The 47565-nt window shown below is 60.8% G+C and carries 41 protein-coding genes and 2 pseudogenes; 14 read left to right on the top strand and 29 right to left on the bottom strand.

Annotated elements, in window-relative coordinates; translation table 11 throughout:
• The first annotated feature begins 165 nt into the window (after positions 1-165).
• Entirely contained in the window at positions 166-1488 is a 1323-nt protein-coding gene (locus tag BLR85_RS16215; protein ID WP_093151191.1) for an OmpP1/FadL family transporter, read from the top strand.
• Between the two features lie 165 nt (positions 1489-1653).
• The gene (locus tag BLR85_RS16220; protein ID WP_093158311.1) at positions 1654-2937 is read left to right on the top strand and encodes an NAD(P)/FAD-dependent oxidoreductase; all 1284 of its coding nucleotides are present in this window, start codon (positions 1654-1656) and stop codon (positions 2935-2937) included.
• 74 nt (positions 2938-3011) lie between these two features.
• Here BLR85_RS16220 and BLR85_RS16225 read toward each other — a convergent pair whose 3' ends face one another.
• Positions 3012-3497, bottom strand: coding sequence for a ferritin family protein (locus BLR85_RS16225; RefSeq protein WP_093158314.1), 486 nt, complete (start codon positions 3495-3497; stop codon positions 3012-3014).
• Positions 3498-3889: 392 nt separating this feature from the next.
• Between BLR85_RS16225 and BLR85_RS16230 the strand changes: the two genes are divergently transcribed.
• Genes BLR85_RS16230 through glpB form a run of 3 tightly spaced genes read left to right on the top strand, consistent with a single transcriptional unit; the run spans position 3890 to position 8057 of the window.
• The gene (locus BLR85_RS16230; protein ID WP_093158317.1) at positions 3890-5185 is read left to right on the top strand and encodes a (Fe-S)-binding protein; all 1296 of its coding nucleotides are present in this window, start codon (positions 3890-3892) and stop codon (positions 5183-5185) included.
• A gap of 5 nt (positions 5186-5190) precedes the next feature.
• On the top strand, positions 5191-6786 hold the full coding sequence (gene glpA, locus BLR85_RS16235) for an anaerobic glycerol-3-phosphate dehydrogenase subunit A (RefSeq protein WP_093158321.1): 1596 nt from the start codon (positions 5191-5193) through the stop codon (positions 6784-6786).
• Positions 6783-8057, top strand: a complete 1275-nt coding sequence (gene glpB, locus BLR85_RS16240; protein WP_093158324.1) for a glycerol-3-phosphate dehydrogenase subunit GlpB — start codon at positions 6783-6785, stop codon at positions 8055-8057. The genes glpA and glpB overlap by 4 nt, the downstream gene beginning before the upstream one ends.
• 13 nt (positions 8058-8070) lie before the next feature.
• Here glpB and BLR85_RS16245 read toward each other — a convergent pair whose 3' ends face one another.
• From BLR85_RS16245 to BLR85_RS16280, 8 genes are all read right to left on the bottom strand, one after another.
• A complete protein-coding gene (locus BLR85_RS16245; protein WP_093158328.1) occupies positions 8071-9219 on the bottom strand; it encodes a M56 family metallopeptidase in 1149 nt (382 codons plus the stop codon).
• Positions 9209-9601, bottom strand: a complete 393-nt coding sequence (locus BLR85_RS16250; RefSeq protein ID WP_093158331.1) for a BlaI/MecI/CopY family transcriptional regulator — start codon at positions 9599-9601, stop codon at positions 9209-9211. Before BLR85_RS16250 ends, BLR85_RS16245 begins: the two co-directional genes overlap by 11 nt.
• Positions 9602-9666: 65 nt before the next feature.
• Positions 9667-9945 (bottom strand): DUF2160 domain-containing protein, encoded by a 279-nt coding sequence (locus BLR85_RS16255; protein WP_093158334.1) that lies wholly within the window; start codon positions 9943-9945, stop codon positions 9667-9669.
• Positions 9945-10742, bottom strand: a complete 798-nt coding sequence (locus BLR85_RS16260) for a carbohydrate ABC transporter permease (protein ID WP_093158337.1) — start codon at positions 10740-10742, stop codon at positions 9945-9947. Before BLR85_RS16260 ends, BLR85_RS16255 begins: the two co-directional genes overlap by 1 nt.
• Before the next feature lie 11 nt (positions 10743-10753).
• Positions 10754-11617, bottom strand: coding sequence for a carbohydrate ABC transporter permease (locus tag BLR85_RS16265; protein WP_093158342.1), 864 nt, complete (start codon positions 11615-11617; stop codon positions 10754-10756).
• Positions 11614-12699: an ABC transporter ATP-binding protein gene (locus tag BLR85_RS16270; RefSeq protein ID WP_093158345.1), complete on the bottom strand. Its 1086-nt coding sequence runs from the start codon at positions 12697-12699 to the stop codon at positions 11614-11616. Before BLR85_RS16270 ends, BLR85_RS16265 begins: the two co-directional genes overlap by 4 nt.
• 7 nt (positions 12700-12706) lie before the next feature.
• Positions 12707-13771 (bottom strand): ABC transporter ATP-binding protein, encoded by a 1065-nt coding sequence (locus BLR85_RS16275; protein ID WP_093158349.1) that lies wholly within the window; start codon positions 13769-13771, stop codon positions 12707-12709.
• Between the two features lie 141 nt (positions 13772-13912).
• Positions 13913-15649 carry an ABC transporter substrate-binding protein gene (locus BLR85_RS16280; RefSeq protein ID WP_093158352.1) on the bottom strand — a complete coding sequence of 579 codons (1737 nt, stop codon included), beginning with the start codon at positions 15647-15649 and terminating at the stop codon, positions 13913-13915.
• Positions 15650-15889: 240 nt separating this feature from the next.
• On the opposite strand from BLR85_RS16280, the gene BLR85_RS16285 reads away from it, so the two are divergent.
• Positions 15890-16660, top strand: a complete 771-nt coding sequence (locus tag BLR85_RS16285) for a DeoR/GlpR family DNA-binding transcription regulator (RefSeq protein WP_093158355.1) — start codon at positions 15890-15892, stop codon at positions 16658-16660.
• Positions 16661-16995: 335 nt separating this feature from the next.
• On the opposite strand, the gene BLR85_RS16290 is transcribed toward BLR85_RS16285, so the two are convergent.
• The 14 genes from BLR85_RS16290 to BLR85_RS16355 all read right to left on the bottom strand — a co-directional run bounded on the left by BLR85_RS16290 (position 16996) and on the right by BLR85_RS16355 (position 31038).
• Complete coding sequence (locus BLR85_RS16290) at positions 16996-17346, bottom strand: hypothetical protein (protein ID WP_093158358.1); 351 nt, start codon at positions 17344-17346, stop codon at positions 16996-16998.
• Between the two features lie 265 nt (positions 17347-17611).
• Positions 17612-18484, bottom strand: coding sequence for a hypothetical protein (locus BLR85_RS29900; RefSeq protein WP_093158361.1), 873 nt, complete (start codon positions 18482-18484; stop codon positions 17612-17614).
• Positions 18481-19041: a hypothetical protein gene (locus BLR85_RS16300; protein WP_093158365.1), complete on the bottom strand. Its 561-nt coding sequence runs from the start codon at positions 19039-19041 to the stop codon at positions 18481-18483. Before BLR85_RS16300 ends, BLR85_RS29900 begins: the two co-directional genes overlap by 4 nt.
• A gap of 4 nt (positions 19042-19045) precedes the next feature.
• Positions 19046-21148 (bottom strand): alkyl/aryl-sulfatase, encoded by a 2103-nt coding sequence (locus BLR85_RS16305; RefSeq protein WP_093158369.1) that lies wholly within the window; start codon positions 21146-21148, stop codon positions 19046-19048.
• A gap of 152 nt (positions 21149-21300) precedes the next feature.
• A complete protein-coding gene (locus BLR85_RS16310) occupies positions 21301-22188 on the bottom strand; it encodes a bile acid:sodium symporter family protein (protein WP_093158372.1) in 888 nt (295 codons plus the stop codon).
• Positions 22189-22201: 13 nt separating this feature from the next.
• A complete protein-coding gene (locus BLR85_RS16315) occupies positions 22202-22903 on the bottom strand; it encodes an STAS domain-containing protein (RefSeq protein WP_093158375.1) in 702 nt (233 codons plus the stop codon).
• A gap of 24 nt (positions 22904-22927) precedes the next feature.
• Positions 22928-23884: a SulP family inorganic anion transporter gene (locus tag BLR85_RS16320; protein WP_093158378.1), complete on the bottom strand. Its 957-nt coding sequence runs from the start codon at positions 23882-23884 to the stop codon at positions 22928-22930.
• Entirely contained in the window at positions 23881-24213 is a 333-nt protein-coding gene (locus BLR85_RS16325; protein WP_093158383.1) for a hypothetical protein, read from the bottom strand. The genes BLR85_RS16320 and BLR85_RS16325 overlap by 4 nt, the downstream gene beginning before the upstream one ends.
• Positions 24214-24266: 53 nt before the next feature.
• The gene (locus BLR85_RS16330; RefSeq protein WP_093158387.1) at positions 24267-26276 is read right to left on the bottom strand and encodes an alkyl/aryl-sulfatase; all 2010 of its coding nucleotides are present in this window, start codon (positions 26274-26276) and stop codon (positions 24267-24269) included.
• A 104-nt stretch (positions 26277-26380) separates the two neighbouring features.
• On the bottom strand, positions 26381-26683 hold the full coding sequence (locus BLR85_RS16335; protein ID WP_093158392.1) for a hypothetical protein: 303 nt from the start codon (positions 26681-26683) through the stop codon (positions 26381-26383).
• A 334-nt stretch (positions 26684-27017) separates the two neighbouring features.
• Positions 27018-27542 (bottom strand): hypothetical protein, encoded by a 525-nt coding sequence (locus tag BLR85_RS16340; RefSeq protein ID WP_093158397.1) that lies wholly within the window; start codon positions 27540-27542, stop codon positions 27018-27020.
• An 8-nt stretch (positions 27543-27550) separates the two neighbouring features.
• The gene (locus BLR85_RS16345) at positions 27551-28294 is read right to left on the bottom strand and encodes an outer membrane beta-barrel protein (RefSeq protein ID WP_170844602.1); all 744 of its coding nucleotides are present in this window, start codon (positions 28292-28294) and stop codon (positions 27551-27553) included.
• A gap of 692 nt (positions 28295-28986) precedes the next feature.
• On the bottom strand, positions 28987-29898 hold the full coding sequence (locus BLR85_RS16350) for a substrate-binding domain-containing protein (RefSeq protein WP_093158407.1): 912 nt from the start codon (positions 29896-29898) through the stop codon (positions 28987-28989).
• Between the two features lie 147 nt (positions 29899-30045).
• Entirely contained in the window at positions 30046-31038 is a 993-nt protein-coding gene (locus tag BLR85_RS16355; RefSeq protein WP_093158411.1) for a PhnD/SsuA/transferrin family substrate-binding protein, read from the bottom strand.
• Here BLR85_RS16355 and BLR85_RS16360 point away from each other — a divergent pair.
• Entirely contained in the window at positions 30982-32493 is a 1512-nt protein-coding gene (locus BLR85_RS16360; RefSeq protein WP_139188427.1) for a LysR substrate-binding domain-containing protein, read from the top strand. The two genes, BLR85_RS16355 and BLR85_RS16360, sit on opposite strands and share 57 nt — an antisense overlap.
• 2 nt (positions 32494-32495) lie before the next feature.
• On the opposite strand, the gene BLR85_RS16365 is transcribed toward BLR85_RS16360, so the two are convergent.
• From BLR85_RS16365 to BLR85_RS30495, 5 genes and pseudogenes are all read right to left on the bottom strand, one after another.
• The gene (locus tag BLR85_RS16365; protein WP_093158419.1) at positions 32496-33761 is read right to left on the bottom strand and encodes an MFS transporter; all 1266 of its coding nucleotides are present in this window, start codon (positions 33759-33761) and stop codon (positions 32496-32498) included.
• Between the two features lie 107 nt (positions 33762-33868).
• Positions 33869-34855 carry an ABC transporter substrate-binding protein gene (locus BLR85_RS16370; protein ID WP_093158450.1) on the bottom strand — a complete coding sequence of 329 codons (987 nt, stop codon included), beginning with the start codon at positions 34853-34855 and terminating at the stop codon, positions 33869-33871.
• 252 nt (positions 34856-35107) lie between these two features.
• Entirely contained in the window at positions 35108-37138 is a 2031-nt protein-coding gene (locus BLR85_RS16375; protein ID WP_093158422.1) for a tripartite tricarboxylate transporter permease, read from the bottom strand.
• 128 nt (positions 37139-37266) lie between these two features.
• Positions 37267-37941: an MmgE/PrpD family protein gene (locus BLR85_RS30490; protein ID WP_425284488.1), complete on the bottom strand. Its 675-nt coding sequence runs from the start codon at positions 37939-37941 to the stop codon at positions 37267-37269.
• Between the two features lie 39 nt (positions 37942-37980).
• Positions 37981-38760 (bottom strand): annotated as a pseudogene (locus BLR85_RS30495) (MmgE/PrpD family protein); the annotation flags it as partial.
• A gap of 683 nt (positions 38761-39443) precedes the next feature.
• Here BLR85_RS30495 and BLR85_RS16385 point away from each other — a divergent pair.
• The 6 genes from BLR85_RS16385 to BLR85_RS16410 all read left to right on the top strand — a co-directional run bounded on the left by BLR85_RS16385 (position 39444) and on the right by BLR85_RS16410 (position 45561).
• Positions 39444-40478, top strand: coding sequence for a Bug family tripartite tricarboxylate transporter substrate binding protein (locus BLR85_RS16385; protein ID WP_093158429.1), 1035 nt, complete (start codon positions 39444-39446; stop codon positions 40476-40478).
• A gap of 211 nt (positions 40479-40689) precedes the next feature.
• Positions 40690-41589 (top strand): substrate-binding domain-containing protein, encoded by a 900-nt coding sequence (locus BLR85_RS16390; RefSeq protein WP_093158432.1) that lies wholly within the window; start codon positions 40690-40692, stop codon positions 41587-41589.
• Between the two features lie 55 nt (positions 41590-41644).
• Positions 41645-42673: an amidohydrolase family protein gene (locus BLR85_RS16395; protein ID WP_093158435.1), complete on the top strand. Its 1029-nt coding sequence runs from the start codon at positions 41645-41647 to the stop codon at positions 42671-42673.
• 39 nt (positions 42674-42712) lie between these two features.
• Positions 42713-43576: an HpcH/HpaI aldolase family protein gene (locus tag BLR85_RS16400; RefSeq protein WP_093158438.1), complete on the top strand. Its 864-nt coding sequence runs from the start codon at positions 42713-42715 to the stop codon at positions 43574-43576.
• Positions 43577-43625: 49 nt separating this feature from the next.
• Positions 43626-44492: an amidohydrolase family protein gene (locus BLR85_RS16405; RefSeq protein WP_093158441.1), complete on the top strand. Its 867-nt coding sequence runs from the start codon at positions 43626-43628 to the stop codon at positions 44490-44492.
• 241 nt (positions 44493-44733) lie between these two features.
• Positions 44734-45561 carry an N-acyl homoserine lactonase family protein gene (locus BLR85_RS16410; protein ID WP_093158444.1) on the top strand — a complete coding sequence of 276 codons (828 nt, stop codon included), beginning with the start codon at positions 44734-44736 and terminating at the stop codon, positions 45559-45561.
• 217 nt (positions 45562-45778) lie between these two features.
• On the opposite strand, the gene BLR85_RS16415 is transcribed toward BLR85_RS16410, so the two are convergent.
• Complete coding sequence (locus tag BLR85_RS16415) at positions 45779-46858, bottom strand: alpha/beta hydrolase (protein WP_170844604.1); 1080 nt, start codon at positions 46856-46858, stop codon at positions 45779-45781.
• A gap of 454 nt (positions 46859-47312) precedes the next feature.
• Here BLR85_RS16415 and BLR85_RS16420 point away from each other — a divergent pair.
• Positions 47313-47565, top strand: a pseudogene (locus tag BLR85_RS16420) (IS110 family RNA-guided transposase); the annotation flags it as partial.

A 47565-nucleotide genomic window follows, 5' to 3' on the forward strand; every position in this document is an offset into this window, starting at 1 on the left:
CCCACCCGGCGAAGAAATTTCCGTTCGGGTCACGTTTTTGTGACGGAATCAGATAAAACATGCAGGCATTCAAATGTACGAAAACGGTGCGCAGAACGGTGCGGACAGCTTCCAACAAGTTCGCGATCGATCTCCACCGTGTCACGGATCTGGAGGAAACGCACCATGACAAAATCCGTTCGGAATCAGCGTGCCATCGCAGGCATGGCAGGGCTGGTTCTTCTCGGAGCCGCCGCAGGCCCCGCGCAGGCAACCAACGGCTATTTCGCCAACGGCTATGGCGCAGCCTCCAAGGGGATGGCAGGTGCAGGGGTTGCAGTACCGTCCGGCGTTCTCAGCCTCGCCCAGAACCCGGCCGCCGGGAACAAGATCGGCAACTCTGCCGGCTTCTGCATCACCACCTTCGCCCCCAGCCGGAGCATCGACATCGATTCGACCGACAGCTACGGCGGCATGCAGGCGTTGGTCCCCGGCAAGCATACCAGCGAAAACGACTACTTCTTCATTCCCTGCGGTGGCGCCAACTGGCGCCTGAACGAGCGCATGTCGCTCGGGTTCGTCGTTTACGGAAACGGCGGCATGAACACCGAGTACGACACCAACATCTTCGACAGCAGCCTGCTGCAATTCAATGGTTCACCCGCCGGGTTCTCATCCTCGCCGCTTGGCGTGAACCTCGAACAGGTCTTCATCGGCCTGAACGTGAGCTACCAGGTGAATGAACAACTCTCGCTCGGTTTCGCGCCGATCTATGCCGTGCAGCGCTTCTCCGCCACCGGGCTGGAACTCTTCCAGAGCATGTCCAGCGATCCCGCCAACGTGACGAATAACGACGATTCCTGGTCCCGCGGTTGGGGCTTCAATGTCGGCCTGCTCTACGAGCCCAACGAGGAATGGGATATCGGCATCTCCTATCGCTCACGCATCTGGATGAGTGAGTTCGACAGGTATTCGGGGCTCTTCGCGGAACAGGGCGATTTCGACATCCCCGCGACGCTCCTGATCGGCGCCGCCTACACACCCGCCGCAGACCCGCGCTTCACTTTCACCGCGGAATATCAGCGGATCTACTACAGCCAGATCAAGGCCATCGCCAATGGCGGCTCGGTGATCGACCCGACCGACGCGCGCCTCGGCGAGGATGACGGCCCCGGATTCGGCTGGAAGGACATGGATATCTTCCGCGTCGGCGCCATCTATCGCCACGACGAGAAATGGACCTTCCGCGGTGGCGTGAGCTACGCCTCCCAGTTCATCGACGACGAGGAAGTCCTGTTCAACACCCTCGCACCGGCGACGATCCAGTGGCACGCCTCCGTGGGCGCCACCTACGCGGTCAACGACAACTGGAAGATCCACGGCGCATACACCCACGCCTTCAGCAACTCCGTCTCCGGCCGCAACGAGACCATCCCGTTCAACGAGCAGGACATCGAACTGCAGATGTCCCAGAACGAATTCGTCCTCGGCGCCAGCTACAGTTGGTGAACCACGCGGCTACGCCGCCGCCGACGGCGTAGCCCGCTTCTCTCTCGTCCCCAATCCTTCGGGTTTGATTTCAGTCATGTCGCCATCCGGCGGCTGGTGTCATTCTTACCGGATCAGAACCGGCATCTGGATGCCGGGCTGCTCACAACTCGGGGAGGAGATGTGATGGCACATGTTGTCGTGCTCGGCGCCGGTCTTGGCGGCGTCATAATGGCCTACGAGGTACAAGACCACCTCGGCCCGGGCCATAAAGTCACCGTGATCAACAAGGGGACAACCTACAGTTTCGTGCCATCGAACCCGTGGGTCGCCGTGGGATGGCGCGAAAGGAGCGACATCGAGGTCGATCTGATCACCACGTTGGCACGCCGCAAGATCCGCTTTCGTCCGGAAGGCGCGGCCCGTATCCATCCTGCGGAAAACCGTGTCGAGTTAACCGGCGGCGACAGTGTCCCCTACGATTACCTTGTCATCGCGACCGGTCCGGATCTCGCTTTCGACGAGATCGAAGGGCTTGGCCCTGAGGGGCACACACAATCCATCTGCCAGGTCGACCACGCCCTGCAAGCCAAGGTCGCCTTTGACAATCTTGTTGCCAAACCGGGACCGGTCGTCATCGGTGCCGTGCAGGGCGCAAGCTGTTTTGGCCCGGCCTACGAGTTCACCTTCATCGTGGATACGGCCCTGCGCCGGGCGAAGGTACGGGACCAGGTTCCGATGACTTTCGTAACATCCGAACCCTATATCGGCCATCTTGGGCTCGACGGTGTCGGCGACACCAAGGGGCTGCTCGAGAGCGAGATGCGCGAGCACCACATCAAGTGGATCACCAACGCGCGGGTGAAATCCGTCGCGGACGGGATGATGCATGTCGAGGAGGTCGCCGGGGATGGCTCTGTGAAAGCAACCCATGAACTTCCCTTCTCGTTCTCGATGATGCTGCCGGCCTTCCGTGGTGTGGAGGCGGTCCGCGATATCGAAGGGCTTACCAACCCGCGCGGCTTCATCCTTGTGGACAAGCATCAGCAGAATCCGACTTTCCGGAACATATTCGCGATCGGTGTCGGGGTTGCCATTCCGCCGACCGGTTCGACCCCGGTGCCGGTTGGCGTTCCCAAGACAGGCTTCATGATTGAAAGCATGGTAACCGCGACAGCAATGAACATCGCTTCGCTGGTCGAAGGAAAGGAGCCGCACGAGGTGGCCACGTGGAACGCCGTTTGCCTCGCCGATTTCGGAGATTCCGGTGTCGCTTTCGTCGCTCAGCCGCAGATCCCGCCAAGAAACGTCAATTGGTCGTCCTCCGGCAAATGGGTTCACTATGCCAAGATCGGCTTCGAGAAGTATTTCCTGCGGAAGATCCGCATCGGGAAATCCGAACCTTTCTACGAGCGGCTTGCCCTGAAGGCACTCGGCATCGACAAGCTGAAAGTCACTCATACAGACTGATACACTTGCATAAAACAGCCGTGCGACTCCCTCGCACGGCTGTGATTCAAATCCCCACGGACGTCACCCCGGGGTCAAACCCCGCCGGAATGCACGACCTCGTAGTAGAGCGCTTCGAGATCCGTCTTGTGCTTGCTCTCCTCGTTCGCAAGGTAGCTGAACACTTCATGCATCGGCCCCAGCGGCGTATTGGCGGCAAGCTCGGAATATTCCTCGATCGCGATCTGCTGACGAGCGAGCGCGTATTGCAGCACTTCCTGATCGTCAGGATCGTCGCCCAGTTCCGGCGTCTGGATGGCGTCCGAGAACCGCCGGTCAGCCTCCGGCCGCAGGATCGCGTCCATAAGGTGCTCCCGGATGTCGCTGGACTTCGAGAGTTCATAGAGCTTGATCACGTGGTCAAGTTCGTTACGCGCCAGATCTTCCACGATATAGCGTATCTTTTTTGAAACTTTCGGGATCAGGTCCGTGTAGAAACCATGCGCCTCGCGATCAAACTCGGCGACAACTTCCAGGACTTCCTCGACCGTGGTCATCTTGCTGAGTGTATCTGTTCTCATCGTTCCGTCCTCCTCCCTTTTGTGAGCAGCATGTCCCATGCCCGTCATCAAATGAAGTGGGCAGATTGAACTGACTGCCTTTTGGAAGGCTTGACGCGTGGTTTTTCGCTGAGATTCGCAGTCCGGACCGAACAAGCTGCGTTTTTGGCTCGGAGTGCCGCTGCCGATGCGGCTCCCAAAGCCACTGCCAGAGCCGCACGGATTCGCGGCAGAGACCCGCGCCGCGTTCGTGTAGCAGGTCCTGGACACTCCAGACCGGCACGGCGAAACCATGACTGCCGGAGCGTGCTGCTGCACTCAACTGTGTGCGTTCAGACAACGCACCTAGCTCTATTCTCTGATGTCCTTGCATGGGGTAACCTTGGCATGACAATTCAACAGCGGAGCCCCCCATGAGCGCACATCCTCGTGGCGATACCCTCGATTTTCTGAAAGTAGCCAAGGATCTGCTGCCCGCTGGCGCGAGCTACGACGCTTGCGTGGGCTGTGGCATCTGCGCTTCTGGCTGTCCCGCATCGGGCCTGCATGGGATGGATCCAAGGCGATTCATCAACATGGCGATGCTCGGCATGAACAAAGAGCTTTCAACCACGCCGTGGGTCTGGGCCTGCACGCAATGCAAACGCTGCGCGTATCTCTGTCCGATGGGGATCGACGTGTCGCAACTTGTCGGTGCCGCGCGCGGCGCATGGGCAACCGAGGACAAGCCAAGCGGGATCGTGCGCTCCTGCGCGGCGCAGCGACTCGACGAAAGCACCAGCGCGATGGGCATCATGTCGGAGGATTTTGTCGAGATCGTCGAGGAGACGCTGGAGGAGATACAGGAGAACCAACCGCGTTTTGCCGATCTGAAGGTTCCAATCGACAAGAAGGGCGCGAAATTCGTCATCAACCAGAACTCGCGGGAGCCGGCGGTCGAGCCGGAAGAGATGGCGCCGTTGTGGAAGATCCTCGACTATGTCGGCGCGGACTGGACGTATTCCTCCAAGGGCTGGGCGGCTGAGAATTTCTGTATGTTCACCGGCGATCTGGATGCCTGGAAGGAAATGGTTGAAACCCGGGTCGATGCCATCAACGCGCTGGAATGCGAAACCTGGATCAATACCGAGTGCGGGCATTCCTTCTTCACTCTGTGGCAAGGCATCGAGAAGTTCGGACTGGAGGCCAATTTCGAAGCCGAGAGCCTGGTCACCTACTACGCCCAGTGGATCCGCGAGGGGAGACTGCCGGTCAACTCGGACTGGAACACGAACAACCTCAAGTTCACCGTTCAGGACCCTTGCCAGCTGGTCCGGAAGTCCATCGGTGACAAGGCGGCTGACGACCTTCGCTTCGTGGTCAAGACGCTGGTCGGTGAAGAAAACTTCATCGACATGCAGCCGTGCCGAAGTGCGAACTACTGCTGCGGCGGTGGCGGCGGTTTCTTGCAAGCGGGCATGTCAAAGGAACGACGCGCCTACGGAAAGCGCAAGTTCGACCAGATCATTGCGACGGAGGCGGACTACGTGCTGACCCCCTGTCACAATTGCCATTCCCAAATCGACGACGTGGGCGAGTATTTCGGGGGCGCCTACACCGTCACGCATCTGTGGACGCTGATCTGCCTGTCGCTCGGCATCCTCGGACCGGATGAACGGAAATATCTCGGCCCCGACCTGGCCGATATCAACCTGCCGGATGAGGAGTGAGCGGAATGCCTGCACGGACTTACGAGGCCGACGTGCTCATCATCGGCGGCGGTGCGACCGGTTCAGGGGTCATGCGTGACCTCGCCTTGCGCGGCATCACCTGCCTTCTGATCGACCGTAAAGACCTGAATGCGGGTGCTTCGGGTGGCAATCACGGGCTGCTGCACAGTGGCGGACGCTATGCGACCGCCGACGCGGAGACGGCAGCCGAATGCCGGCGCGAGGGAGATATCCTCAAGTGGCTCGCGCCGGAATGTATCGACGATTGCGGCGGGCTTTTCGTGGCTGTCGAGGGCGATGACGAGGAATTCGCGGGCGCCTTCCCCGAGCATTGCCGCGTCGCGGGCATTCCCTGCGAGCCACTGACGGCCGCTGAAGCACGCGAGCGCGAGCCGGATTTGCCAGAGGCTATCATGGCGGCCTATGCGGTGCCGGATGCCACGATCGACCCGTTCCGCATCGTGCTGGAGAATGTCGGCCATGCCCAGCGATTGAACGATAGCGCCTACCTGCCGCATACGGAGATCGAAGAGTTCGAGATTTCGGATGGCGAGATCAGGAAAGCGGTTTGCCGGGATCGCCGCAGCGGCGAGCGCGTGGAGATCCGCGCCCGTCAATTCGTCAACGCGAGCGGCGCATGGGCGGAGAAGGTGGCGCGTCTTGCGGGCTGTCGCGATGTCAGCCTGCTCTATTCCAAGGGCACGCTGCTGATCAGCAATACCCGGGTGACGAACGGCGTGGTCAACCGGCTGCGCCTTCCCGATGACGGAGATATTCTCGTGCCCGGTGGCACGGTCTCGCTGCTTGGCACCTCGTCTGTCACGGTCGAAGACCCGGATGGGATCGCACCTACCATCCCGGAGGTGGACCGTATCCTCGCCGAGGGGGCGGCCATGTTGCCGGTGTTGAACGAAACCCGCTTCGTGCGGGCTTTCTCGGGGGTGCGGCCGCTCCTGAAAGCCGCCGGCAGCGAGACGGATGGGCGCAAGGCCAATCGCGGCTTCGCGCTGTTCGATCACGAGGACCAGGGGCTAGTGAATTTCGCGACTGTCGCGGGCGGCAAGTTTACCACCTTTCGGCTGATGGCCGAAAAGATGGGCGACCTTATTGCCCGGCGCCTCGGCAGTGCCGAGCCTTGCCGGACTGCACGGGAGCCGCTTCCGTCGGGCGAGGCGTTGCGCTGGACCGAACCGGGCGCCGCCGCGCGCGACTGGTTCAGGCGTGCCGATCCAGCCGACATGATCCTGTGCGAGTGCGAGATGGTCGCGCGTTCCGCCGTGGACACGATCATCGCCGACGCTCCGGGGGCCGAGGATCACATGAGCCTGAAGGCCATCGCCCTGCGCAGCCGGATCGGCAAGGGCGCCTGCCAGGGGGCGTTCTGCTCGATGCGTGTCACCTCGTATCTGTACGATCGTGGCGTCTATGACAGCCCCGATGGGCTGCGCCTGATGCGCGACTTCGTCAAGGAACGCTACAAGGGCGTTCGCCCGGTCCTCTGGGGCGCGCAGATGCCCCAGGCCGAATTGGCCGAGATCCTTCATTGCGGGCTGGCCGGGATGGACCTCGCCACCGATGCGGACGGAGGCGACGCCAAATGAAACGAGGACACCGCAGGATCGAGACACAACTGGCCGTGATCGGCACCGGGATCGCGGGTTTTGCCGCCAGTATCTTTGCCCTGAAACGAGGGCTCGACGTGGCACAATTCGGCCATAGCGGCGCGATGGCCTATACGACCGGCTATCTCGACCTGCTCGGCGTGCATGGCCAGCGTATCCGGCAAGATCCCTGGGCGGCGCTGGACGAATTGCGCCGGGACGAGCCGCAGCACCCCATGAGCAAGCTTTCCAACCCGACGATCCGTACCGCCTTTGACGGGTTCACCGATGCGCTGTGCGACATGGGAATAGGCTACACCAAGGCGGGCGAGCAAAACCTGTCGGGGCTGCTGCCGAACGGCGTCGCCAAACCGACCTTGTCGGTTCCGAAGACGATGCTTCCCGGCATTGCGGCGCGCGAAGCGGGGGCAAGAACGCTGGTTCTGGATTTCGATGGGTTGCAGGGTTTCAGCGCCAAGGCGTTCGAAGTCAATTTCGCCGAACGCTGGCCGGCGCTGAAATCGGCGCGATTGACCTTCCCCGACATGGAAAACCGCCAGGTCTTTCCCGAGGTCCTTGCACGGTCGCTGGAGAACAGGGCTACGCAGGAGGCGCTTGCCGGCTTGATCCGGCCGCTGCTGAATGGAGCCGAATATGTCGGTGTTCCGGCGATCCTCGGCATGCATGCGCCGGATGAAATCCGGGCACGGATGGAGCATGCCATCGGGGCCACGCTCTTCGAGATACCCACCATTCCGCCCGCCGTTCCCGGGATCCGCCTCCGCGAATGCTTCGAGCGCGCTTTCCCGGACATGGGCGTAAAACTGGAACCCCAGTTGAAGGTTTCCAACGTGGAGTTCGGACGCTCCGGCGCGACCCTGTTTCTGCACGGGCCGATGGAAGATCTCGAGATCGAAGCGTCAGCGGTCCTTCTCGCGACCGGCCGGTTCCTGTCCGGCGGCCTGAAATCCGACCAGCATCGCCTGTCCGAGCCCTTGCTGGACCTGCCGATCTTGCAGCCAGACGGCCGCCAGGAATGGTTCCGTCATGAATATCTCGACCCGCGCGGCCATCCGATCAACCGGCTTGGAATCGAGGTCGACAGCGCGTTCCGCCCGGTGATGCCAGATGGCGATCCGGTGAATGAGCGTCTCTTTGCGGCCGGCGCGATCCTCGCCCACCAGGATTGGGTTCGGCAGCGCAGCGGCGCCGGATTGGCCATTGCCACGGCCTACGCCGCGACAGAAGCCGCAGCCGCAATGCTCGCCTGACCGGCGGAAGCGGTTAGTCGTTCGAAGAGAGGGTCTCGGCGTTGGATGCCGGCACGCCCGATGCCTGTGGCTGAGACGCGTTGCGTTGACCGAGGCGCTCCAGGTTCACGATCGTGCTCAGCATGATGCGGTCATGGCTCCACCCCGTCGGGCTCCGCATGAGAACCGCTCCCACGGCGAGAAGCAGGCACAAGAGCAGTCCGATGGCTTTCCAGATCTGCTGCCCCGCAGGCGACGGCGTGTGGCCGGTCAACGCGACGATCCGGCGCCCGAGCTGGCTGTTGAGCGCCGTGTCACGTCGGGTTTCGACGAAGCCTACGGCGGGTCCCAACGGCGCGAAGATCGTGCGCTCCGCCCGCGCGCGACCGCAGGCACGGATAAGGCTACGGCAATACCCGCCGAGTTCGTCCGGGCGGCGCAATGCCATGGCCTGATCGCAGGCCATCTCGCGCAACTCGCGCATCTGTCGGCTGCACAGGTGAAAGGCCGGGTTCCAGAAGAAAAACGGTCGAAGCGCTTCGGCCGCGAATTCATGCAGGAGGTCGAGTTGGCGAAGGTGCTGGAACTCGTGCGACAGCGTGAAATGCAGGTCTCGCCCATGTGCAAGCGTAGCTGCGGGCAGCACGACGAAGCGGCGGCGCAACCCGCAGGTGGAGAAAGGCACCGAGGTCTCGTCCGAGATCAGCAATTCCAGGCGGCCGAAACGGCGCCAGGGATGGGCATTTTTCAGCACCCGCCGCAGTTTCAGAGCTGCCAGGCAAAGGCGCGCCACCGACAGCACAAGGCCGAGAAGGAGAAGCGCAAGTACGCCCTGTGTCCAGGGAACGCGCTGAAGCAGGAAGGCGTCGGTCATCTCTGTCCGGAGACCGAGAAGGGATTCGAAACGCGACGCGCTCATCTCCACGTTGCCGTTCAGGTACTGCGCGAGCAGAATGTCCGAGAAATTGAGATGTCCCGCCTCGGGTGCGGAGACCAACCGGGCAACGAATGGCGCCACGATGACGGCGATGAAGATCCATTCCATCGCGCGGGCCTGCCCCATCAGGGCCTGGCCAAACCGACCACGGGCGAAGGCACGGCGCATGGGCAGCCATACCGCCACGAGGACGAGGAGCAATATGTTTGCGTCTATCCACGCATTCAGGATGTCTTCAACCGCCATCCCCTAGCCTCTTGTTCACCAGGTTTCGGATTTCTTCCAGGGCTTCATCCGACAGCGTATCATCATCCACCAATCTGGCAACAAGCGCGGATGGGGTGGCATCAAAGAGCTTGTTGGAAAGGTTCTGCAACGTCTGCTTCTGGTAGGCGACCTTTGGCACGGCCGGGCGGTAAACAAGAGAACGATCCACTTTCGTGGATGTGAGGTAGCCCTTCTTGTCGAGTATTTTCAGGATGGTCGCAACGGAGGTGTAGGCGCGCTCGGTCTCGCGATTGAGCGCCTCGTGAATGTCGCGCACCGTACCGCCGCCGATCTCCCAGACCACGTTCATGAATTCCAGTTCGACTTCCGTGAGCGTACCGCTGTCTTGATGTTTTCGCATAAGGGCTCCAAGTGCTGGCGGCCACCGGGAGGATGGGGCGCCGAAATCCTTTCTCCGATATACGCCTAAACCTTCCAGAAGCAGAAGACCGCCCAGGCAAAGGCGACCGCAAGCGGTCCCCACAGTGGCATTCCGAACAGCCCGAGACCGGCGAGAAGAATATAGATCGAGCCCAGGATCGTCATGAAAAGGCGATCGCCTCGGGTTGTGGTAAGTCCGAATACCCCTCTGCGCTCGTCTCCGCCGGGATAGCGCAGCTCCAGCAGCGTCAGAACACCCATGGCCGAGAAGATCGCGATGAAAAACAGGGCCGTCGGTAAGGTCCATGCCATCCAGCTCATGATTACACCCTCCCCATCGCGAAGCCCTTCGCGATGTAATTACGGACAAAATAGATCACGATGGCGCCGGGGATGATGGTCAGCGTTCCCGCCGCGGCCAGCAGGCCCAGTTCGTAACCGGCCGAGGACGCCGTCTTGGTCATCGTGGCGGCGATCGGCTTGGCCTCCACCGCGGTCAGCGTCTTCGCAAGCAGCAGTTCCACCCAGGAGAACATGAAGCAGAAAAACGCCGCCACGCCCACGCCGGCCTTGATCGACGGGATGAAGATCGTCGTGAAGAAGCGCGGGAAGGAATAGCCATCGACGAAGGCCGTCTCGTCCAGCTCCTTCGGTACGCTCGACATGAACCCCTCCAGGATCCACACCGCGAGCGGGATATTGAACAGGCAATGCGCCAGCGCCACCGCGATATGGGTGTCGAACAGCCCGACCGCCGAGTAGAGCTGGAAGAAGGGCAGCGCGAAGACCGCCGCCGGGGCCATCCGGTTGGTCAGCAGCCAGAAGAACAGGTGCTTGTCGCCAAGGAAGCGGTAGCGCGAGAAGGCATAGGCCGCCGGAAGCGCAACCAACACAGAAAGTACCGTGTTTATAGATACATAGATGATGGAGTTGATGTAGCCCCAATACCATGTCGGGTCGGTAAAAATGGTCCTGTAGTTGTCCCAGGTGAAAGTCTGGGGGAAGAGCGAGAAGCCCGCGAGGATCTCGTTCGTTGTCTTGAAGCTCATCGCCACCAGCCAGTAGATCGGCAGCAACAGGAACAGGATGTAGACGATGGGAATGATGGATCGTTTCTGCATCTTGCCCTCCCTCAGTTCAGGTCGTCCTTGGTCATCAGCGTGTAGAAGAGCCAGCTGACACCAAGAGTGATTGCGAAATAGATCAGGGACATGGCCGCAGCCGGTCCGAGATCGAACTGCCCGAGCGCCATCTTCACGAGGTCGATGGACAAGAGCGTGGTGGAGTTTCCGGGCCCACCGCCGGTGAGCACGAAGGGCTCGGTATAGATGTTGAAGCTGTCCATGAAGCGCAGCAGGATCGCGATGGTCAGAACCGTCTTCATCTTTGGCAACTGGATGAAGCGGAACACGGCCCAGTTCGAGGCGCCGTCGATCTTGGCCGCCTGGTAATACGCGTCGGGGATCGACACGAGCCCGGCATAGGCCAGCAGCACGACCAGCGATGTCCAGTGCCAGACATCCATTGTGACGATGGTGATCCAGGCCGCGAGCGGGTCCTGGGTCATGTCATAGTTTATTCCGAGCGTGTGATTCAGGAAATATCCCAGCAGGCCGATATCGGGCAGCGTGAAGATGTTCCACATCGCACCGACCACGTTCCAAGGGATCAGCATCGGCAGCGCCATGAGCACGAGGCAAACCGGCACCCATAAACCCTGTCGCGGCATCGAGAGCGCGATGGCGATGCCCAGCGGCACCTCGATCACCAGGATGAGACCGGTGAAGAGGAATTGCCGCCCGAGTGCCGCGTGGAAACGCTCGGAGCGCAGGATCTGTTCGTACCAGTCCAACCCCTGCCAGAAGAAGAGGTTGTCGCCGAACGTTTCCTGCACCGAGTAATTGACCACCGTCATCATCGGGATCAGCGCGTTGAAGGCCACCAGCACAAGCACCGGCAGGACGAGAAGCCACGCCCGTTGGTTTTCGGTTTTCATTGGGCCGCCTCCCCCGCGGTCGTTGCCAGCCAACCGTCGCGATAGAGCCGCGTGCGGTCCGGGCGGAAGTTGAGATGCACCGTCTCGCCCATCGCGGGCGCGTTTTCCTTGACTATGGCGGCAACGCGATCCTCTCCGATCACTGTTTCCACGACGATATGGCGGCCGACATCGGAGACCTTGCGCACGACGGCCTCGACACCGCTCTCGGCAAGGGTCACAAATTCCGGCCGCACGCCGATTTCGGTTCGTTTGCCCTCGCCCGGAACGATGTCTCCCTCGAGTGCAATCTGCTGGCCACGGAACATCGCGGCGCCATTCTGCGTTTCGCAGGGGAGGATGTTCATGCCCGGCGAGCCGATGAAATGGCCGACGAACGTGTGCGCGGGGCGTTCGAAGAGATCGACGGGCGTGCCAATCTGGACGATCTCGCCATCCTGCATCACCACCACCTGGTCGGCAAAGGTGAGCGCCTCGGTCTGGTCATGGGTGACATAGATCATCGTCGCGCGAACGCGCTGATGCAGCTCCTTGAGCTTGGAGCGCAGCTTCCACTTCAGATGCGGGTCGATCACGGTGAGCGGCTCGTCGAACATCACCACGTTGACGTCATCACGCACCAGCCCGCGGCCCATCGAGACCTTCTGCTTGTTGTCGGGCGAAAGCGCCGCGGCCTTGCGGTCGAGGATGTCGGTGACTTCGAGCATTTCCGCGATTTCCGCGACGCGGCGCGCAACCGTGGCCTCGTCCACGCCGCGATTTCGCAGCGGGAAGGCCAGATTGTTGCGCACGCTCATGGTGTCGTAGATCACCGGGAACTGGAAGACCTGGGCGATGTTGCGCTCCGTCGGTGCCAGCTCGGTCACATCGCGCTCGTCGAAAAGGATGCGCCCCTCGGAGGGCACAAGCAGGCCGGAGATGATGTTCAGCAGGGTGGACTTCCCGCACCCCGAGGGCCCGAGCAGCGCGTAGGCACCGCCATCGTTCCAGTCGAGGTCAATCATCTTCAGCGCGTAATCTTCCGGCGTTTTCGGGTCCGGGTAGTAGCTGTGGCGGAGCTTGGAGAGTGTGATCTTTGCCATATTTTCCTCACGCCACCCGGTTGCCGTCAGAGCCAAAATAGTGGCAATGCGCCGGCTCCATAAAAAACTCATGTTCCTCGCCAACCCGGAACGGAAACACTCCGGCCGACAGTGAAACCCAGTTGTCGTTGCCAAAACTGAAATGCGCGCTGCTTTCCGAGCCGCTCAGCTCCGTGACCAATACCCGGCCGATCAGCCTGACATTCGCGCTCTCGGAGCGCCGCGGCAGCACACGGTTCGGGCGGATCGCGACAGTATAGGGGCCGTCCGGAAGCGTCGCGGCCTCCCCCTCCAGCTGCCAGCGGATCAGATCGCCGAGCTTGGCTTCCGTTCCCTGCTTGGTGATCTGGCCGATATTGATCGGAGGATCCGAAAAGACATCCGCCGAGATGACGTTGGCCGGTTTGCGATAAATCTCAGCGGTCGGGCCGAACTGCGTTACGTGGCCGTCATGCATCAGCGCGGTCATGCCGCCGAGCAGCAATGCCTCCTCGGGCTCCGAGGTGGCGTAGACCACCACGGCCCCCCGCCCGGCGAAGAGCTCAGGCAACTGGTCGCGGAGTTCCTCACGCAGCTTGTAGTCGAGGTTTGCCAGCGGCTCGTCGAGGAAGACGGCGCGGCTTTCCTTGGCGATCGCGCGGGCAAGTGCCGTGCGCTGCTGTTGACCGCCGGACAACTCATGCGGGCGGCGGTGAAGCATCGGACGTAGCTGGAGAATATCGGCAGCTTCCTCGACACGTCCCTGGATCTCGGATTTGGCCATGCCGGCGACCTTGAGCGGCGAGGCGATGTTCTCGAAGACAGTCATGTGAGGGTAATTGATGAAGAACTGGTGCACGAGGCTGATATTTCGCTTCTGCGTGTTCAGTTTGGAAATGTCCTGGCCATCCATCAGGATCTGGCCCGAAGCGAGCGGGTCCAGCCCGGCCATCAACTTGATCAGGGAGGTCTTGCCAGAGCCGGTCTCGCCAAGCAGCACGTTGAAATGTCCGGTTTCCAGCGTCAGGCTCGTCTCCTTGATGTGGAGATTGGCACCGACACGCTTGGTCACGTTTCTGAGTTCGATTGTCATGTTGTCCGTGCCCGTCCTGCGTCGGGGCCGCGCCCTTGCGGCGCAGGATGTTGAGGGAAAGGAAAGCGACCGCCCGCCCCATTGGCGGGCGGTCTTGGGGAGGGCGGGCCGGTCCATGGACCGGCCCGCGCAGGTGTCAGGTCACTGGGCGGCCCACCGGGCGACCAGCTCGTCGTAGTTCACGGTCTCGCCTTGCGGCTTCTCGTTCTCGAGCTTGGCCTTCGGGCCGTCGGGCTTGCCGAGCCACTCGGAGGGATCCATTTCCTCGTTGAGGCGCGGGCCGCAGCCACCGTAGACATTGGCCTGCTCGTCGGCGGCCTGCATCCGGGCCATCACCTGGTCCATCTCGCCGGCGAGGCGATCCATGGCTTCCTGCGGGGTGAAGGCACCCGAGTTCACGTCACCGATCTGCTGCCACCAGAGCTGGGCGAGCTTCGGATAGTCAGGCACGTTGATGCCCGTGGGCGACCATGCCACGCGGTCCGGCGAGCGGTAGAACTCGACCAGGCCACCCAGCTTCGGTGCACGCTCGGTAAAGGACTCGTGGCGCACCGTGCTGTCGCGGATGAAGGTAAGGCCTACATGCGACTTCTTGGTGTCGACGGTCTTGGAGACGACGAACTGGGCATAGAGCCAGGCCGCCTTGGCGCGATCTTCAGGCGTGGACTTGAGGATCGTCCAGGAACCCACGTCCTGGTAGCCAACCTTCTGGCCTTCTTCCCAGTAAGGACCGTGCGGCGACGGCGCCATCCGCCAGAGCGGGTTGCCATCGTCATCCACGGTGTTGTTGCCTTCGGACTTCGGCTTCACCATGTCGGCGGTGAAGGCGGTGTACCAGAAGATCTGCTGGGCGACGTTGCCCTGGCTGAGCGCGGGCAGCGACTGGTAGAAGTCGTAGGAGGCCGCACCCGGCGGGGCGTAGGCACGCAGCCACTCGTCCCACTTGCGGATCGCGTAGACCGAGGCCGGACCGTTGGTTTCGCCACCGCGGGATACACTGGCGCCGGACGGGTTACAGGAACCCGCTTCCATGCGAATGCCCCATTCGTCGATCGGCACACCGTTCGGCTCGCCCTGAGATCCGGCGCCGGCCATCGAAAGCCAGGCATCGGTCATCCGCCAGCCCAGGTCCGGCGCACGCTTGCCGTAATCCATGTGGCCGTAGATCGTTGTACCGTCGATCTCCTTCACATCCTCGGAGAAGAACTCGGCGATATCCTCGTAGGCGGACCAGTTCACCGGCACGCCAAGGTCATAGCCATACTTCTCCTTGAACGCAGCCTGGAGGTCCTCGCGGTCAAACCAGTCCTTGCGGAACCAGTAAAGGTTCGCAAATTGCTGGTCGGGCAGCTGGTAGAGCTTGCCATCCGGACCGGTGGTGAACTGGATTCCCATGAAGTCGTCCAGATCGAGGCCGGGGTTGGTCACGTCAGCGCCCGCACCCGCCATCCAGTCGGTCAGATTATAGGCAAGTTGCAGACGGGAATGCGTGCCGATCAGGTCGGAATCGTTGACGTAGGCGTCGTAGAGGTTCCGATTTGTCTGCATCTGCGTCTGAACCGCCTGCACAACCTCGCCTTCGCCGAGGATCTGGTGGTTCACTTTGATGCCGGTGATTTCCTCGAAGGCCTTGGTCAGAACTTCGGATTCATAGGAATGGGTAGGAATGCCTTCCGACAGCACGTTGATTTCCATTCCGCTGAAGGGTTGCGCCGCAGCGATGAACCACTTCATCTCCGCGAGTTGCTCGTCCTTGTTTAGTACGGACGGTTGGAACTCTTCGTCGATCCATTTCTGGGCTGCGGCTTCATCGGCATAGGCCGATTGCACAGCCAAAATGGCCGGAAGCGCCACCGCTCCCAACAGATATTTGCGCATCCTGGTCTCCTCCCTGATGAACGCGTTTCCGGTCGTTGCCGGTATTCAAATGATGCTCACACGAAAATACCTCTTGTCAAACTATAATCTTAGTAATTGAACAGACCAGAATTATATCATTGTTTTTAAAGCAATAAATTTGTCATGAAAATTGTTCGATTGACGCCCTTCGAACTTCAGACGAAAAACGATTTGATCATGGGTGCAGTTGGTGCGCTCTTCGAAGTGGTGTGATGCCTCATGTCCGGAACTGACAGGCTGCAAGCGATTCTAGATCTTCTGCGCGCGGAGGACTCGGTCGAAACAGAAGAACTCGCCCTGCGCTTCGCGGTGACACCACAGACGATTCGTCGCGACATGGCGGCCCTGGTCGAACGGGGGCTGGCGATCCGAACTCATGGCGGCGCACGGCGGATGGCCTCGACATCGACACTTGCCTACGAGGATCGTCGGCTGGAACATGCGCGGGAGAAAGAGGCGATCGGCAAGGTCGTCGCCGGTATGATCCCGAACGGCAGTTCGATCATGCTCAATATTGGCTCAACGACCGAACAGGTCGCGCAGGCATTGAGCGACCACCACGATCTCGTGGTCATCACCAACAATATCAATGTCGTCCATATTCTGCGGATGTCGCAGGTCGGATCTCTCAAGATCGCCGGGGGATCGGTACGGCCATCAGACGGCGCGATCATTGGCGGCGATGCCGTTGCCTTCATGGACAAACACAAGGCCGACTTCGCAGTGATCGGCTGTTCCTCATTGGACTCCGACGGATCAATTCTCGACTTCGATGAACGCGAGGTCGCTGTTGCCCGTGCAATCCTGCGCAATGCTCGAAAAAAGATCCTCGTCGCCGACCGGTCGAAATTCGATGTCGACGCATCGGTCAGGATCGGCAATCTCGAAGAGATCGACATCTTGGTGACGGATGGCCTGCCACCAGAGAGCTTTCTGCAGGCGGCGAAATCTGCCCAAACTCAAGTTCTGTGCGCAAATCGCGCGCTATAGGTTTTCAGTCCCGACGTCCGGTGGATCGGTTCGACGACGAAACTGTCTTGGTCTGAAGCTCAGATCTTGCAAGCTGTTCGCAGGGCGTCAGGCCCGTGAGGACCTCTCACCTTCTCGAAAATACCGAACGCATGCATGAGCGTTGATCGGGTCGGCTTTGAAGCAACGTCCGCCGGAGACGCCTGCACCGGCTCTGTCACGTCCATTGGAGCGACGTACAGAGCGTCAGTTGGTTCGACGTTCAAACGCCCGTCCGCTCGCTCTGCGCAGCCCCTGCCCGCCCCGCACCATTGCGTGTCCGATCTCGCGCGCTTCGTTCAATGCCTCAAGGCGGTTCACGGTTCCTGAACGTGGGTTAGCCTGAAGCCGAGTGTGACCAGCGCAGAGGTAAAGACAATAAAGAGCGCATAGAGTGCGATCACCGCGAGGATCGCCTGATGGTCTTCGGCAGCGAAGTTCAGCACGACGACGGCAATGGCCAGTGGTGCGTTTTGAATGCCGGTCTCAAGTGTCACCGAGCGCACCATCGGTTGCGAAAGCCGTGCTGCTCGCGCGAGCATGCTGCCGAAGGCAAAACCGAATACGCCAAGCAAGATAGACGCGATGAAGTTTGTCGGCGCGGTCTCCCGAAGAAACGACAGGTTCCGCGGTATCCAGGACAGGGCGATGACGACGATAAACGCCACTCCAAGCGTTGCGCCAGCGGGCTATCGCCATGAGACGGTCTCGAAAATCCTGCGCTTCTTCGGCCAGCCATCCGCTCGTCGACAAAGCGTGTTCGGATGTCAGGCTGACGCCGGATGCGTGTCTAAGCTTTCCAGTATGCATTTTGTGACAAAAATATTGGTTTACCCGACGATAATAGCCAACTTGCGCAAGATGAAATAGCAGCTGCGCTGCGGCATAAAGCGTTTTCAAAAGTCACGACTTGTCGTATCGGCCGTCCGGATCCTATCCCTCAGGGCGTGGAAGAAGAACCGTCATTCCAAGGCGGAGCCCCCAATCCTGGGGGCCGAACTCGGGAGAGTCCGCCCAATACCGCACGCCGCCGAAGAGGCTCACGGGCAGCGGGCCGAGCCGGACGATCTTTGAGACCGAGCCATTGACGGGGACGGACCATTGCTCGGTTTCCCGGTTGTAGGTGCTCTCGCTCGACAGAGAGAAGGACCACGCATTCTCCGTTGTGTATGTCACGAAGGGCTGCAGCAAGCTTTGATTGATATCCGGCCGATCCTGGTCGCCGGCGACGGACCAGATGTGGTTTGCCAGGCCACCGACCGTCCATGGGCCACTCTGCCGGAGAGCGACGCCGGAGATCCCGGCCCCCCACTTGCCCGCGCCGAGCGTGTCTTCCGTCGCCGTCGGCAGAAGAAATACGGGTCCAACGCCCCAGATGACGCCGCGTTGGGTGGATGCCTTGGGCGAGAAAAAGAAGCTTTGAACGATGTCGCCAACGCCCGAGGTTTCGCCGGAGCCAGGCATGACGTCGTTCAGCTTGACGAATGGAATGATCGTCCGCGAGATGAGATTCCAGTCTTCTCCAATGGAGAAGGGAATGACAGGTTGAACATTCAGAACGCTGCGCGTTCCGTGGCCGTTCGGCCCGATGTTTTCGTCGAGATTGAACTGGAGAGGGACGCTCACCAGAGCAGCAACCGGGTTAGCCAATTGCTGTGCGAGATCGTCGTCGCCGGAAGTCGCGGGATTGGCCAATTCTGCTTCAAGGGCGCCGTAGTTTGGGGGGCCATCGTCCAGGGCAAAGAGTGGCGTCGACAGGGCCACGAACGCGGCGAGCGTTGCGGCGGTTTGAAATTGAGCTCTCATGATCCAGTATCCATCGAGGAGAAATGACGAAGCGGTTCGGTTGGTCTTCCTGGAATGACGGGTCGGCCCCCGACGCAGATCCGACCAAAAGAGAGGAAGCTGCCCCAAAGGCGCTCCCTGTGTCTTGCAGCGATTGTGGCAACGGCTTCGATCAGTTCGACCGCGACGCGCTCTCCCGGCTGGCGCGCGGCCACGAAACGACGCAGTTCCACCGGGACATTCGTTATCAGGAGGCGTGCGTCTTGCCGGTGCAATGTCGCGTCGTTAGTGCGCAGATCGTAGGTCCCAAAGGTGACCATGGCCGAGAGCGCCTGCCCTGAGTGGGTTCCGCGGCTCTGACCGGGTGTCCGGCCCGCGTCGGCGCTGACCACAACCGTTTGGCGGGTGTCGCCTGGAAACGCCATGGCAACTGAGGTCGACTGCGTGAAGGTCATGTTGACCCGGTCTCCGACTTCGATCTGGTCGAAACTCGCGATGCCGTCATTCGCGCGAATGCTGAAGCGGTCACCCCCGCCGGCAACAGCGAGGGCGCGGTTTTGGCGATCAATTTCGCGCACGATGTCACTCAGGGATCACCGCGCCGATATCGCCCTTGAACGGGATCTCGGCCGTGACCACCTCTGCGCGGGCGCCGGTTCCCGGCATGATTGGGAAGCGCGGATCGAATTCGACCATCAGGCCGGCGAGCTGGCCGAGGATCGAGATGTCGCCCTCGAAGGTGGCGCGCCCGTCGCCCAGCAGGTCCTCGAAGGCGGCTTCACCACCCATGACTGTCTCGAGGTCTGCGCGGTTCACCGATAGCGTCAGGTCCGCGTCGTCAGCTTGGTAGCCCTCGATACTGGTGAGCGTCGCGTTCGACAGTTCGACCACAAATCGTTCGCCATTGTCGGGCGTGGCCAGATTGATCTTGAACGCCAGCCCCTGGGCCCGGCGGGCGTTCATCCGGATGGCCAGGAAGTTGAGGAACAATTCGGTCGACATGGCGCGAATGATGTCCGGGCTGGAAGAACTGGCGACGATTCCCTGCGGGATGCCCGAGCGAAGCTCGTAGGCGGCGGCGAGGAAGCTGTTGCGCAGCCCCGGGTTCTCCTGCTGATAGCCCAACTGTTCGAATGCGTCCGCCAAAGCCTCCTTGGCATCGGCATTCTCTGGCTCCGCATAAACCAGCTTGTCGAGAATATCGGTCGCGAGCAGGTATTCGCCCTCGTCGTGCAAACTGCGCGCGCGCGAGAGAACCTTCTCGGCTCCGCCCATCATCTCGACATAGAGGGGGGCGCTCTCGGACGGCGACTTGGGAATCAGGGTGGTGGGATTGCAATCCCAGAAACCGAGATAGCGCTGGATCACCCCGCGGGCATTGTGCTGGGGCGAGCCGTGATAGCCGCGGCAGTGCCACTTCCGCTGCAGGCTTTCGGGCGTCTGGTAGACGTTGTGGATCTCGTTGATCGTGACGCCCTGGTTGGCGTAGTGCAGGACCTGGTTGTTGATGTTGGCGTAGAGGTCGCGCTGGTCGCGCAGCACTTCGCGGATGCGGTCATTGCCCCATCGCGGCCAATGGTGCGACTGGAACATTACCTCGGCCTCGTCGCCAAAGAGGTAGAGCGCCCGGTTGATGTATCGCGACCAGTTGAGCGGATCGCGCACCGGGGCTCCGCGCAGCGTGTAGACGTTGTGGAAGGCCGCTATCACGTTCTCGGCCATCCAGAGCGCCCGCTTTTCGGGGATGTAGGTGTTCATCTCCACCGGCGCCTCGGTGCGGGGCGTGTTCTGGAAGATCATGCGCAGGCCATCGACCTCCAACTCTTCGACCGGCTCGCTGACGAGGCGCGTGGGCGCGATCAGGCTGGTGGAGCCGGCGGGAATACGGTGGCCGAGGCCCTGGGTGACAAAGCCGTGCGGCGCGACCGGCAGCAGAAGGCCATACTGGTAGAACAGGCGCCGGTTCATCGCGTTGCCCGCATAGACGTTTTCGGAGATCGTGTTCTCCATGAACCCGCCGGGCGCGATGATCTCCACCCGGCCCTCGGCCATGTCTTCGTCGCTGACGATGCCCCGCACGCCGCCGAAATGGTCGCCATGGGTGTGCGAATAGATCACCGCGCTGACCGGCAGGCCCTCGCCCACATGCTCCTGCAACAGCTCCCACGCGGCGCGAGCGCTTTCACGCACGGTGCCGATGTCGATCACGATCCAGCCGGTTGCGCCGCGCACGAAGGTGATGTCCGACAGGTCGAATCCGCGCACCTGATAGATACCGTCCGTCACATTGTAGAGGCCGTAATTATTGTTCAGCCGGGCGATCCGGGTCATCGACGGGTGGATGCTGTCGAAGACGTCGTTGCCGTCCAGGAAATCGTATTCTGCACGGTCGAACGCGACGTTGCCGGCGTCGGCAATGATCTTCCGATTAGAGCGCTCGGCGATCAGGCCGCGCGCCTGCTCCTCGAAGTCCCGCGTGTCGTCGAATGGCAGGCCCTTCGCTGCCTCCGCGATGACCCGGCGGGTATGCTCGGAGGGCGCCTTTCCGCGCGGGTGGAAATGGCCAGCAAGCGGGTCGGACGCCCCCTGTGCCATGGCCGGGCCCTCGTCGAAGAAGGCGCCTCCGAGGGCAAAAGCCGCACCGGTCGTTGGAAGGGATGCAAGGAAGGTTCTTCGCGTGGTCATGTCTGTCTCCGCTGTGATCGGGTGGCTTGCCGCACGGACGGCCTCGACCCACGTTTCCGTCCCGTCGGATGCTACCCGAGGCATTGCCTAGCGATTGCGACGTTTGACTCAGTCTGTCCTGGAAACGGGCGAGGAAAACCGTGGATCGGGGCTCAGCCAAGTCCATCCGGCGAGGCTGCCTGCCCATGCAGCAGGCGGCGCTTCGTCCAGCGTGAGTATGGCATCGCGAGCAGTATCGCGAGAAGGGCGTAGGAGAGGATCGTTGGAATCGCCAAAAGCGTGCCTGGCGTGCTTTCGGCGACATAGAGTGCGAGCCCGAGATTGCGTGCCACGGTCGCAATGGCAAGGCCCGCGCGCCTGTCCCCGCGCGGGCCACCGAGGGCATGGCCAGAAGCGAGGGCGAGCGCCGCGAGCGCCACGATGACTGAGACGCCAGTCCACCCGATCATGAGCTTGCCGCGCAGGTCCGGGACAAATGCGAGAGCGAGGACGATTGCGAACAGGAACGCGACAAAGAGAAGCTTGCTGACCTTCGACAGCAGAGTCGCCTGGCGTCGCAGGCACCCGGGCGCGGCGCGGGCGAACAGCCAACCGAGCGTGAGGGGCAGAAAGGTGACCGCCGCGACCTGACGTGCGATTTTCCCCGGTCCGACCGATGGGAGATCGAGCGCCCCCATCTGCTGGAAGGTCGCGAAGACGAGCGGCATGTAAACCATTGCGAGCGCTGCCAGTATCGCCTGCAGCGCCGAAACGAAGTGCCGGTCGCCCCCTGCCGCCTCGGATCGCCGCGTGGTCAGGGGGGCTCCGGGCGCCGCGGCGAGAATGACAAGGCCAATGGCGACCTCCGGCGGAAGCGGGAACAGCGCAATCAGCACAGACACCGCGAGCGGGACGACTAGCAGCGCAGCGGTGAGGGAGCGCGCCACGAGCCCTGGATCGCGCAGAAACTCCGCCGCACCCCCACGCTCCAGGCGCAGGCCTATGTCGAACATCTGCGCGAAGACGACGATGCCGGTGAAAATCACTATGGCTTCGGGCATTGCGCGTGCCCCTTCAGACCTGCTCCGCGCGGGCACCGCGTTTTTCGCGGGCCGCACGGATGGCGATATTCAGCGCGGCTCCCAACTCTGGCTGCTCGCGATAGATGTTATCCGCGCCAAGCCGCGCCAGAAGGCCCGTGCGCTCAAGCTGACCCCAGAGGTCCTCGTTGACGCCCGTCAGCTTCAGCGTGCCGCCCGCACGTTGCAGGTTCGTCGCATAGCGCGTCAGCAACCGGATCATCGTGCTACCCAGATCGTCGATGTCGCGCAGGATCAGGATGAGTGTTGCGCCGCGCGCGGTCTCGACCGCGGGCAACTGGGCCTCGAGCGTCTGGACCGTCGCAAAGAAGAGGGATCCGCGGATGCGCAAGACGCAGATCGTGTCCGGGCCGAGGCTGGCGGGCGCTTCCCTCTCTACTGGGAAGCCGCCTTCGATGAGCCGGAGCTCGCGCACCTGGATACGGTTCGACAGGCGCAGGATCGTCAGGAGGAAAGACAGAGCCACCCCGATCAGGATCGCAAATTGCAGAGGCAGGAACAGCGTGGCCGCAAAAGTTGCCCCCATCGCCAGCCGTGCCGGCAGTCCGATCGCCCAGACCGTGCGAATGTTGTCCGGCTGGATGTTCTGGTAACCCACGACCAGAAGCAGCCCGCCAAGCCCGGCCATCGGCACCATCTTCACAAGGTCAACAAGGGTGAAAACGATCAGGACCACAATTGCACCGGCGAAGATGTTGGATCAGCGCGACCACGCCCCGGCCTGGTAGTTGACCGCCGTACCCGACACCGATCCGCCGCAAGGAATGGCGCCAAACGCCCCGGCCACCAGGTTCGCCACGCCCTGCCCGGTAAAGTCGCGCGATGGGTCGGGAAACCTGCCATCGGGGTTGGGATAGCTCTGGCCCACACCCGCGCCCTGGATCAGACCGATGATCGCGATGGCAAGAGCCGGCAGCGCGATATCGGGCAGCTTCGAGAGGTCGGGCAGGACAGGAGCAGGCAAACTGCGCGGGATGGTCGCAATGTTGCCGACCAGCACGACATTGCCGTCCCCGAAGGCCAGTGACATGGCATAGGCGAGCCCGGTCGTGACGGCCAGCGCGAGGATCATGGCGAACTTGGCCACCGCCGTGCGCTGGAAACCGAGGATCAGAAGCACGGTGGACACCCCGAGAAACAGGGTTTGCCGATCGAGGATGCGCCAGTTCAGCACGGTGTCGGCGAGCCTGAGCAGGTGGTTGGGTTGCGTGCTGGAATACCCCGTGATGTCGGACACGGAACCGAACATGATGAGAACGGCGATCCCGGTGATGAAGCCTGTCATCACCGAGTTCGAAACAAAGCGGAGCAGCCGACCGAACCGCAACAGTCCGAAGACGAGTTGAAAGGCTCCGACGAGAATGACCAGCGCGACGAGGGCGCCCATCTTTGCGTCGCCTCCGAAGGGGGCCAGGGCTTCGCCGGCTGCGACAGACAGCGCCCCGGTCGTCGAGACGTTCATGAAGACGGAGCCGGTAAAGGCCGCCCCCACCGGCATCGCGATCATCAGCGCATAGAAACCTGCGACCGGGTTGACTGAGGCCAGCACCGCATTCGCCATGCCCTGCGGCACATTCACGATCGCGAAGGTCGCCCCCGCGACCAGGTCTGCTCCAAGGTTCTTGCGTTCGAGTTCAAGTCCGGGCGGCAGATTCATGTGTCGCCCTTTCCAGCGCTCTCACAGCGGTTTGCGGAGGGGCCAGTTCCCGGCGCTGCAAGGCCGAAGCGGGAAACGAGCGTCGTCCGTCTGGAACGGGCACGTCTGAGATCGGTGACGTAGCGCTGCTGACCACGTCCAGCCTCGAGGAGCGCAATCGCTGCCATCTCGTCTTCGGCAAGATCGCCGCGAGGCTGCATCGGTTGTGGCTCCGCGCCACGCCCGTAGACGCTCCACCCGAGGAGCGGTTGCGTCTGCCAGGCCACAATCACGACGAGCCCGGCCGGCGTCGGAAAAGCCACTCGTGCCAGAAACTCTTCTCTACCCATGCCGACCCCCGGAATTCTCCTGGAACAACCTGATGCAGCCTTTTGGTGTCGGCTTATTCCGGCACGACATCCTTCATCTCCCCGGTGTCGAACGGATCATGATCCACCGGAGCGGGCTGGGCGACCGGCGCGCCGGGAAACACCTCGAAGGTCGGCGTAAAATCGACCATCATGCCCGCGAGCGTCTTGAGGATCGCGGAATCGCCCTCGAACGTGGCCGTGCCATCTGCGATCTGCGCCTCCAATGGTTTGGCCCCGATGAGCGTTTCATCGAGTGCCGCCCGTGGGATTGTCAGCGTCAGGTCGGCATTCTCGGCCTGATAGCCCTTGATATTTGTGAGCGTCGCGTTCTCCAATTCCACGATGAACTGTTCGCCCGTGTCCGGAGTGCGCAGGTTCATTGTGTAGCGATGGCCGGCCGCCTTGGTGCTGTCGAGCCGAATGCCGAGGAAATTCAGGAACAATTCGGTCGACATGGCGCGCATCACGTCCGCGCTGGATGTCTTGGGGATCGCGCCGGATGGGATACCCGAGCGCAGTTCGAAGGCGCCAGCGAGAAAGCTGTTCCGCAGACCCGGATTCTCCTGCTGATAACCGACCTGTTCCAAGGCATCGGCCATCAGGTCCCGCGCCTGCTGGTTCTCCGGTTCGGCGAGGACGAGCTTGTTCAGGATCTCGATCGCCATCTGGAAGTCACCGGCAGCGTAGAGTTGTTCCGCCTCGGGAAGGATTGTGGCCGCGCCCCCCATGATGCGAACATAGATCGGGGCGGAGTCTTCCGGCGAAGGCGGAATTAGCGTCGCCGGATTGCAGTCCCAATAACCAAGATAGCGTTGGATCACGCCCCGTGCGTTGTGTTCGGGCGAGCCATGATAGCCGCGCACATGCCAGTGCTGCTGGAGCGCTTCGGGCACCTCATACACGTTATGGATCTGGTTGATCGTCACGCCCTGGTTGGCGTGGTGCAGCACCTGGTTGTGCAAGTTGGCATAAATGTCCCGCTGCGCCCGCAGGACCTCCTGGATACGCGCGTTGCCCCAGCGGGGCCAGTGATGCGCGGCAAACATCACCTCGGCCTCGCCGCCAAAACGGCAAAGCGCCTCGGCGATGTATTTCGACCATTTGAGTGCATCACGCACGGGTGCGCCGCGCAGGGTGTAGATGTTGTGCAGGCAATGGGTGACGTTCTCCGCCATCCAGAGCGCTTTCATCGACGGGATCCAGGTGTTCATCTCTGACGGTGCTTCGGTGTCTGGCGTGTTCTGGAACACCATTGGAACACCGTCGACCTCGAATTCCTCGTATGCTTCGCTGACAATCCGGGTCGGGGCGATGAGTGTGACTGCGCCGCGCGACGTGCCCTGCCCGAGGCCCTGGGTGACAAAGCCATACGGATCTACGGGCAGCAGGATGCCGTATTGGAAAAATGCCCTCCGGTTCATGGCGTTGCCGGCATAGACATTCTCGGCCACGGTGTTGTCCATGAAGCCTTCGGGCGCGATGATCTCGACCTTGCCGGCCCGCACGTCCTCTTCACTGACAATGCCTTTGATCCCGCCCCAGTGATCGACATGGTTATGGGAATAGACAACCGCCGCGATCGGAAGATCGCCCCCGACATGCTCTCTGAACAGTTTCAGCCCAGCCCGTGCGGTCTCGGCCGAAATCAGGACGTCAAAAACGATCCAGCCCGTCTTCCCGCGTATAAAGGTCATCTGCGACAGGTCGAAACCCCGGATCTGGTAGATGCCCGGGATCACCTCGTAGAGCCCGTAATTCTGGTTCAGTTTGGCCTGCCGCAGGAGGGACGGATGGATGCTGTCGTAACTGTCGGCCGCATCAATGAAATCGAATTTCCCCATGTCCCAGGCATCATGGCCGGCATCGGCCTTGATCTGGTTGTCCTGCATCCGCGCGATCAGGCCACGGTCGCATTCCTCGAAATCGCGGATGTCGTGAAACGGCAGCGCGTTGCGTGCGGCCTCCAGAACGGCGCGGGTGTGCTTCGTAGGCAGCTTGCCCTTGCGATGGAAATGCTCGCTTGGAGTGGTAACAGAACGCATCGTCGGGACTTCCCTTCATGCTGAGACGCAAACGGCCGGACATTCAAACGACCCTTCAAACCGCATCCTAACCGCGTCTCACTACGCGAAATGCGACGGATGGTTCAATCTGCCGGAGTTTTCCCCGAATGGCCTTCGGCCGGTTTTCCGCGCGGCTCTGGCCCGGGCCCCTGCGACAGGGTCTGGGGCGTGGCGGCAAGGTAGTGCCCCGCTGTCCCCGCGTCGGGGGAGCCCAGCGGGGGATAGTCGAGCGTGTCGTCGAGACCCGCCAACGCCTCTGGCGCGAATTCCGGGAACGGCAGCGAACCCTCTGCCCGCCAGGCGGCGACCGTCGCCTCCGACGCCGCCTTCCGATCAGGGTCGATGCCGCCTCCGTCACGCGCAACGTGAAGAACCTGCGCGGGCACAGCATATCTTGCGCCTGCCTGCTCGACGATGTCGCCGACCCTAAGTAGCGTATCCTCTCGGATCGCAAAGAACTCGTTCCACTCGCGTGTCTTGACATAGTAGCGCAGGTCGACCTCCCTGCCCGCGTCTGCCGTGCCCAGATAGCGAATCCTAATCGTGGCATCGCAATCCGTGGATGCGCGTGGAGCATCTTGCGTATCTCGGCGAGGACATATCGAAGCTGATCGCTCGAGGTCTCCAACCGCAGGCGCAGGGTGCGGTGGATCAGCATCATGTCACACGCCGCCCATTTGATCAGTTCCATGTCGGCGAAGCGGGCGTTGGGGATCGAGATCAGCGTCCGGTCGGAGCATCCGGGCCGGGGGTACTGCGCAACGCCACGACCGATTGGACTGCCGCCCAGAACAGCCATGCCAATGCAGCAAAGCTGAGAAGCGTCACTGTGTAGGCAACGATTTCGGGCATCTGGGAAAACGGCATCAACTGGCCAGCAAACCCGGGCAACGAAAGGTGCACGGCAATGAGCGCAAGCGCCGTGGCGTTGCCGACGCGCTGCCGGGCGGCTGCGGGAACGCCGTCGAGGTCAATCAGGCTGCGCAGGTCGGCGAGCAGGAGGTTGATCTGGACCACGCCCGCTCGGCTTGGCATCGCGGCGTGTGCGGCGACTGCAGCCTCAAGCGCATCGCGCAGTTCCGCAAAGGAGGCGACGGTCTCACCGGCTCCATCCGTGCGAATGAGGGGTATCTCGACCGGCCCATCGAGCCCCTGCGCGGAACCCGGCAGCACCGATAGCGTAAAGCAAATCAACCCGAAGAGAATGATCTGGCAAACGTTGCGGCAGCTTGTCCGATAACGCATGGCGGACTTCAGAACGATGCCTGCACACCGAGCATCGGACCGGCGAGGTCGAGCGTGACGTTACGGCCACTGAACTCCCGCTCGATGGTCAGCGATCGATAGCCGACCTGCACGGACCAGGTCTCGTTGAAGCGATAACCGAGCCCGGCATAGCCCTGCCATGTCTTGTCGGAGGCATCTTGGAAGCCGAATCCGCCCATATCCACGAAGGCGTTGGCAAACCAGTTCTCGTCGATTGCGAACCGTATGCGCGCGCCAACCAGCGGATCGATCCATGTGTCTCCAAGCGAGAAGTTGCGCGAGCGCAGGGTATTGCCCACGAGCCGGACGTCAATGCTGGCGTCGTTGTAACGAAAGCCCGGCCCCACCTCCAACCGGAAGTCGGCGGTATCGACAATCGCGTAGGCTGCATAGGCGCTTATGAGCGTCAGTCGCGCATCCACCTCTGCCCGACGAAAGGCAACGCCGAAGGGTGTGCCGATTTCCGAGCCGAGATCAGCGTAGACAAGGTCCGTGACCAACGCCCACCGTCCGTTCCGCGCTTCGAAGCTCCCAAAGAACGCGAAATCGAGTTTGTCCCAGACGTCGCCGAAATCGAGCTCGATCTCGACCGTACCGAGGCGGGTCTCGACGCTGCTACTGAGCCCGGTGAACCAACCGAAAGCCGAACCGGTGTAGCGCCACTCCGATTGCTGTGCCTGCACAGGCACCGCACAACAGGCCAGCATCAATGCCAGAGCGCGCTTCTTCATGATCCTTCTCCTTCGCTCAATGGATCGAGTGGTGTGTCCGTTGAGTGAGACTTCAGCACGGAGCCTTTGAGGCGACTGCTGCAAACGCAGCAATCTGGTCAGAAAAGTGGAAATTGCGCCGCAGAGCACCCTCAGCCGTCTCCGGTCGAAGATCCGCGCATGTTGGTTATGCCCCCACCGCATTGTTCTCGGTCTTCGCGACCGTTTTGGACGCGGCTCAGAGCAACGCGCCGAATGGCTGTTCAACGTGTCTGAAACGCGCGACCTTGGTTAGCATGAGGTCAGGAGAATAGCAGCCCTGAGAGACTGCTTCCGGCCGTTCTGGGTGCGGGGGCGGCACCCAGCCCCTCCTCCTTAACGCTCGTTTTCAAAAACGGAGATTTCCGGCCGTAGCCGGATCGCGAGAACCGTTATTCAGGGGCAAGTGGCGGAGCGGACGTGACCGGGGTCGAACGTTATCCTTTTCCATTGTATTGAGCGGCTTGCATCACGAACTTACAATCATCGATCGCGTGGTCATAGAACATGTCCACGACATTCCCGCGTGAAATAGGCAAGCGAACGCAGGTCTTCACGTTCCATCAAACGACCTACTCGTTTGTCGGAAAAATTCTAACCGCCGCACGTAACATCCAAACCACCGCTCGTACTCAAAGCAAACCGCGTCTTTCTGACAGCGCCAATTTTTGGCCTTATGCGCCAAGTTCGATCGTCAAGCTGTCGAAGAGCTCTTCCACATCGAACACACGGGGGATGATCTTCTGCTGAACCGCGTATTCGAGTGCCAGTTCGAGCCCCTTTCGGTTGGCTTCAACGCCAATGGGGGTGAAGTCGATGTCATCTTCGGCCATTTCGGACGCGGCCCGCTTGCTCTCCGAAAACAGCCTGAAGACCTCCTTCACGACATCGGGCCTCGACCTCGCCAGTTCCTCAGTCACTGCGAGCATATGGTTGACAGGCACGATTCCATGCCGTCCGTGCCAATCCCGCGCCGCGTCATGTGGGTCCGGGATCAGGGGGCGCAATCGTTCATCCTTGGGAAGGTCCGCGCCCAGGATCGCCGCGTCGACCTCGCCCGAGATGAGCATGGATACAGGCCCCTTGCCGGCCGGTCCTCTTTCTACGAAACCGGGATCAGCGTACTCGGCCAGATGCCCATCGTCGAAACAGACCCATGTCACCTGATCGAGGTCGACACCGTAATCCTGCGCGAGAATACCACGAACCCAAACTCCGGTTGTTTGGGAGTAGGAGCGGATCGCGACGCGGCGCCCGTGGAGGTCTGCCGGGCCAATTTCTCCAAATTGCGAATTGTAGATGATGTTGTGGTGCTGAAATCGGCTCATGACGACGGCAGGAAGCAACACCAGTGGTTTGCCGAAAGCCTTCGCCTGCAGATAGGTCATGATCGCCATTTCGCTGAGGTCGAACGCCTGCTCCCGCACCATGGCCTTGAATCCTTTGTGTGCGGGGTTCAGATCGGCATAGCCGAAATCGACCAGCGAAGAATGAATCTTGCCGTCCCGAAGCGCCCGCGTGACGGGATGGATATCGATGTTGGTCTTGAGAGTAATGCGACCCGAGCCGGTGTTCTCAGTGGCCATGCGACGGTTCCTCCGTTTCCATGTTTTCTTTTCCGGGCGCCGCATGCGGGCGGTTCGGCGGAGCAATTCCGTCGATTCAAGACCCGGTGCGCGGCGACGGGAGATCGTCCTGGTTGATGTCCGGGAGGATCCCGCCGTCCACGCTTCCTATGTGTCGAGTTCCACGAACAGTTCCTCCATCCGAAGTTGCCGCGGAACCAGTTGCTGCTCGAAGACGGCCCGCATCAGCGCCGCGATCGAAACCCGGTTGGCGGCGCTTCCATAGGGCAGCGGATCACCCTCCGCGAAGGTCATGAATTCGCGGTACCTTCGGTCATCCGCGGTCTGGGCGAAGCCGTCTGCGAGAAGGTCGACATAACGACTCTTGGCCTCGGTGAAGGCCGCGTACAGTTCACCGGCCAACCAGGGATGTTCCGCAAGGATCTGATGTCGGACTACCACGACGCCGTGCATGGGATAGATTCCGGTCCGGCGATACCACTCGGCCTCAAGGGTGGCGGCCTCCCTGAACAGCGGTCGATACGGCGGAGCCTTGGCCCGCGGTTTTGTTTCCCAGCCGAGTTCCGGCGGCCCCTCCCGACCGATTCCCGCCGTTCCGACAAATCCGGCGGAAATGTCCCCATGCGCCATCATGCTCGCCAGTGAATATCCCGGAGGGGCATGGACGACGTTCGATGGCAGGCGCAGACGTGGCTCATGTTCCTCGTCGTCAACTACCCAATTGACCTTCGAGGCATCAAGACCGAACTCGTTGACGAGGATGCTGCGTCCCCAGACCCCGCTGGTCGCCGAATAGGCCCGAATACCGACTTTCCGTCCCTCGAGATCCTTCGGAATGCGGATTCCGGAATCTTCGCGGCACAACAGACCCGAATGATGAAACTGACGGGTAAGAAACACCGGCAGCGCTATGTACGGCGCGCCATGACATCGCGCGATCATGTAGGTTACCGGCGCCATTTGACAAATGTCGTACTCGACGTTCCGCACCATCCTGCGAACGGCAGCAACCTGGGGCCGAACGTCGACGAATTTCAGCTGGACACCGGGGATGCCGATTTCGCCTCGCCGGAGGGCGGCCACGTGCTGAAGATCGCCGAGAGCAGTCTTCAGTTCCATCGCGAGGCTGGAGCCGGCCATGTTTCTCCTCCACCTCCTGAGCCGCGGGGACGATGCCGAATTGAGTCACGGTGGCTTAATCTATGGCTTGAGGGCAGCGCCCACCAAATCGAATTAGGTTCCAACTCCATAAGTTTCTTGCTAGTCTTTTTTTCATCGGATGAATTGCACGAAGCGGTTCGGAGGCCGCTCGGTTGCCCAAAACAACCGATGATACGGGGAGAAGAATTTGTGCAGGGAACGCCGCAAAGCTCGCACTCTATCCGGAGCGATCTCCCAACTTTACGAAACCTAAGGATTTTTGAGGCTGTATCCAGGCTCGGAAGCATTACCGGAGCCGCGAGCGAGGTGCATTTGTCGCAACCAGCGGTGACGCAGGCAATTGCGAATATCGAGAGCCAGATCGGGGCGCGGCTATTCGACAGGCGCAATCAGGGAACATTCCTCACCGCCGACGGGCTGATCTTCGAGAAGCGCGTTAGACGATACTACGCACAAATCGAGCGGGGGTTGCGAGACTTCGGAAAACGGGACTACGGGAAGAACCTGGCGGTTCTGCTGAACCTGATTTCCGAACCACAGATCCGCTGCCTCATCGCGATTTCCGAAGCTGAATCCTTCGCCCAGGCAGCACAGGCCATCAACCTTTCCGAGACGACCCTCTCGCGTTCGGCCCGCGACCTTCAGGGCACTCTGAAATCCCCTGCCCTATTTCGGCGTACTGCCACCAGCATGACATGCAGCCTTGCGGGGCGGGAACTGGCACGCCGATTCAAGCTTGCCCGTCGCGAAATCTCGCTTGCCTGCGAGGAAATCGACGCCTCGCGCGGCCATGCCCGCAGTCGCATCTCGCTCGGTGTGCTGCCTCTTGGCGGCACCTCGATCACCGGGCACGCGGTCAGCGAGTTTTGCAGGAGGCACCCCGACGTCCGCTTCGAACTGGTTGAAGGACATTACGATGTCCTGCTGGGGATGCTGAGGTCAGCATCGATCGACTTCATTATCGGCATGCTGCGCAACCCGGCGCCGGAAAGTGACGTTGTGGAGGAATACCTATTGGCGGACCCCTACGTGGTCGCCGTGCGCAAAACGCATCCGTTGGCCGACAAGACAGATGTTTCGAAGGAGGCGTTGGCCGAATGCCGATGGATCCTGCCGAAGGGTGACACCCCCAGGCGGCGGGCCTTCGAGAAAGCGTTTTCCAACCTGTCCGAATTGCCCACGGTCGACATCGAAACCAGTTCGACACGTCATATCCGGACCATTCTGCGGCAAAGCGATCGGGCGTCGATCCTGACCCGGGTCGAGATGCTCGCGGAAAGTGGCGCCGAAGGCCTCGTCGGCATTCCCCTGGCTCTACCGCGCGCGACGGGGAAGGAACGCATTATCGGCACGACACGGCTTCTGGATCAGCTAAGAACCCCATACCAAACCGAATTCCTGGATCTTCTGCGCGATATCGCGCGCACGATCTGACATCAGGCACCATTTTCGCCGGGTTCGACCAGGTAGTCCCGCTGTCGCAATTGCGGAAACAGGAATGCCCACAATCCCGCCACGGCGATAGTCCCTGCCCCGCCAAGAACGATCGCCGGGACAAGACCAAACAGAGCGGCTGTCGCTCCCGACTCGAACTCCCCCAGTTCATTGGATGCGCCGATGAACAGGGAATTCACGGCGGACACGCGACCGCGCATCGCATCGGGCGTATCGCCCTGTACCAGCGTATGGCGGATCACGACGCTGACCACGTCAGAGGCACCGATCAGCAGAAGGAACAGAAGGGTCAAGTAGACGTAGCTCGACAGACCCAGGCCGATTGTTGCCAAGCCGAAGATCGCGGTCGCAATGAACAGCTTGCGCCCCGCGTGGCGCTGTATGGGAACGTAGGCCAATGTCAGACCAACGACCATCGCGCCAACCGCCGGGGCGGATTGAAGGACGCCCAGGCCCAGGGGGCCGACATGCAGAACATCGCGGGCAATGATCGGCATGAGGGCAGTGGCGCCGCCGAACAGGACCGAGAAGAGGTCGAGCGAGATCGCTCCCAGAATGGGTTTCTGCTGCCACACGAACACCAGTCCGGCAAATGCGTCTGACAGCCTGACCGGCTCCTTTGAGCGCTCCAGTGGCTGACGGCGGATCATGAAGTTCATTACTGCGGCGACGAGGAAACCTGTCGCGGTGCAGGCGAAGGGAACCCAGGAGCCACCAAGATAGAGCAGCCCGCCCAGTGCGGGGCCGGTGATGGCGGCAAATTTCGTGACCGACGATGCCAACCCCACAACCCGGCTGAAATGCTGGCGCGGCACGAGGCTCGCCACCAGGGCCTGCGCTGCAGGAACGGCGAAGCTCTTGGCGACGCCCAGTATGATCAGCAATGTGTATACGATGCTCATCTGGACGGGAGGCGAAATGACGGTGAACAAAAGCCCCACACTGACCGCGCCATTGATCGCCAGGCACCCGGCCAGGATCAGGTTTCTCTGAAAGCGGTCCGCGACAATGCCCGACACGAAAACCAGAAACAGCTTGGGCGCGAACGCCGCCAGACCGACCAGCCCCAACGCCATGGCACTGTTGGTCACGTCATAGACGAGCCAGCCGACTGCCACGGTGCTCATCTGGTTCGACAGGACCCAGAGGAACCGCGCGACCAGATACAGAAGGACATCCCGTTCGAGCAAGGGCGACTTCGGTTTCGGAATTGTCAGATCGTTCTCGCCGGGCAATGCCGTGGCCATTCCGCAACCTCTTCGCCATTTCGACCGCAAGGATGTTCGATTGTCCCGCGGCAAGGAGGAGCGAGGCACGAGGCGACACCCCGAGCCACGCGCCGCAGATCTGCGACCTAGATGTTCTCCGGGTCGTGGAACAGTTCGCCCACCTCCATCGGAGACGGCATCAGCTTCTGCTGAACGGCATAGGTCATCAGCGCCTCGATCGACGGCATATTTGCCTCAAGCCCGTAGGGAACCGGGTCCGGACCCACGATTTCGGCCATTTTGCGCAGATTGTTATCGGCCTTCGCCGTCGCCTCGCCATTGTTCAGCTTTTCGAGATAGCGTTTCTTGGACTCGGCCATCGCTTCGTAGAGAAGCCGTGGCACTTCGGGATGAGCGGCGACGACTTCATCCTTGATGACGATCGTCGGATGGAATGGATAGATGCCAGTCCGGGCGAACCACTCGGCCTCGCGAGCCGACGCATCGGGAATGAGTTCACGGTAGTCGTCGGTCGAAAGGGTCGCTTTCGCCGACCAGTTCTCGGTCGGCGGGCCCTCGCGCCCGATGCCGGCATTGCCCTGCAGCCCGGCCTCGATCTCACCGGCGGCCATCATCCCCGCCAGCGACCGCCCCTCTGGAACATGGAGGACGTTTTCGGGCAGCTGAAGTTGCGCGACATGCTCTTCATCGTCGACCATCCAGGTCACCTTGCCGAGATCGACGCCGTATTCATTCTGAAGGATGCCTCGCGTCCAGACGCCGGTCGTCACCGAATAGGCACGAACGCCGACCTTCTTGCCTTCGAGGTCCTTTGGTTCGTTGATCCCGGAATCCGGCCGGACCAGCAATCCGTGATGGTGAAACCGGCGATTGAGAAAGACCGGCAACGCCTTGAACGGCGATCCGTGCCCGCGCGCAACCATGTAGGTCGTTGCGGCCAACTCGCAGACATCGAATTCCACCGAGCGAACCATGCGCCGGAAGGCAGCGACCTGCGGTTCCACCTCCACGAAGTGCAGTGTCACGCCCGGAATGGTGATTTCGCCGCTCTTGAGCGCGGCCGTTTGGCCGGAAGTGCGGAGCGAAACGGAAAGAGTAACGTTTTCCGCCATGAGTTGAGGTTCCTTCCAAGTCATGTTTTCGAGCGAATGCCGCCCCGGCACGCTTGCGCCGCTGTCGGGATCGACCTGATTTCTTTTTTCCTTCGCGGCCCCGGAAGAAATATCGGATCACCGGGACAGTCCATAAGTTTCAAGGGCTTCCATCGCTCACCCATCGGTGTCGCAAGTCTGCCCGGGGAAGAAAGAACGCGCACCATTTGCTTCTTTCTCCTGCTTTCGCACCGTCATGGCTCCGTTGAGGATTCATTTGCCAAACAGCATCTCTCCGATGATCGGCCTTGGCCAATCAACATGAAGCACGTGGTCGAAAACGCCATAGATCAACGCCAAGACCGCCAGCGCGTAGACCGTGCTCAGGAGCCAGGATTCCCGCCCTTCCAGCCGCATGTAGGCGATGATGATGACCGGGATCGTGGGCAGCAGGCCGATGATCGACAGCAGCAACAGGAACGCCAGGAACCATCCGAAGAACATTGCGGCCCGCAGCAAGATCGTCTTCTGCGTCAGGTGCTCGTCATTCGAAACGAGGTCCATATGCATGCCACCGTTCTGAACATTGCCGCCTTCCTTGGCCTGTTCCCCCGAAAAGATGCTCGACATAAGGCTGATCGAAGCGGCGACCAGCAATGTCGAGGCAACTGCGGTCGGGCCAATTCGCGCGGCGAGTGGCCAGCCCTGCGCGGCGATCAGCATGTACGCGCCGATCACGATGAAGACGATGTAGAGAATGTCCGAAGCGTGAAACCTGGGCATGCCTTGCGGAAGCACGGTCTTCACTCCCTGGCTGCGCAACTCCCGAATGAAAGGCCGGGCGATGGTCAGCAGGGACAGGGACAAAAGAACGATCACCCCGGGGCGCAGCAGCCAGGCGGCATCGTAGCGCATAACCGAAATCGCCATGTAGCGTTCGATCATCACGCCGAGGATGAGGCCCAGAATGAGCGGCGGACGCGGCCATTTCAGGCGCTTCATCACCCAACCGAGCACACCGAAGAATAACAGAACCAACAGGTCTCCCCAGCTCCGGGACCCCTGGTATGCGCCAACATAGATGATGACCATGATCAACGGCAGCACCAGCGTGTAGCGAAGCATGGAAATCTTTGCGAACTGACCACTGAGCAGGAAACAGATGCCAGCCCCGAGTATGTTGGCGACCGCGATGCTCCAGACCATGGAGTAGGTAACGTCGAGGTTCCTTGCCAGCATGTCCGGTCCCGGGATGAAACCGTGGATCATCAACGCCCCCATCAGGATCGCGAAGGCTGCTCCGTGTGGCACGCCGAAGGCGATCATCGTCACCAGGCTGCCGCCCTCCTTGGCGTTGTTGGACGATTCCGGTGCAATTACGCCGCGCACGTCGCCCGTGCCGAAGGTCTCCGAGGCCCCCTTCTCCGTACGAATGGCGTGCCCGTAGGCAAACCAGTCGATGACCGACCCGGTAATGCCGGGAACGAGTCCGAGCATGGAGCCAAGCATGCTGCATCGAATGACCAGAAACCAGTTTCGGAAAGTATCCTTCACCCCCTGAAGCATGCCTTCGCGCGCGCTGAATTTCACGTCGTCCGTGATCGAGGCACGCTTGATGGCAAGGTCGCAAAGTTCAGGCAGCGCGAACACGCCGAGAAGTACCGGCAACATAGGAACGCCGTCCCACAGGTAGAGCTGTCCGAAGGTCCACCGCAATTCGCCGGTCTGCGAGTCGGTACCGATCATGCTGACCAACACTCCGAAACAGGCCGCCGTAATCCCGCGCAGCGGAGCGCTTCCCGATAGCGCTGCGACCATAGCGATGCCAAAGATCATGATGCAAAGCAGTTCGGGTGTGCCGAAGGCGAGCACGAATGGACGAACTACCGGAATGGTAAGTCCAAGCAGCAACGCTCCCATCAGGCCACCGAGCAAAGATGCCGTGAAGGCCGCGGACAGGGCACGCCCCGCCTCGCCGTTCTTTGCCATGGCGTGGCCGTCCAGAATGGTCGCCTGTGACGCCGCTGTCCCCGGCACCCCGAACAGAACCGCAGGGATGGTATCGGACGTCGTCGTCACCGAATGCATGCCCAGCAGCATCGCAAACGCTGCATAAGGATCCATCGTGTAGGTGAACGGAACGAGGATGGCGAAGCCGGTCAACCCGCCGATGCCAGGCAGCAGCCCGATCAACAGGCCGACAATGACGCCGAACCACAGGAACACAAGACGACTTGGGTCAAGAACGATCCCAAGCGCCGTCCACGCGGAATCAAGCATGTAGGGAATGTCTAGAAATTCCATTCCGGGTCTCCTCCTGGCGCGCTGTCACCTTCTTGTTGTGCGAAGGTTTGAACGAACGCCCGTTTTATTTGCCGTCCCGACCGGAAGAGCCGACCGTTCAGGCGGCCTTTCCGCTCAGACGGACTGCTTCACCCGATCTCGCGAAGCGGATGCATAAGCGCGTTTGCGTCGCTGGCTTCGAAGCCCATCACTGCATCTTGGATCCGAAGGATGAGGTTCTCATCCATGCGAAAACGTGCAATTTCCTCGAATTTCTCGTTGACGACCTCCTCGTCGAGCCCCTTGTCGGGGAAGGAATGACCGGGATGGAACAGGCATTCCTGCTCGACCGTTCTACCGTCGTCGAAGGACACCACAATGCGGCTCGGCATGCTTCCGGGAGCGCGTGCGGCGAGATCGGGATCAACGCTCAATTCCGTGACATCGATCAACCGGGTCATGTCCGCGTGCTCCCAACGACGGTCGCGGAACTGCGCGTCGGTCATCGCGCCTTCGGCCATGGCGACGGCCGGAAGGAAGGTGAAACTGTGATCGGCGGCTTCCCGGGTCTTGGGAAACTGACGGTAGATCTCGCCCTGCTGTTTGCGGATCATCGGGAGGTCGGCCATGATGATCTGGATCCTCGCAATGCGGTCGACCCGGTCCTTGACCTTCGGATGAAGCGCAAGTGCCGCTGCAATGGTCGTCTGGGCCGTTCCGATGCAGGCATAAGGCTTTATGCAGGATGTCATGACGAAATGCGGGTCCGTCACAGGTGTCCACAGGTTTTCGAAGCCGAGATCGGGATCGAATACCTGATGCATCCCCCCGCGGTGTTCCAGTACCTCTTGCGGACCGGTAATGCCAAGTTCCGCCAACAATGCTGCCTGCACACCGCTCTGTGCAATGAAGGCGTTGGCCAGGTTCTTGGCGCCGGACAGCTTGCCCCAACGCACGACCGATGGTGTCGCACAACGGATCGCGGCGAGCGCCAGGGCGTTTGCCTGTCGTTCCAGATCGAAACCGGCAAGCCTGCCATACATCGCCGCTGCGATCATGCCGGAAACGCTCGTGCCGTCCCAAGCTGAACTGAACGGCATCAGGTTCCGAAGACGTCCGAACATTTCGTAGCCCATGGCAATGGCCTCAATGGTCTTCAGACCCGAAACCCCAAGATGCTCGGCCGAAGCCAACGCGGCGGGAATATTGTCGCTGCAATGGCCGGCGACGCTGAGCTTGCCTTCCTTCAGGAAGAACTGGACGTCGTTGAAGTCCAGCGACCGAACAAGGGCGCCGTTCATCAGCACCGCAGAGAGGATCGACGTCTTCTCCGGCTTGCCAACGATCGAGCACATCGGGTTTCCCCCCAAGGTGTCGAGCATCGTGGCAACACGGCTTGGTGTCTGGACATCGAGCGCAGCGATTGCGCAAGCGATGGAATCAAGGATCAGCAGTTTGGTCTGCTTGACAATCAGCGGGGTAGTCCAGGCCGATTGATCCTCCAGTGTCCATCTTGCGAGTTCGCGGATTGGCGCAGTTCCATCCACGCCCTTTGGGTCGACTAAATTGTTCACAACTCCTCCTCGGAATGACGGGCAGCGGGGCCCTCCTGGGTTCAGGGTGCTGTCCGGATTGCCTCGCATCCATCCTTCGACCGATGGTGGATCGAAAATCCGGGAACGGGCAAATTGATTTCGAGGGCGAGGCCATAACTATTTTGTCACATACGCAATGGGCAGGAGGAGGATTTTCGGGAGGAGGTCCCGCGTCGATCGCTCTCGGCGGAGCAAAGGAATACTCCATATTTCGACGAGCCACCACCAGGGAGTGGCCAGCGGCCATTTTACGATCAGCATAATAATTCATTTAATAACAGATTATTGAAGGGGATTTATGAGCGGTGAACATCTTGCTGAACGACCAGGCAAACACTTCCTTGCCGCGCCGCAGCATGCTGATGACGTGTATCGAATTGCCGCCCTCATCCATAAAATTTGCATCAGGTTAACTTGCGTGATGCCGGGAATGGACGCGAAAGTCGTACACGGCACGACACAGTCGGTGGCGAAAAAACTCGAAAGGGCTGATGGCAAGAAGGGCCATTTCGGTTCTGGGAGGTCCATCTCCTTGCGTGCTGGCCGCTCGGCAAAGCGGAGCGGGCATCGGGTCGCGATGGAGAGAGGGCGAAAGCCGCGCAAGACCCGGCGCTCGATACCGACGAATGAGAGGTTGGTGCGAAGGTTTGATTGGAAGTGGTCGCGCCCCGGTCGGGTCCGGAAGAAAGGATCGCGGTTCCGGGAAACAGAAGCAAACTTGGGAGGTTTCAATGAAATTCGGAAAAACTGCGGTGCTGATCGGCTTGACGGTCTGCTCGTCCCTGACGTGGCTGGGGTCCGCGACGGCGGATCCGGTCGAAGATTTCTACAAGGGAAAGCGGCTGACCTTGATCGTCAGCGCCTCTCCCGGCGGCGGCAGCGACTTCTTTGCACGCCAGTTCGCGCAATTTTACGGAAATCACATTCCGGGCAACCCTGAGGTCATCCCGGTCAACAAGAAGGGCGCCGGCGGCCTAGTTGCGGCAGCCCAACTCCAGAAGAACGAGCACGAAGACGGAACGGTGATCGCGCTTCTGCAGCGAAACAACCTGTATCGTCCCCTGTTGGAGGAAGCGCACGACAAGTTCGACCCGCGCGAAGTCCGGTGGATCGGAAGCCTCAACAAGGAAAAATACCTACTGGCCGCCTCCAAGGATTCGCCGGTGACGGCACCGGAGGACATGTTCACCAAGACGATGATCCTCGGAGCGACAGGTTTCACCAACGAGAACCGCACGGTTCCCGCCATGATGAACAAGTATCTCGGGACCAAGTTCGACATTGTCCACGGCTACGAAGGCAGCGAGGAAGCCGTCATCGCGATGGAACGTGGCGAGGTACACGGCAAGTTCGGTGCGGTGAACGGGTTCATCGCCGGCAACGAGGCCGAAATGATCAAGCGCGGCGAAATCGTCGTTCTGATGCAGGCGGGCTGGACGAACCACCCGGCGTTCCCCGACGTGCCGAACTTCTCGACCTACGTGAAGGATCCCGAAGCCAAGGCAGTGGTCGATTTCTTCATCCTGCCCTTCGAGTCCGGTCGCCCGTTGGCCGCGCCCAAGGGTGTGCCTGCCGACCGGCTGGAAGCGCTGCGCAAGGCTTTCGACGAGACGATGACGGATCCGGCGTTCCTTGAGCACATGAAGAAAGTGAATTCCGAAGTCGACCCGATCTCGGGCGAAGAGGTCGAGGCGATCATCGAAACACTCTATGCAACTCCGGAAAATGTCCTCGCAAACGTCCGCGAGATCCTGAAGGCGGAGTAACCACTTGCCGTCCCAGGCCGAACCAATCGCGTCGCTGGACGTGAACGGTTCGGCCATCCGGCGAGTTGCGCTGGCGATCATCAAATAAAACCGGGATGCCGCCAAAGGCCACATCCCACGGCCCTCTTTCGGCCTGCCATGGCGGCTCCTGCCAACCCCAGATCCCGGATTCGGGGTAACGCGACCAAGAACGATCAGGATGGAAACCAAGATGTCTGATGGATCGAGCAGCGCCTCTGCGACCACCAAGCTCAAGCTGAAAACCCTGCTTCAGGACCGGGCCTGGACGCCTCCCCTCAAGGACGGGTCCATCACCTCCGATCTGGTGGAACTGGACTTTGATGACATCGCGGAGGCGAGCAAGCGGTTCAAGCCAATGGTCCGCGAGATGGCCTATGATTGCGGCGAACTGGCAATCGTGACCTACCTTCAGGCCAAGAGTTTCGGCAAGCCGCTTGTCCTTCTGCCTTTCGTGGTTGCCGGACGATTGCAGCACAAGAATATCGCCTACAACACCGAACGCGGCGTGGTGACGCCGGAGACCCTGGAAGGCAAGCGCGTGGGCGTCCGGACCTATTCCCAGACCACCGGAGTCTGGGTCCGGGGCATCCTTCAGAACGACTACGGCGTGGACCTGGGCAAGGTCACCTGGATCACGTTCGAAGACGGACATCTGGCGGAACATACCGACCCCGAGAACTGTGTCCGGGCCCCCGAAGGCACGAAAGTGGCCGACATGCTGCTCGCGGGCGAACTGGACGCTGGCATGCTGGGCGGCAACATGCCCAAGGACTCAAGGCTGAAGACCGTCATCGCCGACCCCGATCAGGCTGACAAGGACTGGGTCGCCCGGAACAACGTGACCCCGATCAACCACATGTTCGTGGTGTCAAAGGAGCTTTGCGACACCAACCCGGACGCGGTACGCGCCGTCTTCGACATGCTCGCCGAGGCGAACAGGACGGCCCCGGGCCCATTTCCGGTCGGGTTCGAAGGCGACTGGACGGCGCTCGAACTGGTGAGCCTCTACGCCTACCAGCAAGGCGTTGTTTCCAAGAAATTTTCGGTCGACGAGCTCTTCGCCGAAGCGGCCGAAATCCTGCATCGGTGAGCGGAGCCTTCCAGCACCGCGCCGCCCTGGAACGTGGAAAGAGTGAGCGGAATCAATGATTATCGACTGTCATGGACATTATACAACCGCGCCGCAGGCCCAGCGGAGTTGGCGACAGAAGCAGGTTGAAGCCCTCGACAACCCCACAAGCGTTCCCGCAAAGGGCACGATCGACATCTCCGACGATGAGATCCGGGAGTCCTTGGAAGGCAAACAGCTCAAGCAGCAGCGCGATTGCGGGATCGACATGGCACTGTTCTCGCCAGGCGCAGGGAAGATGGCACACCACGTCGGCAATGCCACGACCAGCCAGCATTGGTCGGAGCATTGCAATGACATGATCCATCGAGTGTGCGGCCTCTATCCCGACAGTTTCATTGGTGTTTGCCAGCTGCCACAGTCGCCCGGCGTACCGCCCGCGAATTGCATCCCCGAACTGGAACGCTGCGTTGAAGAGCTGGGCTTTGTTGGCTGCAACCTGAACCCCGATCCGACCGGTGCCTATTGGACCGACCCGCCCTTGACCGACCGGTGGTGGTATCCGCTCTATGAGAAGCTGGTGGAACTCGACGTGCCCGCGATGATCCATGTGGCGGCGTCCTGCAACCCGAACTTCCACGGTACAGGCGCCCACTACCTCGCCGGCGATACGACCGCCTTCATGCAGTTTCTGCTGTCGGACCTGTTCAAGGATTTCCCGACGTTGAAGTTCGTTATCCCGCACGGCGGCGGCGCGGTCCCGTATCACTGGGGGCGTTTCCGCGGCCTGGCGCATGACCGGGGTCTGCCGCCCCTCGAGGAACTTCTTCTGGACAACGTGTTTTTTGACACCTGCGTTTATCACCAGCCCGGAGTTTCGCTTCTGACCGAGGTTATCCCCGTGAAGAACGTGCTTTTCGGCTCGGAAATGATCGGTGCCATCAAGGGCAAGGATCCCCTGACAGGGCGACCGTTCGACGACACGAAGACTTTTGTCGATGGTTCCCCGTGGCTCTCGAAAGAGGACAAGGAGATGGTTTTCGAGAAGAACGCCCGCGCCGTCTATCCACGCCTCGACAAGATTCTCAAAAGCAGGGGTCTCTGAGGCACTCTAGCCGAAGACTCCACAAAGCGAGCAAACCTCATGGAAACCATTCCCCGCCTCAACGGCGTCATTCGCGCCCTCGAGCAGAACCTTCCCGCCTTCACCTCCTTCGCGACCCCGGATCCCGCGACCGCGCTGTCTTTCGCCGGCACCCGGTACGACGGCGTCGTATTCGAGATGGAGCACAACGCTTATGACATAGCCAGTCTGCGCGACAGTTTTCAATTCATGCTGAACCGCGCACAGATCGCAAGGTCGGGCTCCATCGCGCCCGCCGTGACCCCCATCGTTCGCATCCCCCCGAATGGCAGTGAAATGAACCAGTTCCTCGCCAAGCAGGTGTTGGACATCGGCGCTTACGGGGTCGTCTGGCCGCATATCAGCACGGCCGAACAAGCCTATAACGCAGTGGCATCCTGCCGGTATCCGAGACCGAAGGACGCGCCGATTTACGAACCCGTGGGCGTGCGGGGCGACGGGCCGGCCCGGGCCATGCGCTACTGGGGGCTCAGCCAGGCCGAGTATTACGCCCGCGCCGACGTCTGGCCCCTCGCCCCGCAAGGGGAAATCCTGGTGATCCTGATGATCGAGGATTGCGAAGGGGTCGATAACCTGGACGAAATCCTCGGGACGGTGGACGGCATCGGTGTCGTCCTGATCGGAGAAGGCGACCTGAGCCAGGAACTCGGTCATCCGCGCGAATTCGAACATCCGATCGTTCGCGAGGCGATGGGACATGTCGTGGCGACCTGCAAGAAGCACAAGGTCACCGTCGGCCACCCGCATGTCGGCCCGAAAAACGTCGAAGCGGTGCTTGAGGAAGGTTTTACTTTCCTGATGGCGAAACCGACCACAACCTATCCGGCCCTTGAAAAGGGACTCGCGTTGTCAGGGCGTCTTTAGCCGCCCTTCGCGCGCGCCCCGACAAACGGTATCAAGCAAGGAACGAAAGATGACCGTCGTAGATATCCACCCGCACATAATCTCCGAGGATACCGACCGCTACCCGATCACTCCGCTGGCAGGCAAGCGCTCCGAGTGGTCGGCAAAGCGCTCGGTCACGGTTGAGAAGATGATCGAGAGCATGGATGCCGCCGGTGTGGACAAGGCCGCCATTGTGCATTCCTCGACGACGTATGGGTTCAACTGCGAATATGCAGCCGACGCTGTGGCCACCTATCCGGACAGGTTTACCGGCGTCTTCTCGGTCAACGTGCTCGAACCCGATGCCACCGAAGCCATGCTGAAATGGTACGATCAGGGCATGACCGGCATGCGGATTTTCACCCGCGGGAGCACGTTCAAGGAGCCCTGGCTGGCCTTGGACGATCCCAGGATCTTTCCCTGCTATGAGCTCGCGGGTGAGAAGCAGATTTCCGTCGCGATGAACCCCACCAACCACGAGTTCGATCAACTGGAAACCATCCTGAAAGCCTTCCCGCAGGTCTCTTTTGTCCTCGATCACCTCGGGAAGACCGACTTCACCGACGGGACGCCCTTCGCCGCGGCGGAACCGCTGTGGCGGCTGGCCCAATATGCCAACCTGCACCTGAAAGTAGCGACCAAGAACTTCGTACAGGCCAAAGACGGAAAGGCGACGTCGGAGTCGGTCTTCGGCAGGCTGGTCTCGGAATTCGGTGCCAACCGGATCGCGTGGGGGTCGAATTTCCCGGCGGCCAAGGGCAACCTGCCGGAACTGGTTGCAATCGCGCGTGATGGACTGTCGGCATTGTCGGATGTCGATCAGGAATGGATCCTCGGCAAGACTGCGCTGAAGCTGTACCCGGCGTTAGCCTCCGAAAAAGCGGCGGCAGACTGAAATTCTCAAGCATCAGGGATAAGGCAACGGTAGTGGTCGGTCTGCTGGTCCTTTTTGCTCGGCTACGTGCAGCTTCTCACCGACGAAAATCGAACCCTCTCTCAAGACCAAAGAGATGGCCCGAGTTTTCAGGGCAGCCCCTTGATCGAGGATTTTGTCGTTTGGGCTTCTTGTCGCGCTCGAGATCCGACCCAGAGCAGGTAAAGGGAAACGGCTTGCCAAGCCCTGAAAAGGAGAAAAAATGACCAACAACTGGAGCGTATTTGTCCTCGAATATGCCTATTCCCACGAACCTTGGGTAGGTCTGGTGAAGGGGATGGAGAAAGACGGAATGGTCGACCTGCCATATTCGTTCGTACTCGCGACGAAGGGCGACCGGCGGATTCTCGTCGATGCGGGTTTCATGAAGACCGGCTCCGAGGAAGAATTCCCGCGGAAGTTCCAGGTCAAACAATGGATCTCGCCGCTTCGGATGTTGGCCGAGATGGATGTCCGCCCCGAGGACATCACAGATATTGTCGTCACTCATGCGCATTTCGACCACATGGGGGCGATCGGCGAGTTCCCGGACGCGCATATCCATATCCAGAAGACGGAACTGCTGACCTGGTACGAGGCGATTGCGCTTCCGCGGCGCTTCAGCCATCTCACGCGGATTATCGATCCAGACACGCTGCGTGCGGCGCTCAATGCGTCGATCCAGCATCGCGTAACGCTGATCGACGGCGATCGAGATCACATCCTGCCCGGCATCCATGTCCGTCTGGCGGCCGGGCATACGGCGGGGCAGCAAATCGTTATCATCGACACCGAAAAAGGCGCGCACGTTATTTCGGGCGATTGCATCTACACGCGCCGGCAACTTACCGGTCATGACAATAACGGCGTCTATGTACCGCTGAACAACGCGACGGGCACCGTCTGGGATCAGCTGAAATCCATCGACCGGCTAAATGACGCGATCGACGGCGATCAGTCCCGGTTGGTCATCCTCCACGATGTCGATCGATGGAAGGGGCGGCCCGTTGTTGCGGAAGTCGAGGGCTACCGTGTTGTCCAGATCGTATGATCGACGTTGGAGCGGCCAGGCGAATTCGAACCAGCCGTCGAAAATAGCGTTGTATTTGTGAACCCCGCCGCGCGGCCTGGTCCGAGGCCGCGTCCCCATTATTGGTCATCAAGGTCAACAAAACGACCGTCAGATGGATCGGGGCAAGCTGCATCCCACAAGCTGCGATGGTATCTGCCGCGCCTGATCGCCGAAAAGGGTTCTCTGCGATTTCCGCTCATTCGATGAGCTGAAGGACACCACCGGTTCCAACGATAAATCCCTGGCCCAGCAACGAAGGGTCTTTCGTGGTATGGCTATCCCCGGCCAAAATGCGCGCCCCGAGCAGCTGCACCACTTCAGGCGCATCGGTGAATTTCGAGTGATGGATAGAGCTCGTATCCTTTACCTGGCTCAGATCGATGACATTTACGCCCAGTTGCGTCAGACGATCCGCACCGACGTTGCCGACCCTGGGCCGGCGAGCGAGAAAACTTGACAGGCGAAGTGCCTCGTCATCATCGGAAATGAGAACGAAGAACCGGCGCTTCTCCGGCGGTATGGAGCTGACCTGTGCGGCGAACAATTCGTAGTCGATGTCAGGCGCTGCCAGAATGACGTTCGCGAGCTTGCCGCTGGAATCGTAGATGTTTTGCTGGCTCCCGCCCCGGATCGCTTCCATGGCGAGAAAGTTCCCCATGGAATGGGCCACGATGTCTATGGAGCCGAACGACGACCGCCCCAGTGTCTTTGCAACGTCGGAAATCGCGTCCCGAGCGATCAGGGCACTGTTGATGTCGTAGACATAACTCGTCAGGCGCCCGGCGGATGCCCAGGAAAACAGCAGCGGAACGCCATCAAACCCGGTATCCTCGACGAACTGTGCAAGAACCATGACAGCATCGCTCAAGGTCGAATTGAACCCATGCACCCAGATCAACAGCTTCCGTTCGTCGCGCGGCATCTTACTCACGACTGCCTCTGCCTCCGAGAGCAGGCCTTTGCCGTCGAAGGTCTGCGGATTCGATATGACGAAGTGCCTGTCGGGATCAGGTGGCAGGCTGCGCGGTCGTTCCACTTGCCCCGCGACATGGTTCGGCGGGATCTGAACATCTACGCTCGCAAAACTTAGCTTCCCGCTGCGCTGCCCCGAGAAAAAGACCCCCGATTCCGACGATGGCGCTCGCGTCGTTGCGATAAAGATCCTGTGCGAGCGGATCGCCCCGTCCGTCCCTGGGCCTTGCGTATCAGGTCCCACAGCGATCAGATGTCTCGGCGCAGAACATGCGGCTGCCGTTCCCGCCAGCAAAGTCGCCATCGCCGCTCTCCGAGTGAGAACGAACCTCGGTTGGCCCATGCTGTCATCTCGTCGGCGCTTCTCCTTCTGCCCCATCATTTGCCCGACTTCCATTTTCTTGACCAAGAGGTTGGCAGCTGCAGTCGCCTTCGCAAGAATCGCATGCTGCCCCTCTTCATTTATCGTGGAAAAACATCCACGTCGTGTCCGGATATGCGTGCCCAACGCGTAGCATGGCGTTCTGCGACTTGTTAAGGGGCTGTTCAGACCGATGAAAACGCGCCTTGGCAAGGGCGAGGGGTGTCTGACCAGTGAGAACGCGTCTTTGCGTGGAGGACCGCTTTGCCCTTACGCCCTTACGCCGCGCCTATCTTTCGCTGCTCGGCGAGATGGGATGGTTGCCGCCCTCCCCAGACGGCATCGCAATGTGCCAAGATTGTGGTGTTGAACGCCACGCGTAGAGGAGGACGGCGAGATGAAGGATATGATGGTTGGAGTCGATCTGGCAAAGAGTGTTTTCCAGGTCCACGTAGCGTCGCGAACTGGAGAGGTGCAGTACCGTAAGAAACTGAGCCGAAAGCAATTTTGTGCGTTCATGGCGCAGCAAGAGCCAAGCCTGGTCATCTTTGAAGCCTGTGGGAGCGCTCATTATTGGGCGCGTGAAATGGAGGCGTTTGACCACGAGGTAAGGCTGATCGCACCGCAATATGTGCGCCCGTTCGTGAAGC

The sequence above is a fragment of the Aliiruegeria lutimaris genome (assembly GCF_900099935.1).
Classification (GTDB): domain Bacteria; phylum Pseudomonadota; class Alphaproteobacteria; order Rhodobacterales; family Rhodobacteraceae; genus Tropicimonas; species Tropicimonas lutimaris.

Bases quoted from the DNA above. Each gene is read 5' to 3' on its own strand.
- BLR85_RS16215 (WP_093151191.1), top strand. From the start codon at position 166: ATGACAAAATCCGTTCGGAATCAGCGTGCCATCGCAGGCATGGCAGGG.
- BLR85_RS16220 (WP_093158311.1), top strand. From the start codon at position 1,654: ATGGCACATGTTGTCGTGCTCGGCGCCGGTCTTGGCGGCGTCATAATG.
- BLR85_RS16225 (WP_093158314.1), bottom strand. From the start codon at position 3,497: ATGAGAACAGATACACTCAGCAAGATGACCACGGTCGAGGAAGTCCTG.
- BLR85_RS16230 (WP_093158317.1), top strand. From the start codon at position 3,890: ATGAGCGCACATCCTCGTGGCGATACCCTCGATTTTCTGAAAGTAGCC.
- glpA (WP_093158321.1), top strand. From the start codon at position 5,191: ATGCCTGCACGGACTTACGAGGCCGACGTGCTCATCATCGGCGGCGGT.
- glpB (WP_093158324.1), top strand. From the start codon at position 6,783: ATGAAACGAGGACACCGCAGGATCGAGACACAACTGGCCGTGATCGGC.
- BLR85_RS16245 (WP_093158328.1), bottom strand. From the start codon at position 9,219: ATGGCGGTTGAAGACATCCTGAATGCGTGGATAGACGCAAACATATTG.
- BLR85_RS16250 (WP_093158331.1), bottom strand. From the start codon at position 9,601: ATGCGAAAACATCAAGACAGCGGTACGCTCACGGAAGTCGAACTGGAA.
- BLR85_RS16260 (WP_093158337.1), bottom strand. From the start codon at position 10,742: ATGCAGAAACGATCCATCATTCCCATCGTCTACATCCTGTTCCTGTTG.
- BLR85_RS16265 (WP_093158342.1), bottom strand. From the start codon at position 11,617: ATGAAAACCGAAAACCAACGGGCGTGGCTTCTCGTCCTGCCGGTGCTT.
- BLR85_RS16270 (WP_093158345.1), bottom strand. From the start codon at position 12,699: ATGGCAAAGATCACACTCTCCAAGCTCCGCCACAGCTACTACCCGGAC.
- BLR85_RS16275 (WP_093158349.1), bottom strand. From the start codon at position 13,771: ATGACAATCGAACTCAGAAACGTGACCAAGCGTGTCGGTGCCAATCTC.
- BLR85_RS16280 (WP_093158352.1), bottom strand. From the start codon at position 15,649: ATGCGCAAATATCTGTTGGGAGCGGTGGCGCTTCCGGCCATTTTGGCT.
- BLR85_RS16285 (WP_093158355.1), top strand. From the start codon at position 15,890: ATGTCCGGAACTGACAGGCTGCAAGCGATTCTAGATCTTCTGCGCGCG.
- BLR85_RS29900 (WP_093158361.1), bottom strand. From the start codon at position 18,484: ATGAGAGCTCAATTTCAAACCGCCGCAACGCTCGCCGCGTTCGTGGCC.
- BLR85_RS16305 (WP_093158369.1), bottom strand. From the start codon at position 21,148: ATGACCACGCGAAGAACCTTCCTTGCATCCCTTCCAACGACCGGTGCG.
- BLR85_RS16310 (WP_093158372.1), bottom strand. From the start codon at position 22,188: ATGCCCGAAGCCATAGTGATTTTCACCGGCATCGTCGTCTTCGCGCAG.
- BLR85_RS16320 (WP_093158378.1), bottom strand. From the start codon at position 23,884: ATGAATCTGCCGCCCGGACTTGAACTCGAACGCAAGAACCTTGGAGCA.
- BLR85_RS16325 (WP_093158383.1), bottom strand. From the start codon at position 24,213: ATGGGTAGAGAAGAGTTTCTGGCACGAGTGGCTTTTCCGACGCCGGCC.
- BLR85_RS16330 (WP_093158387.1), bottom strand. From the start codon at position 26,276: ATGCGTTCTGTTACCACTCCAAGCGAGCATTTCCATCGCAAGGGCAAG.
- BLR85_RS16340 (WP_093158397.1), bottom strand. From the start codon at position 27,542: ATGCGTTATCGGACAAGCTGCCGCAACGTTTGCCAGATCATTCTCTTC.
- BLR85_RS16345 (WP_170844602.1), bottom strand. From the start codon at position 28,294: ATGAAGAAGCGCGCTCTGGCATTGATGCTGGCCTGTTGTGCGGTGCCT.
- BLR85_RS16350 (WP_093158407.1), bottom strand. From the start codon at position 29,898: ATGGCCACTGAGAACACCGGCTCGGGTCGCATTACTCTCAAGACCAAC.
- BLR85_RS16355 (WP_093158411.1), bottom strand. From the start codon at position 31,038: ATGGCCGGCTCCAGCCTCGCGATGGAACTGAAGACTGCTCTCGGCGAT.
- BLR85_RS16365 (WP_093158419.1), bottom strand. From the start codon at position 33,761: ATGGCCACGGCATTGCCCGGCGAGAACGATCTGACAATTCCGAAACCG.
- BLR85_RS16370 (WP_093158450.1), bottom strand. From the start codon at position 34,855: ATGGCGGAAAACGTTACTCTTTCCGTTTCGCTCCGCACTTCCGGCCAA.
- BLR85_RS16375 (WP_093158422.1), bottom strand. From the start codon at position 37,138: ATGGAATTTCTAGACATTCCCTACATGCTTGATTCCGCGTGGACGGCG.
- BLR85_RS30490 (WP_425284488.1), bottom strand. From the start codon at position 37,941: ATGCATCAGGTATTCGATCCCGATCTCGGCTTCGAAAACCTGTGGACA.
- BLR85_RS16385 (WP_093158429.1), top strand. From the start codon at position 39,444: ATGAAATTCGGAAAAACTGCGGTGCTGATCGGCTTGACGGTCTGCTCG.
- BLR85_RS16390 (WP_093158432.1), top strand. From the start codon at position 40,690: ATGTCTGATGGATCGAGCAGCGCCTCTGCGACCACCAAGCTCAAGCTG.
- BLR85_RS16395 (WP_093158435.1), top strand. From the start codon at position 41,645: ATGATTATCGACTGTCATGGACATTATACAACCGCGCCGCAGGCCCAG.
- BLR85_RS16400 (WP_093158438.1), top strand. From the start codon at position 42,713: ATGGAAACCATTCCCCGCCTCAACGGCGTCATTCGCGCCCTCGAGCAG.
- BLR85_RS16405 (WP_093158441.1), top strand. From the start codon at position 43,626: ATGACCGTCGTAGATATCCACCCGCACATAATCTCCGAGGATACCGAC.
- BLR85_RS16410 (WP_093158444.1), top strand. From the start codon at position 44,734: ATGACCAACAACTGGAGCGTATTTGTCCTCGAATATGCCTATTCCCAC.
- BLR85_RS16415 (WP_170844604.1), bottom strand. From the start codon at position 46,858: ATGGCGACTTTGCTGGCGGGAACGGCAGCCGCATGTTCTGCGCCGAGA.